Below are 57,671 nucleotides of genomic sequence, written 5' to 3'. Positions count from 1 at the left end.
TATGTTACGGGATATTTTCAGGAGTTTGCAGAGATCACCTATGGCGCTGTCGCGAGGTACCCCAGGGAGTTCGTTCCAGGCCAGATGGCCTTGTTCGTGCTCGGATTCATGGGCTATTTTCTTCCGGTTTTCTTTTTCTATTTTTATTCGCTCTTCAACCGGTCCCTGCATCAACACATCGGGAAAGACCTGTACCTTTTATCGCTGCTCTGGGTGGTTCTGGTCAGCATTGGAATCCTTGTACCGGGCAATACATTCAATCATTACTGGATCCAGGTCATGTTACCGGTCAGTCTTCTGGCCGGGACTTTCTTTCATCCCGACCATCAGTTACCCCGGTTACTTGAACGGCTGACAAGGGGCACAACCGGGTGGATCATTTTTACAGTTTTCTGCCTGGTGATCATCTCGTTCTCAATCCGCGACCATGCGGGTAAAAAAGATACGCCCCGGCAGATAGCTGCTTATCTCCATCTCAGGCTTCAGCCTGAGGATGTGCTTTACGTAGCCAATCATTTTCACGTACTCTATTACCTGCTGGAGAAGGATTGCCCGACACCTTACGTTCACCCGTCGCTTCTGACCTCTCCGAACCACAGGCAGGCCCTGAACCTGGATCTTAACAAGGAATTTCAGCGGATCAGCGATCAGAAACCGGTGTACGTTCTCATTCAAAGAAAAGGGCGGAATAGCATTGACTGGTTGTATCCTTTTCTAAATGAACACTACACGCTTGAGCAGAAATTCAGTGAAAAGATGGAACTATACAGGAGAAAGATGTGAATGCCGGTCCTTCGTTTCCCTGGATCAGGTTTGCCGGATCATGTTTCTGTCAAACAGGACCTCGTGCTGAAATTCATCAGGAATGTCCTGCGCCACCAGCCTCATTACCCGGGCCATTTCTGTCAAGATCCCCTGAATGTTTTTCCAGGACGCCTGCTCAAGAAATGCAATGGTCAGCTGCTGCCGGAGACGGAATAATTGCCGGCGCTGATCATCATCGAACAACACCCGGTTCTGGTGGGTTCGTTCTTCTGTGTAATGATAGGGAACACGGGTTACCTGTTTAAACAGCTCATATCCGTAATCAGTCGTCTCATCCGAGTTCATGGTGTAATGTGACCACCGGTCAACATAGCCCTTTATGTGCCATTGATCCCGGAACTCCCTTCGGGCCAGGTCGGAAAAGGGGGAGATGATCAGCGGGAACAGCAGGTAACTGGAGGAAGCCAGGCCAATGTCAAGATCATTCAGAAACTGAGCGGTTTGGTTGATCGTTTCACTGGTCTCTCCGGGATATCCCACAATGAAAGTCATCAGTGCCGTAATTCCGTTCCGGTCAAGGATTTCGATGCCACGCCTGGCAGTTTCCAGGTTCTGCGATTTATTCATTCTCCGGAGCTGTCCTTTATCCCCGGATTCGATCCCCAGAAGCGAGATCAACAGCCCCGACCGTCTGATGGTTTCTATGTTCTCTTCGTTGACCGATGAAGCCCGCATAAACCCGATCCATTGTTTTATTCCCGACTCGATGAACGCTTCCGTGACCTCGTGTACTCTCCGGGCATTGATGAAGACATTGTCGTCGGTCGGGTGAAGGATGAACGGTTTGCCGCCGGCCCGTTGCCGGATCATGCTCAGCTCGGCCATCAGGCTTTCTTTTGAGCGTATGAAGATCTGTGGATAGAGCTGGTAGAAATCGCAGTAACGGCACCGGAACGGGCATCCGACCGAGGTTCTCACAGGGACCTGTTCAGGCAGGTCGTCGAGCAGATCCCAGCGGGTGAAATCCCGGTCATAGTTGACCAGTTCATCATACCGGTTGGTGAAATGGCAGGTTCCGTCGGGTTGAGGAAGGGCAAGGTTGGGGATATGGGTCAGATCCGACTTTTTCCCCTGTGAAAGTACAGTGAGGATCTCAAGCAAAGGCTTCCTTCCGTGGGGCGACACCACAAAAACGTCTGCCGGAATGTCTGTCGCCGGGATGCTGAACAACAGCGGATTGCTGTCTCCCGTGTTGTCGGGCTGATCCTGGTGAAAGGCAAGGAACTGATAGCTTTTCCAGACAAAGATACCTCCGGCGATCAGGGGAATGTCAGGCATATGTCGGCGGATATCCAGCACGATCTGTTTCAGCGAATCCGTGCTCAGGATCATGGTGGTCGAAAGGCAGATGGCAAACGGATCGGCATCAGCCAGCCGTTTCAGTTCGGTGTCGGAGCACTGATAGGTAGTCACGGTCTGGTACCCCTGTTCACGGAGCAGTCCGGTCAGGTAAAAGCCGGCTGCCGGCATCATATCCCGTTTGGAGGGTACGGCCGGCAGCCTTTCGTACCTAAATCCGTTCTGCATCAGTTCCTGCAGGGTTGCCAGGGTCAGCTCACGGTTGCTGGTCTTCAGCCTGAGGGCCAGGTCGAGGTGGTACTGGGTTACATCCACCATGGGTGCGATGACCGCAACCGTTTTTGCCATGCGGTTGACTAATAGTTGAAGATTTCTTCCAGTGTAAGCTCTTTCACCGGGCCGATCTTTTCCAGCAGGTCAAGCCTGACATCACCTTTCTTGCCCAGGACCAGGTAGGTGTAATTCTTCCCTTTGATATGCTGATCAAAAAAGGCATTAAGGTCATCGAGTGTCATCTTTTGAACGTTATCGTAGATGTCTTTTCTGATGTCATAGGAAATGCCCCTGTCGAGGTTCGACAGGTATGTCCAGAACACCTGGGCTTTGATGATACGTTCGGAATTCAACTGCTTGATGATCGACCCTTTTGCCATGTCAAACTGAATCTCCGCCCGGGGCATTTCATTCATTAATCCCAGCATGGTGTTGGTGGCCTCCATTAGTTTATCTGCCTGTGTGCCCACAAAAGCATAATTAAAATTACCGCGGTCGGGCTTGTTAGCCATTGCATAAGCGGCGAATGCTGAATAGGCCAGTCCCCTTGCCTCCCTGATCTCCTGGAAAACGATCGAAGAAAGGCCAGAGCCAAAATACTCTCCAAACAATCGTGCTGCCGGATAAAGGGATTTATCGAAAGGCTGATCTTTCGAAACCAGCAGCAGGTTGACCTGGGTCATGTCGTAGTTGACAAAATAGACCTGGTTCTGTTTGGTTTCCAGTTCGGGGTACTGAACCGGTTGTGGATATTCTTTCAGGGTTTTGGCCACTTTATGATGGATATTCACCGTTTCTTTGACTTTGCCAGGTTCTTCCTGCCCATAATAGAAAATTTTATGTTTATATTCATAGATCTCCTTGATCAGATTGGTCAGTACGGCAGGATTGATGGCCTTCAACGTTTCCTCGTCCAGGATATCTGTAAAGGGGGAAACCGGGCCATATTTACCATAATTGAACAGGGCGCCCCAGAGTATGGTGTTGCTGTTCAGCTTATTGTCGGCCCTGTCTTTCAGAATACCCTTCACATATTCCTGGTAGGCTGCTGGATCGGGTTGGACACTTGAAAGGACGTGTTCCAGCAACTCCACTCCTTTGTCGAATGATTTTTGAAGTCCGGTAATGGAGATATAGGACCTTTCATCCCCTGCGCTGACGCCCATTTGCAGGCCATAACGGAAGAATTCCTTCTGCAGGTCGGCAGGCGAATATTGATCGGTACCCAGGTAGGGCAGATAATTGACGGCAATCGGGAGGTTGAGGTCATGGTTCTTTCCCATATCAATGATATAATTCAAACTGAACAATTCATTGGTGGGATTTTTCATATAATAAAATTCCACTCCTTCGCTTAGCGTTTCCCTGGCAATTTCTTTTTCAAAGTCAAGGAATACAGGTTTGATTTCCGTTGCAGGGATTTTAATGAATTCTTTTGCAAATTCAGATTGCAGGTCACGGTTGACCGGCACAGGTGTGATGGGAGGTTTTTCCACTTTTTCCACTGCATCCTTTTCGCCCAGCCGTTTATAAACAACCACGTAGTTGTCCTTATAATGATCATTGACGAATTTGACAAGCTCTTCTTTCGTGATTTTTTCCATTTCATCGATAAACGACAGCTGTGTTTCACGGTCAGTCCCATTGATAAAGCCCGAAACAAGCGTAAAGGCACGGGAGGCGTTGCTTTCTTCCCGCCGGATTTCATTGAGGCGGAAGTCGTTGATCACGGCTTCCAGCATCCAGTCGTCGAACTCCCCTTTCTTTACTTTTTCTATTTCTCCCAGCAGGAGGTCTTTCACCTCTTCAAGTGTCTGTCCTTCGCGGGGTGTCCCGTAAAACTGATGGATTCCGTAATCCATCAGAAATTGTCCATAGGAGCCTGCCCTGAGCACCTTTTGTTGCTGGTTCAGGTCAAGGTCGATCAATCCCGCCTGGCTGTTGCTAAGCATCTGATCGAGCAGGGTCACATATTTCCTGTCGGCCGAGTTAAATCCTCCGAAGCGAAAGGCAAGGTTGACCGATTCGGCATCCGGGCCGTGGATCTCTTTCACGACAGGCCTCGTGATGGGTTCTTCAACAGGTTGGATGATGACCGGTAATTTGGAGGGTTTTTTACCCCCGAAGTACTGGTTAATAAGTTGAATGGTCCTATCCGGATCCAGATCACCTGAAAGAACAATGGCCATATTATTCGGTACGTAGAACGTATGGTAGAAATCATAGATGTTCACCATGGATGGATTTTTAATGTGTTCGGGTAGGCCGATCACATCCCTGCCGTAAGGATGAGTGGGGAACAAACCCTCCATCATGGCATTGGATGCCCGGCTGTCATCCATGTCGTTGTACATATTGTATTCTTCATAGACCGTTTCCAGCTCGGTGTGGAACAAACGCAGGACCACATCACTGAACCGCTCGCTTTCCAGCCGGATCCATTTTTCCAGATCATTGGAAGGGATGTCGTTGATGTAAACGGTCATGTCGTACGAAGTGCCCGCGTTGGTGTTCTTTGCCCCCAGGCTGGATACGAGCTTATCGTATTCGTTGGTGGCCACATAGTGCGCCGAGAGCTGCGACAGGCTGTCGATTTTGTGATAGATCGCCAGCTTCTGTACAGGATCGTTGGTGGCACGATGCTCCTCAAAAAGGTCGGAGATCTGTTGTAACAGCATTGATTCCTGCTCCCAGTCGGTGGTTCCTATTTGCTGTGTACCCTTGAACATCATATGTTCAAAATAATGAGCCAGCCCGGTGGTTTCCACCGGATCGGATGTTGAGCCGGCCCGGATGGGGATCAGTGTTTGAATCCTGGGCTGATCTTTATTGACCGAAAGGTAGACCTTCAGGCCGTTGTCCAGAGTATAGACTCGTGCATTCAGCGGATCGTTGGTCACGATCTGATACGAATAACCGTTGCTGTCCGTTCTGGTTTCGGTCGTGTACTTATCGCTGGTGAAGGAGTAGAGTCCCATCAGGACCAGCAAAATCGAAATAAGGCTGAGTTTTTTCATATGGATTAAATTTGATAGTGTTGATGCCGGATGCTTTTCCGTTAGCTGCAAGCCGAGCGCAGCGAGATCCCGACGGCAGGTCGTGACTCCAAGCTGCTCACAGGGGTGCAAAGGTAGGGAAATTACTGTTATAAAATCACCTTTTCTGGCCAGGGATTGAATTTTGCCGTGCCCCAGAGTTTGTTGATGTAATCAATGGAGAAGAAATCCTCAAAGGCATGGATCCAGTAAGTGCCTTTATCAGTCAAACGGATCTGATCACAGCCGTTGGATAAATACCCGATGCCTGACAATATGTTCATAAACCTTCCGTATCTCGTGTCAAATGGGGTATTAAATCGTTTCTCAAATGCGCTTTTTTTGAATTGTGTTTCGTATATCCGCCAGTAAAGCCAGCCCGACATCTGCATTTCTTCGGAAAGGTCAATGGATAATGCAATGGGCGATTGTCCGCTGTTGATGGCGTTCACATAATCTTTCACACTGAACGTGTTCACATAAAAAATATCCTTCAGGTATGAACTTCCGCTGGCTCCCAGGCCCAGGTATAAAGGGACGGTGACCGAACAGTATTTTGCAATCCCTTGTTTAGTGAATGCCCATACCGACGACCGCTCAAAACCTGAATCATAAAGTACTTCTTCCAGTATCCTTAACAATCTTCTGCGCCGAAACATGGTGGCAATAGCATTTCTATGGTGATTCCCTCCATTTCCCCAGCGGGTGTAAGGGAACCTGAACAGGGGATAGGTCGCTACCTGTTGTACACCCAGGGTTACCATATCATGGGCCGCCTGTTCGACTTCTTCCGGCGTCTGTCCGGGAAGATCGAACATGTAATCCATGTTGACACACTCAAAGCTTCTTCCGACAGCCCTCTCAACGCTTTTTTTCACTCTGGCAACCGTATAGGGCCGTTCAATAGATCTCAGGTGATGGTCCTGCAACGCTTCGACGCCCATGCTCAGATACTTTACACCCAAGGCTTCAATGGCATCCAGATTCTCAGGTGTCAGGTGGTTGGGATGGCTCTCCATGTGAACGGTGCATTTCATATTGAAATGTTTGTAAATATGGCCAATGATCTCCTCCAATCCTTTACCTAACATGGTGGTCGGGGTGCCACCACCGATGTAGAAACTGGTTACGGGCTTACCGGACGAAATGGGTGCGTAGGAGTCGATTTCCCTGATGACTGCCTTCTTATATCGCCGGCATGCCTCTTCTGAAAAAAGCTCTTTATTATAGGGACAGTAGGGACAGATCTGGTTGCAGAAGGGAATATGAAGATAGATCCCCAGTTCAGGAATGTCCCTGAATTGTTCTGCTATTTGTTCATAGGATGGGATGTTGTTTTTAAACACAATTTCCTTTTTCCCGGTAAAGTGTCTGCTTATTTTATTTCTTATAAGCTCGGAAATCATAGGGATTAAAAGTATTTCAATGCATTGATGATGGCCCCGGGCTTCATTTTCAGGGTCTGGTCAATTTCCGCATAACTCAGATAACCGCAGTCTTCACAAACCGCCCCCTGATTATTTTCCCTGCAACAGGAATAATAGTGACCATCCTCGAACACACGGCAGATATTCAGATTTTTCTTCCAGTCGTTTCGTATGGCTGATTGAAGTCCGGCAGAAGAATTCAAGATTTTATACCGGCCTTTCAGTTCCAGCAGTTTCTTCAGGATGGTTTTCTTTGCAACGCTATCCAGAAAAAGTTCATCATAACCGTAGTATGGTGTATGAAAGTAAAAAAACGTTCCTTTGATTTGCGGTATCCGGCTGACATAGTCGCAAAATCCGGGGACATCCTCCTTATTCAAGGAGTTGATCGTATAATTGATATAGATCGATGGATGACGGGATCGCTGAATATGGTCCATGATCTTATCAAAGGTTATCCCCCTCAATGCATCATGGGTTTCCGGCAATCCGTCGACGCTGACAAAGATGGTATCGGCACCTGATTCGATGGGAAATGTGCCGTTCGTATAAATAATAACTGCATAGTATCCTTTTTCCTTAGCATAACTGACAATATCTTCCAAAGTGAAAGTGTGATCCCGCCACATAAAAGGCTCCCCGCCTTCCAGGTACAGGCAGCGGCCTCCTTCAGCATAAAAGGCATCCATCACGTTCACGGTTTCATCAAATCGCATGGGGTTGGTTTGACGGTCAACCACGGTGCAGTGGCGGCATCGAAGGTTACACCTGTTATGCAGGACCAGTCCGCATATCAACGGGCCGGTCTTTCCGATGAGCCAATAATTGACCAGATATTTTATTCCAAAGAAATACTGTTTCATTCAAGGATCATTTTGCTGACAGATATGCTGAAAACCTTGCCGCAATTTTCCGCGGTATGAACCGCACCATAAAAACCTGTATTTTGTTTGCCATCCCGGGAACGACCAGGCGTTTCCCATTCATCAATGCGTTAAATCCTGTTTCAGCGACTTTTACAGGATCCATTACCGGGAAAAAGAAAGCTCCTCTTCTGTTGTTGAGATCCTGAAAGGTGGTTCGGATTCCGCCCGGGCACAGGGCAGTGACCGTAACACCCGAACAGGCTACTTCTTCGGCGAGAGCCTCTGAAAAGCTCAGAACAAAGCTCTTCACTGCACAATAAACCGCATTGTACGGGCCGGGAACAAAAGATCCGGTCGATCCTATATTCAGGATCCCTCCCCTTCCTCTTACCAGCATGCCGGGAAGTAACAATTTTGTCAGCCGGGTGTGATTTAAACATTGCATCAGGATCATTTTCTGCTCGTCTTCCCATCTTGTCTCAGAAAAAGCTCCTTTTACATAAAATCCCGCGTTGTTGACCAGGTAATCGACGGTAAGAGACTTATCCTGTATCCATTTAGAAATTTCATTGGCTGCATCCGGACGACTTACGTCAATAGCCATCACCCGGGCATGAATTGTGTACTCCTTTTCCAGTTCTCGTGCAAACTGAACCAGCTTGTTTTCCTGCCTTGCAACAAGAATGACATCATACCCGTTTTTAGCGAATCGTTTGGCCAGTTCGTAACCTATTCCACTGGAGGCTCCGGTTATCAGGGCATAATTCATTCCTGGTTTTGAGTTGATAAGCTAGTCGAATATTTTTTCTTTTACGGCATAGGTCAACGTTCCGTTTTCATCGAATTTAAGTGTCGCGTTTTTCTCGCAAAAGATACCATCGATGGTTTGATCGATAGCGGAAGTGCATTTTTTCAAGGAGCCATCCTCATAAAAATGGACGCCTCCCCTTACCTGGGATCGTTTGCATACTGTACCCTGGATCTCTGTGTCATCCAGCGGTTGGAAATATTTCAATTGTCCGCTGGGATAGAGAAAAACACCTCCTCCTCCTGACCAGAGCCAGTGGGTGTAATCACTGCCTGAACATGTCAATCCCTGAATGATTGGATTCGTTAGGGAAAAGCAACAAATGGTCCCATTATGGTCAAACCTGACAAAGGTTTTCCCGGGCAGGATATTCCTTGCAATGGTATCCTCTTCGGCTAAAATGCACCCCAGTAAACTCCAGTCTGTCTTAAAGAAAATCCCTTCACTGCCGTTACACGAAATTCCATTGATCAACAGATCAGATGAGGAAACACATCGGTTAATAAACTGTATCCTTGCCCCCCTGATCGCACAATAATATTTCAGGGATCTGATATCTTTCTGAAGATCAAGGTCGAGGCCAATCTCCAGATGGGTATCTTTTGGGAATGTATTCCCTGCAAAGATATGATCCACGGCCAGGATGCATTTACTTAGGTTCCACCCAGTGGTAAAGGTTACCTCTCCATAACAGGGGATATCATCAATGATCCTATTTTCTTTCAGGATACCTTTTATCTGAAGGGTATCCTGTTCTTGCTCTTTAATGAGGAATGTAATTTCAGAAAATTCAATTTGATGGAATGTAACATTCGTGTAAGAATATTCTTTCCTTTGCCCCCAGCATGAAGTTGATATAATGATCATTAAAAGGGGGAGTGTGGCATTCTTCATGTTTATGGTTTTGGGTTCCTGACCTTAATCCGTATGCGTCTTTCTGGCTCTTGCTCTAAGATAAATGAACACGAATATTCCATATAGAAGACTGGCTATCCCACATACAGGAATACCCCAGATGAGTGCCATGAGTGGGACATAAAGAAGTACGGTATGCCATTCCAGCCCTGTGATGGCACCGGTTATTTTTCCCATGATAAATCCGACTTCCCACCCTAAAATAAAGGCAATCATGCTTCCGATTAAAGAAACCAAAACGGCTCTCACCGCAGTTGAAAGAACACCTGCGTTTTTTTCAAAAATTCGTTTGGCCAGTTTCCTAAACACTAGTTCTCCAATGTAAGCAGCAATCACTGTGGAAAGGACGCCCGTTAATACTATTTTCCACAAGGGCCCTTCCATGCTACCACCTGGACCCCAGCCTAATAGATACCCCCCTAATGTAAATACCAGGCCATAAGTACATCCGACAATCGCACACAGCCACATTCCGGTGAGCGTAATGATTTTCTGTTGGTTTTCCATCATTCTATATATTCTTAAGTGATAAGTTCTTCTCATCTCATCACAAAAGGTACAATAATCGCAATGATCCCCGTGCATACCACCACCATCAAAAAAAGGTTATATCGCACGCTGTAATTGCTGAGCAGCGAAGCATCATAGTACTTGTCCACCTGCTGGTCCCTGTACATGGCAAGTAATCCGTGCAGGAGTTTCGTACGTGTCTGTTTGCCTTTCAGTAGGCCGAAAATGGCCACGATGTTGATCAGGATGACCAATCCGACAAAAATGAACATTACCACAAGGGTCGTATCATCTGTTCGTGATTTTTCAGCGGAGCTGGCATTAATGGCCAGGGTGATCAGGTTAAGGGCTATCGAAGCCAGGATGAAAATAATATCCGTTTTTGCATTCTGCTGCAGCTCGGAAGTGATGTGTTTGTGAACATGTTCGATCATGGCGCTTCAGATTTTGGTTAGGTTAAAGTATTTGGTTTAAAGATAGTGATTTATAGGGCTTTTGTCAATTTGTTTTGAAGGTTGCATCAAAGTTTTTTTGTTTAACCACAAAGTCACACAAAGGACATCACAAAGGAACACTAAGTAGTTTATTATCATGCATATATTTTTATGTGCCTTTGTGAAATCCTTCGTGCTCCTTTGTGGTTAAATTCATATGATACACCCCGTACCTCATTAAAATGGCATAAAGAACGAAAAATAATGGTGACTGATCTGATCGGGAGGATCAAACAACAGGAGCGTCGGAATCCCCGTAGCCCTGGAAAAGTAAGGATCCGTTGCCTTGGCCTCGTTCATCCGTTTCTCAGCCTGTGCCTGGTTTTCCTGGAACATTTCGATCTTTCCGAGCCAGCCAATCGCATAGGCCTTTAAAGGGGCGATAGGTTCCGGCTTTGTAATTAAATATTTTTCAAAGTATGCTTTAGCAATGGGCAACTCACTCCCCGCGAGCTTCTGGTCCTGCATGACCTTGAACATGTGGTACCTTGCCAGGTCAAGCAGGAGGATGTTCTTGCCCGGATCCAACTTCATCGCTTCATTGAAATACTGTTCGGCTTTTTCAGGATTTTCCTTATAAAGACAGGCTTTTCCAGCTTCCATCAGGAAGTCAGGTTTTCTTCCGTTCAGTACCAGCAGGTCCTCCCAGTATTTTACCGGATCGCTGTCTTCCGGAGCCAGGGCCGCTTTTGCCTTTGCCCCGAAATAACCATCCAATCCTGCAAGTTTCTCAGCATACCGGATGGCTTTTACGCTGTCGCCTCCCATATCCCTTGGCAGAAGCCCGTAAATTTCCACCAGATAGAGCATGGCCTCGTGGTAATCAGGTTTCAGCGTGAGGACCTTTTCAAACTGTGTACATGTTTCATCAATGCGATCCTTGATCTCTGCCTGCTGCCCCTGCTGCATGGCCATGAATGCATTCAGGAAGCTAACGATGGCCCTGTAGTAGACATAGGTGACATTACCAGGATCCAGGGTCACGGCGTGTCCGATGCTGGCGCGTATTTCATCCACGTTCATCTTTCCCCCTCCCGTGAACATGTAATACTTTAACCTGGCCATTTCGTAATGCGCCATCGCCTGAGTGGAGTCATCACTCAGAATGGAATCAAGGAGTGCTTTCGCCATATCCGCTTTGCCGTCAAGGCGCAGATGATAGGCTAGCTGTACTTTCTTATCCGGATCAATCCCCGCAAAAATGCAGGAAACAAAGATCAGGGACATCGGGATCAATAAACAAACCAGTTTTTTCATGGTAATAAGGTATTAAAATGTTGCATCCAGTGAAAATGAATCGTAATTTAGGTGTCAAATCTCGTGAGATAGCGGTTTTTATGTTTGCATGACCCTTGTAAACTTTTTGTAAAAACTTTGCAAGAGATTTACATTCATCAGATCCTCTAATTGAGCACTTTTGTGAGAAACAACGATCTACAGACGTTCAGCATGTTAAAACAAAAGGTGGCAGAGCGCATGCGTCAGTCCTATCCGGGAATCAATCCATCCATTACAGAATGGAAAGGACAGGAGATCGTTGATTTCCAGGAAGAGTTGTTACAGAATGTCAGTGCCCATATCAGTGAAAAATGGTTCTACAATCATATTAAAAAGGAAAATCCATCGCTGCCGCGGATCGATATGCTTAATTTATTAAGCAGGTATGCGGGGTACGCCAACTGGGATGATTTCAGATTCAAACACGGCTCACAGAGCACAACCATTCTGCCTTCCCGGAATCCAAACCGGTATTTTTTCTATATCCCGGCACTGGTGATCCTGGCCACGGGAATGCTGTTCCTTGTTTTTAAATTCACCAGCACAAGAGAGTATCATTTTCGTTTTTATGATGGCGATACGGCTGAACCTGTCACCAATTCGCTCATCGAGGTCAGCCTGCTGCAGGAAGGTGAATCACCGGTCAGTCATTTGTGCCAGCCCGATGGCAGCTTCAAATTGAAGACGGATAAGCTTCAGATAAGGTTTGTGGTGGCATCGCCTTACTATCAAAGGGATACGATAACCCGTATCCTGGACAAGTTCAACCGTGAGGAAGCGGTTCGGCTTCGCCCCGATAACTATGCCCTGATGATCCACTATTTTTCAAGCATGAATGTGAAGGACTGGCAAAAAAGACGGGACCAGCTGAACCTTATCATTGCCGACAGCGCCCTCATTTTCCAGGTCTTTGGCAAGGAAGCCATCGGGGTGGAATTATACAGCAAATGGGAATTCATCAACAAGCTGACATTGCCTTCGAGCGGATTGAAGAACATCGAAATCCTGGACACCCGTTACCAGGGTGAAAAGATCTCGATGATCCGTTTCAGGCAAAAGGAAACCGTCAAATGAAAAAGTACATCATCATCTTCGCTGCTGCACTGTCGTACCTGCTGCTCAGCTCAAGATCCTGCGAGGGGCCGGAGCTGGAGGGTGTCCTGACGGATGAGGAAGTTCTCGCAGCCACAAAGGCGTCCTTCAAGCATCAGTTTGCCTCGGAAGATCTGTCCCGGGAAGTGTTAAGCGCCTTGGAAACCAAGGCACAGCAAAAGCTGGCCGACTTCTGCGATTATCTCAACCTGTACACGGATGCATCTCTGGACAGTACGTTCAGAACCCAGGCCCTCCTGATGATCAGGGAACTGTTTGTCTCCGACACTGTGCAGATCAATACGTTACTTACCAGTGAGGCAGGTGGCGGGAATCTGCCCCTGAATGATTTCATGGATCTCCTGGCCAATCCTGCATATCCTTTCCCGATTCTTTTCATCGATTCCGTTCAGACCGTCAGTTCCCTGAACAGGGCCGATGAGATTTCCTACAGGGGCCTCATCGCCTTTCGGCGACAGTTAGAATTCCGAGCATCTTCCGATACTACCCTCCGTGGTAACGAAAGCATGGTAGCCGAAATGGTCGCAGTCAAAGCCATCAAAGCCATAGGCAGCGACACGCTGCAAGTCTGGGAGGTCTTCCTGGGAGAAATCAGGCAATACCTCACCCCCTAGCCCCCTCTCCTAAAGGCGAGGGGGAAAAAAGGAAGAAGAGTTCACCGACAAATCCTACACTTCATCCTCTTTTTCCCACAACTCGGCGAATTTAATTTTCATATTCCTTGCCGGGAGTGAAATTTTGCATGCAAATACGGTGATAAATGAAAACGACCCTCTTTCTGATCCTGTTTGCCGGTATGCTGACCTCGGTGAGTTCCCAGACCACAATCATGGGACGTATTACAGATAAATCAGGCGAAACCATTGTCGGTGCCAACGTCTATCTGGAGAACTCGTACGACGGAACCTCTACGGATGTGGAAGGGAATTTTAGCTTTACAACGGGATTGTCGGGGCAGCAGAAGCTGGTCGTTAGCTTCATTGGGTATGTTCAGTTCGAACAATTTCTGGATTTTACCGGTGAAACGGTCACGCTTTCAATTATTCTTCAGCCCGACAACCGGGAACTGGGAGGGGTGGAAATCACAGCTGGTATTTTTGAAGCGAGCGACGAGAAAAAAGCGGTCATCCTGCGGCCGCTGGATATTGTCACGACCGCAGGTGGGCTGGCTGACATTTCGGCTGTCATGAATACCCTGCCCGGCACGCAGACGGTAGGCGAGGAAGGGAAACTGTTTGTCAGGGGAGGAGACAGCTATGAGACGCAAACGTTCATCGACGGCATGCAGGTGGTCAATGCCTATTCTTCCTCCATGCCGGATGTGCCCTCACGCGGACGCTTCTCGCCCTATATGTTCAACGGCACTATGTTCAGCACCGGCGGTTTTTCAGCTAAATATGGCCAGGCACTTTCTTCGGCCCTGATCCTCAAGTCGAACGACCTTCCCGAACAAACCGTCACCGGATTGTCGCTGATGACCATCGGACCGGGCGTCGAACATACACAGAAATGGGATCGCTCTTCGGTTTCGGCTTCCCTGGAGTATATGAACCTTGCGCCTTATTTCAAACTGATCCCGCAGGAATTTGACTGGGAAAAAGCACCGGAAGGGATGGGAAGCATGATGACGTTCCGGCATCAGACCAATGCCGATGGCATGCTGAAAGGATTTGCCACCTTTAACCATTCGAACGAAAGGATGAATTATCCAAGCCTGAGTGACATTGACCAGGTGATGGCACTCGGACTGAAAAATAACAACCTGTATACGCAGGTGAACTATCAGGATGGGATCGGGAGTAAAATCATTTCCCAGACCGGTGCATCCTTTATGCAAAATACAGATGACACAGATATCGATCAGGACAATCTGAACGAGAAAGAGCAGTCCATCCAGGTGCGGCAGGTCATCAAATACATCTACAGCGAAAAGATCATCGTCGAGGGTGGTGCTGAATGGCAGCGGAAGGAATTCCGTCAGAAGTATTTTTCGGCGGAGGAATCCACTTTGTATCAAACTGAATTTACGGATAATTTATTCAGTGGTTTTGCCGAAGCCGAGGTGAACTGCTCCCACCGCTTTGCTTTGCGGGCAGGCGGCAGGGTCGAGTATTCAGGACTTCTCAGAATGTTCAATATGGCACCCAGGGTGTCGGTGGCCTATAGAACGGGTAAAAGCAGCCAGGTCTCGCTGGCTTACGGGATCTTTTATCAGAGCCCTGACCGTGATTACCTGCTGTTTGATCATGACCTGGATTTTGAACGAGCGGCCCACTACATCCTTAACTATCAGATCATGAAAAACCGTCGGATCTTCCGGGTGGAAGTATACCGCAAAAAGTATGATAATCTTATCAAATACAATGTTTTGAATTCACCGGATCCGAGTAATTACAACAATAACGGCAGTGGATATGCCCAGGGGATCGACATTTTCTGGCGTGACCAGCGGACCTTTTCCAATATCGATTACTGGATCTCTTATTCTTTCCTCGATACGGAAAGGGATTATAAAGACTACCCTGTGTCAGCGGTGCCTACATTCGCCTCCAGACACAATGCCTCGGTGGTGGTGAAATACTGGGTGGGGAAATTGTCCACTCAGTTCGGAGGAACCTACTCTTTTTCAAGCGGGCGGACCTATTACAATCCCAATTCCGATGCATTTCTGAACGATCAAACCAAACCCTATCACGACCTGAGCCTCAATGCCAGTTATCTGACCGAGATCTTCAAGAAATTCACCATTGTTCATCTCTCAGTCAGCAATGTGCTGGGTTTCAATAATGTGTTTGGTTATCACTACCAGACCACCCCCAATCCGGATGGCTCGTATCCCTCGTTTCCCATAAAGCAATGGGCAAAACGGTTCTGGTTCCTGGGAGTGTTCGTATCGATATAGCAATTGCCCGATTGCTCGACGTAACGATGTAACGATATAATAATGAACAATTTAACAATTTAACAATTTAACAATGAAAACACTGATCATCACCATTTCACTTATCGTCTTCAGCCTGGCTGGGTTTTCTCAGAAAGATCAGTATGCAACCAGTATGAAAGCGAACATTGACCGGATGTACCAGTCACAAACCATCGAAGATTACCAGTCATCGGCCAATACGTTTGAGCGGATCGCCCTGGCGGAAAAGAAGGAGTGGCTGCCCTCGTATTACACAACTTACTGCTATATCATGATGGCTTTTATGGAGCAAAAGCCCGACCAGATCGACCCCTACCTGGATATTGCCCAGAAGCACCTCGACAAAGCCCTCGCCATTGACGGAACAGAGGCGGAGTTGTTTGTCCTGCAGGGGATGCTGCACCAGGCCCGGATCAGTGTGGATTTTATGGGCAGGGGGATGACCTATTCCCAGATGGCCCAGGGCGAACTGGAGAAGGCTGCTACTATGGATCCGAAGAATCCCAGGGCATTCTACCTGATGGGAATGAACGTTTACAGCACCCCTCCGATGTACGGCGGAGGCCCGCAGGCGGCCCTTCCCCTGTTCAAAAAAGCACAGGAGAATTTTGAACTGAACTCAACGGTCAATGATGGCCTGATGCCAACCTGGGGAACAGAACACAACGGGCAGATGCTCGCTGAATGTGAGCGAAAAAATTGATACATTTACAGTCCGGATTGACCCATGAAAGGCGTAAAGAAAAACCTGCTCAGGCATCTCAGGGATATCGTCGTTGTCACCCTCGTCGGCACATTGGTATCACTGCTGTTTATCCTGAATGCACTGACCTGGCACAATGTGCTGGTCAATTTGGGCTACTGTGCTGTTCTGGGTACCGCTATCTGGAAAGGGAACGAGGTTCTTACCTATTGGACTGAGAAAAAGTACCCGTGGGAGAAAAATCCAGGCAAGGCATTGATAATCAATATTATATTGACAATACTGGTATCCATCATTCTTATTTTCCTGGTCAATTTCATCTGGTTCAGCATTGTCTATAAACTTAATTTCTGGCAATTTTTTCTGCAACGGGGAGGCTACTGGCTGGTGGTCATTCAGTTGCTGGTCACGTTCATCATAACTTTGATTCTTTATGTAGGAGACTTTTTTAAATCCTGGCGGGAATCCGTAAAAAGGGAGGAACAATTCAAGCGCGAGAGCCTTGCTTTTCAGTACGAATCGCTGAAGAACCAGGTCAATCCGCATTTTCTTTTCAACAGTCTGAACGTACTGAGCTCTCTGGTCACGAAGGACCCGGAAGGGTCGGTACAGTTCATCAGACAGTTGTCGGAAGTATACCGGTATGTTCTCGAGCAAAAAGACAGGGAGGTTGTGGAGCTGGGAACGGAGATGAGGTTTGTGGAATCCTATGTTTATCTGCAGAAGATCCGATATGCCGATAACCTGCGCATCGAGCTGGCGCCTGATCTTTCGGATCATTATTCAAGGCAGGTGATCCCGATATCGGTGCAGATGCTGGTCGAAAATGCCATCAAGCACAACGTCGTTTCAGGGGATGAGCCGCTGACGGTCAGGATCGGAGTGGAGGGAGATCATCTGGTGATCCGGAACAACCTGCAGGTCAGGACGACCGTCCCGGAATCGGGGAACATCGGCCTGAAAAATATCAAGTCACGGTATGAATACCTGACCGAGAGGGATTTTTTCATTGTGAATGACGGGAAGGAGTTTGTGGTCAGGATTCCATTGATAGATATCCTATGAATGCCATTATCATTGAAGACGAGAAGCTTGCTGCCGAGTATCTGCGGGGACTGATCCAGCGCTATGATCCTCAGATCCGCGTGCTTTTTGAGTCGGATTCGGTCAAAAAGACGGTCCGCTGGTTTGAGGAGGGCGGACAGGCCGACCTGGCCTTTTTCGACATTCAGCTGGCCGACGGGCTGAGCTTTGAGATCTTCGACAAAGCCCTGGTTACCTGCCCTGTGATCTTCACAACGGCCTATAACGAGTACGCCCTGCGCGCTTTCAAGGTCAACAGCATTGATTATTTACTGAAACCGATTGACCTGGGTGATCTTAAAAGGGCCATCGATAAGTTCAGGACCGGCTGGCTGAAAGAGCCGGCAGATCATACCACCCGCCGCCTGGATGCCCTTGACCGTATCCTGCATCAGTTTCAAAAAACATACAAGTCACGTTTCGTGGTAAAGGTGGGTGATCACATCCGGCCTGTGGTGGTGGAGGAGATCCTGTATTTTTACAGCCTTGACAAGGCCACATTCTTTGTCACGGCTGAAAACAGGCATTATCCCGTGGATTATTCGCTGGAGTACCTGGAGGAGATCCTCGACCCTTCGCGTTTCTTTCGCATCAACCGCAAATATGCCATCAGCCTGCCGGCCATTCTGGATATTATCAGCTATTCCAACAGCCGGCTGAAAATTAAACTGAAACATTCGACCGACCAGGATGTCATTGTTAGCCGGGAAAGGGTATCGGAGTTCAGGCATTGGCTGGACCGGTGAAGAATAGCCATTGCTGATTACCGAGAGAGAAGGAGAGGTGGAAGGTGAGGGAGATATTCCAAAGGATATCAGAAATATTTCTAATATCTGATTCCCTTTCAAATATCAATCTCTCTTTCTCCTTCCACCTCTATCTGGGTAATCAGCAATGGCTATTCCTTCCAGCGCCTCCCCTTCCGACCGTGCGATGACCACCGCACCGCAGGTATCGCTCCAAACATTGACTGTCGTCCGAAGCATATCCAGGATCCGGTCCACCGCAAGGATAAGACCCACACCTTCCAGCGGCAGTCCCACCGCTGTGAGAACAACAGTGATCATCACCAGGCCGGCCATTGGGATCCCGGCTGCACCGATGGAGGCGAGCAAAGCCGTTGCCACAACGATCAACTGTTGTGTGAATCCAAGTTCTACCCCATAGGCCTGGGCAATGAAAATAGCAGCCACACATTCATAGAGTGCAGTTCCATCCATATTGACAGTCGCCCCCAGTGGTAAGGTGAAGCTGGTGATCTTATTCGAAACACCGTCATTGTGTTCCACTGCTTCCATTGTTAAAGGCAAAGTGGCGCTGGAGGAAGAGGTCGTAAAAGCCGTGATCAAAGGGGTGAGAACTGCCTTGAAATGTTTCCGGGGATTCACCCTGGCGAAAAAACGTAAAATCAATGGCAGTGTAATTGTGGCATGGATAGTCAGCCCCAAAAATACAACGAGCATATATAATCCCATACTGGCCATCAATCCGGGCAAATCCTCCTGTTCGGACACTACTTTTGCAACAATACCAAAAATTCCAACAGGAGTAAGCCTGATGATGAACATCGTAAGCCTCATCATCACTTCAAAGACGGAATTGAAAAAATCAGTAAGCTGGCGCTTTGCCTTATCCTGTACCTGCGTTATGAAAAATCCGAAAAGAATGGCGAAAAAAATGACCGAAAGCATCTGGTTCTGGCTGAAAGCTTCAAAAATATTGGTCGGGATGATGTTTTTCAGCGTATCCCCAAATGATTGCGTTGCTTCCTGTAATCCTTCAACTTCATTCCGGAATCCCAGTTCGGCATCGTTGCCGGGTTTGATGGCAATGGCCAGAAGTTGTCCGGTCAGGATGGCAAGAACACTGGTGAGCAGGTAATACCCGATTGTTTTTAGTCCAATTCTGCCAAGTCGTTCAGCGGAACCGATGTTGGCCACTCCTGAGATGATCGAACTTAATATCAAAGGGACAATGACCATCTGAAGCAGCCGCAGGAAGATATCTCCCATCCAGGATACATAATTGATCTGATCTGAAAGAAATATTCCATAAACCACACCCAGCAGCAATCCGATCAGGATCTGCCAGTGCAGCTTCAATCTGAGTATTTTCATATTTTCAGGGCTTGAGATGACAAAGTTGCGAAAAATAGTTTTTTAATATAATTTTGCACCTTATGAAATTGGCCGTCAAGAAGCAAACCATCCCCATTGATCCTGTGTTCAGGCAGATTATGGAGCGTGCCCGGAGCCTTACCGAAAAAAAAGGAGTGAAGGGCTTTACCCTGAACGATCTCTGCATTGAAGCAGGGATCAGCCAGAAAACACTCTGCGAACATATTGAAAATGACCAGGATCTTGTCAGAAAGATCCTGGAGTTTGAACGCGAGAGTTTTAAGGTGATCTTCGATGAATATGACTTCGACGGTGTCAATTCCATCGATATCCTGTTGGTCGTCAGTAAGGAAATAAGTCAGAACTTCCAGAATATCAATCCCTCTGTGACATTTGACCTGAAAAAATATTTTCCTGAGATCTACCAGGATCATTTCCAGAAAAGGGTTGATTTTATTTTTGAACAGATCAAACTCAATATCCAGAAAGGGATCAACCAGGGGATGTACCGTGAGGACCTGAGCATTGAGCTGGTTGCCCGCCTGTATATCAGCAGGCTCATCGATATTCATAATCCCGACTTTTTCCCGCCGGAACGCTTTTCCTTTTCCATGCTGTTTGAGGTGATGTTTGAAAGCTTTATCCGCAGTATTGCCAAAGCCGAAGGGCTCCGTTACTTCGAAGAAAAGATCAAGACCTGCGAGTATTTATCGCTCCGCTGAGGCATCAGCAAACGGTTTTCGAATGACCGGCTATCTTGAAGAAACTAAAATAATATTATAGTTTCCCTGGTTTATTGTACCTTTGGTAACAATTGTTTCAAATAGGATCTGTCTGATGGAAGAAAAATTAAAGCAAATCCTGGATGCTGCGACAGCCCTCTTCAGCCGGTACAGCATCCGCAGCGTTACCATGGATGATATCTGCCGCGAACTGGGAATATCCAAAAAAACGATCTATCAGCAAATTTCATCAAAAGAGGACCTGGTGAAGGCCATGCTGGAATACCGGAACAGTGCGGTAAAAGAAATCTTCGTGAATTCCTCCGTTCCCGGTCAGAATGCAATGGATACCCTGGCGGCCTTCAGCAAACAACTGGAGGAATACATGAGGAATCTCAATGCCAATCCTTCCCTCGACTATGACCTGAGAAAATACTTCCCGGATAGTTACAGGAGCCACATAGAACAACGAAATCGGTATATTCATCAGCAGGTGGCGGAAAACATCCGGCTTGGGATCGATCAGGGACTGTTCCGGGCCGACCTGAATGCCGACCTGGTGGCCAGTCTCTACATCAAAGCGATGGAAAGCCTTCACGAACCGGATCCGCTCACCGAAGGGGCTTATTCATACAAGAAGATCTATCGAGTAATGTTTGATCATCATCTGCGCGGTATAGCCACAAAAAAGGGAGTGAAATGCTATGAGAAGAACCTACCCGGCAGGTCGAAAAATTAGGGTATCATCATCTTCCCATTGGATGTTGAACTTCGATCCCTTTATCTTGCTGGAATTGATGTTCCGGGGAACCGAATCCTGCTCCTCCTCTTCCCATCCAATCCTGAAATGAACCTGTTCCCTGTTGATGACGTTATCGGTCTTCACACTATCCCTGGTGCTGATATTAAATTCCTCCTGCAAGGCAGCTCTCAGAACCTGCCGTTCCTTTTGCAGGTCCTTTGCCAGTTTTCCCTTCAGGGCGGGGCGGTCATAGCTGATTTCAGGGTGATCCGTGGTGCCTTTAATGGCAATATACAACCGGGTTCGGCCCAGTCCGTCATCTTCCACCACCCCAAACTCCCTCTGCGTGTCAGGCCTGGCTTTTCGTGAAAGCAGCTCAGACAGAAGCAGGCTGAGATGGTAGTCGATAGCATTGTGGAACGTATGTGTGCCATTCAGTGTCAGATCCAGCGTATTTGATTTGATTTCCATCTGCGGTATCACAATGGTCCCGTCCCGGATCTCAATCAGGTTCTTTAATTCCGAGAACCGTATATGCTTCAGGTCTTCCATTTCAAGAAATCCTGCCAGTTGATACAGGGGTGTATATCCGATCAGTTCACCGGAGTTGACCGTGACCTGCCCCAGGGTATAGATGCTGCTTACATCCGTGGCAAGGTTCCCCGACAGTTTGGAAGCATAGAACAGGTCTGCATCAACATAGCCGCGCAAATGCTGATCGGTGAGGCTGGTCTGGTTGAAATTCCTGAAATCGTGAAACAATTGTTGAAGATTGACATGTTTCAGCCTGGCATTGCACCGGAACAGAAAAGTCTGATCGTTCACCGGGCTCAGGTCCACGTCGGCCGTAATGTTCCCCTGCATGGAAGAAAAGGTCAGGTCATTCAGGGTGACCCGCTGGTCACGCAGGATCAGTTTGGCCTGCATCCCGGATGCTGAAAAGTCATCCAGCAGGAATTGGTCAATGGCAACATCAGCATTTATGATTAAGTTCGATGGCAGTTTAAAATGATATTCCGAATGGGACACTACCGGATCTTTTCTTTTTAGTTCATTTATATCCAATTGATTGCAAGTCACTGACAGGTCCATTTTGAGGATGTCATCCCCTGACAAGATCCTGTTCAGATAGTTCGCAACGATTCCCCGGATCTGAAAATCACTGTTTTCAGTTTTTCCCGACAGTTCCTTTACCATTAGAAGCTGATTGTCGAAATGAAATGCACCCCTGATGTCATGGTATTTCACCGGATTCTGTTCAATGACCAGCCGGTCGGCATCCAGGTTGGCGTCACCCTGGATTTTCCAGTTGAAAAAATCGCGGGCATCGATTTGATCCAGGCTGTTCAACGGTCCTTTCATTTCCACCTTCACCTCAAGTCTTCCTTCGATATCCTCCGGTTTTTTTATGGGCAGGAGGTCAGCAAGGTCACGGAGCCCGAGGTTCAGGCCGGCTGTTAGGCTGGCAACAGGATGGCTCAGATCCGTAAGCCTCACGAATCCCTCCACCCGGCTGTCACCAAGGGAGGCCATCAGCCGGTCGATGCGCAATTCGTCCTTGTTCCCTTTGCCCGACCGAAGGGAATAACTGCCTTCGGCAAGGATCTGGTCAAGCCGGATGTTCGGTTTCTCAAAGCTTATGGTGCCCCTGGCCAGGCGGAAATCCATCCGCAGATCAGGCATCCTGTTCTCACCCATTTGGCCCTTTAGTGCTATTGTCACTGATGCATTTCCCTCCACGGATATATTTTTCTTCCAAGCCAGGTATTCGTCCGGGATCAGGCTGAGGTACTCTTCCAGGGGAGCTTCTTCCACTTGAATGGTCACATCAGCTGCCTGTTCCCCTTTGAAGTCCACGTTGCCACTTAGGTTGATCGTCAGAAGGCCGGTTTTGATCATCCCCTCCATGATCCGGAAGGACGCATCATTGTTGTTGACAAAAAGGCGGGCACTGGCATCCAATTCCCTGTCCTGAACGTATGTTTTGTGGCTTATCTGGATCAGGCGGGCCACAAAATTACCCCTGACCGTCAGATCATACGTGTCATCGCTGAAATTTCCCTTTGCTTTGCTGTCAACTGAACGTATGGCGTACGTATCACCCGTCCCCTGATTCTGCCAGGTCAAATCCACTTTTTGAAGGATTACTTCCCGGATTTCAACGGCGAACCTGCCCGTGTCGGAGGCAGTCGGGGATTTCCAGAGATGGAAGTTATCACTGTCATCTTCGAAGATGATCAGGTTGACGCTGGCATCGGCCAGTTTAAAAACTTCAAGGGTATATTTTTTATGAAGAGCGTCCATGAAGTTGAACCGCAAGGAACAATCATCCGCCTGCAGCAGATCGGTGTTGTTGGATCTGCCGAGGGGACCGGTGATCCTGACATCCTTCAGGCTGACCGATATCATCGGGAAGTGAGCCAGCAGGGAGATTTTTATCTTTCCTGTCCGGACCTCTGCAGTCAGGTTCCTGTTGATCTCGTGGATAATGGCCTGCTGGATCGAATCCTTATAGACCAGGAACAGGATGGTCCCTGCCAGAAGGCTCGTTCCCGCAATGATCAGGAGAATGACGAACAGGTTTTTAAGGATCCTCAGTATGCGAAGGATGAATGGGTGCATGAACGTGACTTCTCAGGCATAAACGTATGTCGTGGCCATTTGTTATAATTCTGGAAAGTACAATGAAAAATTCTACCTTTGTTCGGTTTAAACCAAGGAATATCCCCTATGAACGTAACCCACATCGAACATCTTGGCATTGCGGTCAACAGTCTGGCAGAAGCAGTCCCCTTTTTTGAACAGCTTCTCGGAGTGACCTGTTATGGAGTGGAAGAGGTAAAGGATCAGAAGGTAAAGACTGCTTTCTTCAAGTTAGGGCAAACCAAGATCGAGCTTTTGGAATCCACAGACCCGGAAGGGCCGATAGGAAGCTTCCTGGAGAAAAGGGGCGAAGGGATCCATCATATTGCTTTTGCAGTTGAGAATACCGACGACGCTTTGCAGGAAGTAAAATCCTTTGGCGTTCGGCTGATCGACAACGTTTCAAGAAAAGGTGCGGAAGGATTGTCGATCGGCTTTTTGCATCCGAAGTCGACGCACGGAGTACTGATGGAGTTTTGCGGGAGGTAGTATGTTAACCATTGGAATAGCAGGAGGGTCGGGCTGCGGGAAATCGACGGTGGTCAGGGAGATCATTCGCCGGCTGCCCAAAGACGCTGTCACCATCATTCCGCAGGATGCCTATTATAAGGATCACGGGCATCTTTCTGCAGAAGAGCGGAAACGGATCAATTTTGACCATCCCTCTTCCATTGAGTTCAGCCTGCTGGCTCACCACCTGGATTTGCTCCGGAAGGGGCAGGCCATTGAAATGCCGGTCTATTCCTACATAACCTGCGCCCGGGCAAACGAAACGGTCACCGTATATCCAACTAAGGTCGTCATCGTGGAAGGAATTCTGGTGCTGACCAATCCACTGATGCGTAAAAAGCTGGATGTCAAGGTATACGTGGATGCCGATCCGGATGACCGGCTCATACGGATCATCCGGAGGGATATTGAAGAAAGGGGGAGGTCGTACAACGAGGTACTAAAACATTACGAGCGGTATGTCAAACCCATGCATCTCCTGTTTATCGAGCCCTCCAAGCGCTATGCCGATATCATTGTCCCCCAGGGAGGCACCAATCATATTGCCATCGACATCCTGGTATCACGGATTAAGATGAAACTGGCAGAATAGAGAATGGAAACCGGATGCCGGAACCATTCCTTTTTTGAACAAATCCATGATTTTTAATGTTAACTTCTCAAAACCACATTCCATGAAACGCAGATCTTTTCCTTTACTGGCATTATCTTTTTTTCTCTTGTTATCAGGCACGGGAGTTTCCTTAACGGCCAAGGCTGATCGCCCCAAAAAGCCTTCTTCTGCCCCCAAATACATTTTTTTCTTCATCGGTGATGGCATGGGATTGGCGCAAGCCTCTGCCGCCGAGGTATATCTTTCTTCCGTCAAAGGAAAGATCGGTTTTGAACAGCTCAACCTCAGCAAACTACCGGTCCAGTCCCTTATGACCACCTACAGCCAGAGCCATTACATTACCTGCTCCTCCGCCAGCGGAACCGCACTGGCCACAGGACATAAAACCTCCAACGGAACCGTTTCGATGGATAGCGCCCACAAAATTGATTATAAGTCGATTGCAACCATGGCATTGGAACATAAAATGAAAGTGGGCATCATCACATCTGTTTCCCTTGACCATGCTACCCCGGCTGTATTTTATGCACACGAATACCGGCGCAGCGCGTACTACAATATCGGGCTTGACCTGGCGAACAGTGGGTTTCATTTTCTTGGCGGTGGCGGATTATTAAAAAATGAAGGTGAGAAACCGGGTGATGTGCGTGTTGTGGATGCCGCTGCGCGGAACGGCTACCGGGTTGTAAATTCCGTAAAGGATTTTGAAGCCTTACGGCCCGGCCAGGAAAAAGTGATTGCCATCAGTCCTGTGTTGACCGATGGCGAGTCACTCCCCTATGCCATTGACGATAGGGGGGACGGCATTTCATTGGCCATGTTTACGTCGAAGGCTATTGAACTGCTTTATGGGAAACAGGGATTTTTCATGATGGTGGAGGGTGGCAAAATTGACTGGGCCTGTCATGCCAACGATGCCGCCACTGTCGTAAAAGAGGTCATTGATTTTGACGAGGCCATCGGAGTGGCGCTGGAGTTTTATAAAAAGCACCCGGAGGAGACCCTTATTGTGGTCACCGCGGATCATGAAACCGGAGGTATGTCATTAGGTACAGATGGGATGGATGAAAAAAGAGCCTATGGATTGCTTCAATATCAAAAGTGCTCTGTCGGGGCTTTCAGTGAGAGGATTCTGGAGTATAAAGAAAAAGGATTGGATACGTTGCTTACGTTTGAATCGATACTGGATACGGTGCAGTTTTACTATGGGTTGGGCAACGCCGTTCTTCCCCTGAACGAGGTGGAGCTGATCTATTTAAACGAAGCCTACAATCAAAGCCTGGGGCATTCAGGAGAAAATACCGCGGGAGTGCAGAACCTCTATGGAGAAAATGAGCCGCTGGCTGCAATGTGTACCCGGTTGCTGAACCGCAGGGCAGGAATCGGGTGGACCACCTCCAATCACACGGCATTGCCCGTGCCGGTCCACGCTGTCGGAAACGGCCAGGAGATGTTCACCGGGTATCTGGATAATGCGGATATTCCCGTAAAAGTGATGCAGAAGCTGAACTGGATCCGGTAAAATCAAAGATCAAAGATCAAAGATCAAAAATCAAATCCTAAATACTGAATCCTAAATTTCACAGCCGTTTCAGCCGGCCAACCTCTTCCTTGCTGAGATGGCGCCAGCGGCCCCGCGGCAGGTCTTTCTTGGTCAGGCCGGCAAAGATGGTGCGATCGAGCCGTGTTACCTTATAACCGAGTTTCTCGAAGATGCGCCTGACGATCCTGTTTTTACCGGAATGCAGCCGTATGCCGATTTCTTTTTTGGAATCAGCTTCTGCCACATAGGCAATCTCATCCACTTTCGCAAAGCCGTCTTCCAGCTCCACTCCGCCGGAAATGGTCAGCAGGTCATTTTTGGTAAGGTTCTTATCCAGTTCCACATGGTACAGTTTTTCGATCCTGTGGCGCGGGTGAGTTAGTTTCTTGGCAAGCTCCCCGTCGTTGGTGAACAGGAGAAGGCCGGTGGTATTGCGGTCGAGGCGGCCGACGGGATAGATCCGGTAACGGGAAGCCTCTTTCACCAGGATCATCACCGTATTCCGGTCTAAGGGATCGTCAGCTGTGGTGATGTATCCCTTGGGCTTGTTCAGCAGCACATAGACCATGGGCTCAGCCCGCAGGGTCTGGTCACCGTACTGGATCTTATCCTTCCGGGAAACCTTGACGCCAAGTTCAGTGACGATCTTTCCGTTTACCCGGATAGCCCCTGCAGTGATCAGTTCGTCGGCTTCCCGCCGGGAGCAGACACCGGCATTGGCAATGAATTTGTTCAGCCGTACCAGGTCGGTCTCTTCGCCCCTGAATTGAATCTCTTTTTTGGATCCCCTGCCCTTTCCTGGTTCCCTGAATGGTTTGTAGTCTCGTGTGGTCCTTCTTTCAGCCGGTTGTTTTTCGCGATCTTTTTCAAAGGCCTCCTCCTTTTTCCGGAAGCCGGGCTTTGCTGCCATCCGGTTCCTGGTTGGTTCCCGGTCTGTTCCAAAGGATCGTCTTTTCGGACCTGCCTCCCGGTCATCTCCAGAGGAGCGTCTTTTCTTTACTGGCTCCTGACCTGTTTCAAAAGACCTTCTTTTTGGTCGAGAGTCCGGATCCGATCCAGGGGATCTCCTTTTTACGGGTGAGGTTTTCCCCTTCCATCCCGGCTCTGACTCTGTTGTTTTCCGGTACACTTTTTTTACTCCGGAGGGCTGGCGCTCTGGTTCTTTCTCATCTTTATCGAGGATCAGGATTTTTTTTCTGGGAGTCCTGGCACGTGAATAATCGTCACGCCGGGAAGATTCCTCGGGATTCCATGGTGGTTTTTGCTGTGGTTTTTCCGGCCGACCGGAGGATGATCCTTTTCTTGGTCTCATGGTGATTGTATCAGACAGCAAAGATACAGATAAAAGTCAGCAGTTGACAGTCAGCAATCAACTGCCTGTCCCCGCGAGTGAAGCGAAGCGGGGATCAACAGTCAGCAACTAATAATGAGGTTTCAGTGCGCGACCATCAAAAATTGTCCACTGTCCACTGTCAATTGTCGATTGACAGTTTTATAGTGTTGGGTAGAAGGCATCGACAAGGTGATTGATCTCTGGATTTTTACCCCGGAGCACAATGCTGATGATGTCAAAACGGGCCTCTTTTTTCACCGCGTACCGGTTGATGTAAGAATTGGCAGCCCGTATGAGCAGTTTCTGCTTTTGCCGGGTCACGAAATCTTCCGGATCACCAAAGTCGCTCGAATGCCTGGTTTTCACCTCTACAATCACCAGCCAATCCTTCTCTTCGGCGATAATGTCGATTTCATTTTTGCCCCACCGCCAGTTGGTTTCAAGGATGGTGAATCCTTTGGAGCGGAGATACTGTGCGGCGATCTCCTCTCCTGCTTTTCCGGTTTCATTGTGTTCAGCCATAAATGGGAGTGTTGTTTATGGTTAATGCGGAAAAGGGGGGAAATGTACCACTGCGGGTTAAAAAATTCCAAATTCCAAGGTCCCAAATCCAAACAAATTCCAAGATCCAGGCAACAGGGGATTAGCCTATCAGAAACTCGAGGTAATTCTCACGATTAATAAGTTGGAAATCACTTTCCGGGTAAGTATTGATGAAAACAATAGGTGTCTTGACTTTGGATTTTGATCCCCACTTGAATTCAAAAGCATGCAGTTTTCCAGAATGCTCTTCGATCAGGTCAATTTTCTGCTGCTGGTATGTCCGCCAGAAATACATGTTGACCCTCCTGTCATGAGCCTGGTTAAATTTAATCCGCTCGATCACGCAGAAGTTCTCCCAAAGTTGTCCCACATCATTTCGGCTTGTCAAGGAGGTGAAATTTTGCAGGAGACTGTTTCTTATGCCGATGTCATAAAAAAAGTATTTTCTGCCTTTGGATATTTCATTTCTCAGGTTCCTGCTGAATGATGGAAGGGAAAAGATCACAAATGACTGCTCCAGTAAAAATAAGTATCGTTGTACCGTATCAACTGCGATATTCAGCAAATTGCCAAGCTCTCTGAGTGAAACTTCATTCCCCATTTGCAGTGCAACAGCTTTTAGCAGGCCGATTAAAACATTGGATCTTCGCAAGTTTTCAAAGCGCAGCACATCCCTGAAAAGATAATCGCCAGTCAGCTCCTCCAGTAATTTTTCCTTCTGCTCTTTTGGCCGTCCTGTAATATCCGGATATGAACCATATAAAAGCAGGTCATCCAGCATTTCCTCGCGGGTTACGGTATCGCACTGGCTACTGATCTCTGTAAGAGACAGGGGGTACAGGATGAATTTCACATTACGGCCAGTAAGGGGTTCCGATAGCTCGTTTGTCAGTTCAAAACTGCTGGAGCCGGTTGCCAGGTATTGAACTTCAGGGAAGGTATCGATGAGTAGCTTCAATATTTCACCGATCTTCGGGATTTTCTGGGCTTCGTCAAAAACGACCATTTTCGCCCCGCCGATATATCGTCTTATTCGTATAGGATTACGTGAAGTGAGCAACTCCCAAACCGGTTGCCGCTCACAATTCAAATAGATCGCTTCCCTGTGCTGCCTGATCATTTCCTTCACAAGGGTGGTCTTTCCAACCTGCCTGGGGCCATAAAGAATGATGATCTTCCCCTGATGAAGCCAGGGGGTGATTTTATCCATTAATACCCGTGGATATAATATTTTTTCCATTTTCTATTAATTTGTCAGATAAATCCGACAAATTTAATAAAATTTGTTTTATTTATTTGTTTATTTTTATTTTCAACAAAGGCGACTTTGCTACATAAATCCTAGGCTAAACAACTGCATCCTTCAAAAATGCTATCATATCCGTTGATTAAGGCCATTTTACAGGCACATCCGGAAAGAACTGACCAAAATGCCGAAAGTATATTTTTATGATCTTGGATTCAGGAACGCTTTGCTTAACCAGTTCTCACCATTGGAAATGAGATCGATTTCATTATTTCAGAAAATTATATGGAGGGAGAAGCATGGGAAGTAAAGTTTGATGAAAAGTCATTTAATCCAACCAGGTACAGAAAATTTCTCGAGGCGTACACCGGTTTTAATCTTACTTACCGTGCTTTCAACTCGATGGATAACAAGCATTCAATGATGACCCTTGAGATTCCAGCCATTCCTCCGGATCCAGCTCAAGCCCCATCTCTTCGAAGGAGGCCATGTCATTGTCAAGGTAATATCCAGTGGGATGACCATCCCATGCATAATTCAACTCTTAAATCATTTGGGATTTGATCCCTTTTACTATCAGGATGGAATTTATCCGGATTTTGGAGTTTGGAATTTGGGATTTGCCTCAGGTTTGCCTGAAAACAACCTCTTCCCCAACGTTCAGCACTGCCTCTCTGCCCAGAATCAGTGCCCTGTTATCCGGGGCATGCCCCGCCGGGAAGTTGAAGCAAACCGGGTAATCATATTCCCCGGCAGCTTCGGCGATGATCTCTTCGGCGGTCTTGCCGAAGGGTACCTGGTTATCTTTCATATCCGTCATGCCGCCAATGATCAGCCCGGCCAGACGGGAAAGCTTGCCGCTGCGCTTCAGGTTGTGCATCATCCGGTCGATATGATACAGGTATTCGTCCAGGTCCTCCAGAAAAAGGATTTTTCCATCGGTTACCAGATCCGATTTGGTACCGGCCAGTCCGTAGATCAGCGACAGGTTGCCGCCCACCAGCATTCCCCGGGCGGTACCTTTTCTGGAAAGGTTTGAACAGGGGAGTGAATACGTCAGGGATTCTCCGAAGAGTGCTTTCCTGAGGGTTGTAAATGTTTCGTACGATTCAACCGTCTCCCCGAACTGGATGGGCATGGTGGCGTGCAGGGTCTCAATGCCGAAATTCGTATGGATATGGGCATGCAGCACGGTAACATCACTGTACCCGACGATCCATTTTGGATCTTTTACAAAGCGTGTGAAATCGAGGCGATCAATGATCCTGATGAGCCCATATCCTCCCCGGGCGCAAAATATGGCCCGGATGTCGCTGTTATCGAGCATTTCCTGGAGGTCAGCGGCTCGTTCGGGATCCGTTCCGGAAAACTGATTCCAGGTACCGAATACCCGCTGACCGGTCACTACACTCAGTCCCCAGGCTTCCAGCATCCGGATGGCGGGGTCCAGGTCTTCGGCGGAAACCTTACGGGCCGGAGCCACGATGGCCACACGGTCACCTTTTTTCAGACAGGGTGGACCGATCATTGCTACTGGTTTTTGCGGAGATGTTTATAAATAAAATAGCCGATCCCGGCCGCGAGTAATACCAGTACAACGTAGTCGATGATGTGGCTGTACTTCATGATGTCGTCCCAGTTCTGGCGGAGGTAATATCCGGCTACCGTCAGGATGGTGTTCCACATCCCTGCACCCACAATGGTGTAGAGCGAGAATCGTCCGAGGTGCATCCGGCCGCTGCCTGCCGGGATGGAGATCAGGTGCCGCACGACGGGGATGAAACGGCTGACGAAAATGGTCATGCTGCCGTAACGGCCGAAAAACTTTTCAGTGGCTTCCAGATCCTTCCGGTTCAGCAAAAAATACTTTCCGTAGCGATCAACGAACGGCTTGCCTCCATACCTGCCGATGGCATACGACAACAGGGATCCGACGATGCTTCCCAGCGTGCTGGCAATGATCACACCCGCATACGTGAACCGGTTCTGCACGATCAGAAAGCCCGCGAAGGGCATCACGGCTTCGCTGGGTACGGGTAAGACCATGCTTTCCATGACCATCAAAAGGAAAATGCTGATGTATCCTGTCTGGTCAATGAAATTGGTGATGTGCGTGGCAAGGAATTCAGTAATGCCCATGGCAGGTTTGTTTTAAGTACAAAGGTCTAAATTTTAAGTTTCCCCTCCAACTCCTTTTCCATTTTATCGGTTGCCCGGTCAAATCCCTGTCAGTGAAGTTCAAATCCCTATCTTTGTGCAGATTTTCTGATAGTTTAACTATAAACATCACCATCCTATGAGCTCAACGGATCGCTGGTATAAGCGCACCACAGTCACTTCCGCCCTCCCGTATGCCAATGGGCCGCTCCATATCGGTCACCTGGCCGGTGTATACATTCCCGCCGATATTTATGTCCGGTATCTCCGGAGCAAAGGGGAGGAGGTGCTTTTCATCGGGGGTTCAGACGAGCACGGTGTCCCGATCACCATCAAGGCAAGGCAGGAGGGCGTCACCCCGCAGCAGATCGTCGACAGGTACCATAAGATCATTAAGGATTCTTTTGAGGAATTCGGGATATCCTTCGATATTTACAGCCGCACGTCGAATCCCATTCATCACGAGACCGCTGCGGCCATTTTCAGGACCCTTTACGAAAAAGGTGAATTCGTCGAAAAGACTTCCCTGCAGTACTTTGATGAAGACAACCAGGTCTTCCTTGCCGACCGTTACATTACGGGCACCTGTCCCCGTTGTGACTTCCCGAATGCTTACGGTGATCAGTGCGAAAGCTGTGGTACATCACTCAGTCCCGATGACCTGATCCAACCTCGTTCGGCCATCAGCGGCAAGCCTCCCGTGAAAAAAGAGACCAAACACTGGTACCTGCCGCTGGATAAGTACGAAGCCTGGCTGAAACGCTGGATACTGGAAGAACACAAAGATGACTGGAAGCCCAATGTCTACGGGCAGTGTAAATCCTGGCTCGATCACGGATTGCAGCCCCGGGCGGTGACCCGTGACCTGGACTGGGGCGTCGACGTACCCCTCCCGGAAACGGAAGGTAAGGTGCTTTATGTCTGGTTCGATGCCCCCATCGGTTATATCTCTGCCACGCGTGAATGGGCACAGCAGCATAACGCGGATTGGGAAATATGGTGGAAGGCAATGGATACGCGCCTCATCCATTTCATAGGCAAGGACAACATTGTGTTCCACTGCATCATCTTTCCTTCCATGCTGCATCACGAGGGAACATTCATCATTCCGGACAATGTACCCGCCTTTGAGTTCATGAACCTGGAAGGGGACAAGATCTCAACATCCCGTAACTGGGCCGTCTGGTTGCACGAATATTTGAAAGAATTCCCCGGAAAGCAGGATGTGTTGCGGTATGCCCTTACCACCAACGCTCCGGAAACCAAGGATAACGATTTCACCTGGAAGGATTTCCAGGCACGCAACAACAGCGAGCTGCTGGCGATCTTCGGTAATTTCATCAACCGCACGCTGGTGCTGACCGATAAGTTCTTTGGCAACCGGGTTCCTGAGGCAGGAGAAATGAGCGTGGTAGATCAACGGGTAGCGGCAGAGGTAAGCAAGTTTCCGGAACGGATCGGCCGCTTTTTGGAGAACTTCCGTTTCAGGGACTCCCTCAGCGAACTGATGAACCTGGCGCGCCTCGGCAATAAGTACCTGACGGATTCAGAGCCCTGGAAGCTGATAAAGACCGACGAAGCCCGCGTTGGGACCATCCTTAATGTTTCGCTGCAGCTGTGTGCCAACCTGACTGTTTTGTGTGAACCTTTTCTTCCCTTTACTGCTGTGAGGATCAGGCAGATGATGAACCTTCCGGCCATGCGTTGGAACGATGCCGGCAGGATGGATATTCTGAAACCGGGTCATCAGCTGAACCGCTCATTCTATCTGTTTGAGAAAATTGAGGACAATGTCGTCGAAGCACAGGTGAAGAAGCTTCAGGAAACCAAGGTGAGCAATGAAGCTAAAAAACCGGATGCAAAGCCTCAAAAGCCGCAGATCACCTATGATGATTTCGCCAAAATCGACATCCGGCTGGGCACCATCCTGGAGGCCAAAAAAGTGCCGCAGGCCGATAAGCTGCTAGAGCTCAGGATTGATACCGGAATTGACCAGCGTACGGTGGTGGCAGGCATTGCCACGCATTTCAGCCCGGAAGCGATCATCGGAAAGCAGGTGTGTTTCCTGGTCAACCTGGAGCCGCGCAAGCTGAGGGGGCTTACCTCTGAGGGTATGATCCTCATGGCGGAAGGCCCCGACGGCAAGCTGGCGTTTCTGATCCCTTCTCCCTCTTTGCCTGATGGAAGCGATATAAAATAAATAATCGTCAATGGTAATTCAAAAAAAAGAGGCTGGCCCGTATGCACGAGCCAGCCTCTTTTGGTTCTTTTCCGCGGTTATCTACTCATAACTCCTGTTTGGTCTTCTGTTAAAACCGCCACCACCACGGTTGCCACCGTTAGGGTTCTCGGTACGGGGTCTCGCCTCGTTAACGACCAGTGTTTTGCCCATGAAATCATAGCCGTTGAGTGATTCAATGGCTTCGTGGGCCTCTGTATCGTCACTCATCTCTACGAACCCGAAGCCTCTGCTTCTCTGGGTCACTTTGTCCATAATGATCTTGGCGGATGTGACTTCGCCATACTGTTCGAATAACTCCCGAAGGTCATTATCCTTGGCCTTGAATGGGATGTTTGCAATGTAAATGTTCATTGAAAAAACTGTTAAAAATTAAACCTCTGACCTTTTAGTCAGCTTAAAAATCGGGCAAATGTAATATAAAAATTGACAAATTACATAAAGAATGAAGTTTTATTATCGTGAAAGTGTAATTATCTTTACCCTTCCCCTTCAATGGGAGGGATGGGAACGAAAGAAATTGCTATTTTAGTAGTTCTATTTCAAGATGATCATGGAAGAGAGCAAATCAGGGCCGGTTTGGCGGACAGAGCTCAGTCCGCTGGATTTCCTTCACCGGAGTGCGTTTATTTTCCCTGAAAAAATCGCCATTGTTCATGGTGACCGAACGTACACCTATCGTCAGTTTGAAGAGCGTGTGCATCGCCTGGCCAGTGCATTGCAGAAGTCGGGCCTGGTGAAGGATGACAAAGTCGCATTTCTTTGTCCCAATACGCCTGCGATGCTGGAGGCGCATTACGGTGCACCCCTGGCAGGGGGTGTTTTGGTGACGATCAATACACGGCTGAATAAAGAGGAGATCCGATACATCCTGGAGCATTCGGACAGTCGTTTTTTATTCGTGGATTCCGAGTTCCATAGCCTGGTATCCGACCTGGACCTGTCGGATTTGACCATTGTCCGGGTGGACGACAGCGGCCTGGAGGAAGATCCCTATGAACAATTTCTGGCCGGCGGATCGCCCGAACCGCTGAAAAATTCCGTTGAGCACGAAGATCAGCCGATTTCCATCAATTACACATCAGGGACGACCGGTAAACCCAAAGGTGTGATCTTTTCCCACCGGAGTACGTATCTGAATGCCTTAGGGGAGGTGATCGAAACAGGTTTGACTCTCGATACGGTCTATTTATGGACACTTCCGCTGTTCCACTGCAACGGCTGGTGCTTTTCCTGGGCCGTGACAGCTGTTGGAGGTACGCACGTATGCCTGCGCAAGACCGATCCCGGACTGATCTGGGCGTTAATCCAAAAAGAAGGAGTGACCCATTTCAACGGTGCCCCTACCTTACATACCATGCTGGTGAATCATCCCGGTGCCTGTCGCATTGATCATCCTGTTACGGTCACCGTAGCAGGTGCTCCTCCTTCCCCGACCCTGCTGGAAAAACTCCGGTCGCTGAATTTAAGGCCCATTCACGTTTACGGGCTGACCGAAACGTATGGGCCCTACACGATCTGTGAATGGCACCGGGAATGGGATGAAGTATCCCTGGAAGAACAGGCCCGGTTGCGGGCACGGCAGGGTCAGGCCTACCTGACGGCCGACCTTGTCAGGGTAGTGGACTCCTATATGAAGGATGTGCCGCGTGACGGCAAAACCATTGGGGAAGTCGTGATGCGGGGAAACAATGTAATGCAGGGGTATTACAAGCAGCCGGAAGCCACCGCGGAGGTCTTTCGCGGAGGCTGGTTTCATTCAGGCGACCTGGCTGTGTGGCATCCCGATGGATACATCGAACTCCGCGACAGACTGAAAGATATCATTATTTCGGGTGGGGAGAACATATCCACCATTGAAGTGGAACAAACGGTGGTCCGCCATCCAGCGGTACTGGAATGCGCCGTGGTTGCCATCCCGGATGAAAAATGGGGCGAACGGCCCAAAGCATTTGTCACCCTCAAAAAAGGGGCATACGCTTCAGAGGAAGAGATCCTTGTTTTCTGCAAGGAACATATGGCGCATTATAAATGTCCCGCTGCCATCGAAATTTGTGACCTGCCCAAGACCGCCACAGGGAAGATACAGAAGTATATTCTGCGGGAGAAGGAATGGGCAATGTTGGGAAAACGAATTAATTAATTCGTTTTCCCGATTACCTTGATCTCCACCCTGCGGTTGGCTGCTTTTCCCTCTGCAGTCGTATTGCTGGCAACGGGTGAGCTTTCACCATATCCCCGGGCTGTCAGTTTGTTGGTAATTCCATTTTCGCTCAGCCAGCTCACCACCGCCTGGGCCCTTTCGCGGGAGAGCTGCAGGTTGTACTCATCCGTACCATCTGAATCGGTGTGACCGGCAATCTCAAGGTTCAGGCCAGGTCTTTCACGGATCACCGTTTCGAGCTGTTCCAGCACCTGGATGGATTCGGGAGTAAGCGTGGCCTTATCAACCTCGAAATGAATTCCATACAGGACCAGCAGACCTTTTTTATCGATTTCCTCTCCCATTTTGGCAATGGATTCATCCAGTTTTTGAATTGGGATAATGATCGATGGATCGTCTATATGTTCGTCATCATACATGTCATAAGGCACCGTTTTGCTGGCATAACCTGTTTTTGAGGCGGTCAGGATGGCCAGCCCTGCAGGAATGCCGGTCAGTAAAAAGTCCCCTGTCTTGTCTGTCAGGGTTTCGACAATGTTCGTGGCCGATACCAGCGCACTGCCGATCCCTTCTTTTGTGACCGCATCTACCACTTTCCCCTGTATCGTCTGCGTGAAAGCCATCTTTTTCGGATTGATCAGCAATTGAACAAAATCAATGGCAAATCCGTCACCTGCCCCTGTGGCGGGATCATCGATTTGGATCACCATCCGTCCTGTTTTCACCAGGTCCAGATCTTCAGGAAGGAGTTGCGCGGTGATCATTTTTCCGATGGGACCGGTCTGGTCAAGTGCATTGATCATGTTTTCAAGATAGGGAATACGCTGGCCATTGATGGTGACCTGGTAAACGGTTGCAAAGGAAGGGGACTGGAAATCATCCACGAACAAGCGGATCATCGCCGATTGCATTTCGACTCCGGACAGGGAATACTCCAGCGTGACCGGTTGAGGCTCATTGTCAGGACGGCTGGTGGAAGTCGTATAGCCATCGGCCCCTGTGGATGTTGCGAGCGAATAACCCGATACGACAAAGATTCTGTCAGTACCCGGGGGATCATCCGATTCGGCTTCCCAGGGATAATCATGTGCATCGGTATTCTTACCTGTGAACGGATTGAAATCCTCGGGCCAGCCAAATCCAAGGTTGTCAATGTCACCAACCCTGATGACCAGGTCGGCTTCGGGCTGATTTTTCAAAACGGAATAGGGATTGTCCCAGTCACCCGTACCCTGCGCATGCAAGGTGAAGCTGCATACCCAGAAACTGCATGCAAAAAGTAACATAAAGAGATTTTTCATCTTGATGGATTTTGGATTGAACAAAGCAAGCGATCTAGAGTGGGACAATATTACAAAAAAAGTCTGCTGATTGCAAGTGGGTATGCATTCTTTCCCTGAAAGGCCGATCTGATTCATTGATACTGGCAATACCTTACCCGATGGGATACCAAATCTTTTGGAATATTCTCCGGTGAGCATACAATTTTTAGTCAGATTACATATATTTGCCCATAGTTCCAAAATCTCAGCCATGAAATTTATTGCACTCATTTTCAGGGGCACGGTCATTTGTTGCCTCTTCGGTGTCATTCTGCTCCATCCGGCCTGCAGGAAGGAAGCGGTTAAAACGGCACCTCTGACGAAGGTTCAGGCAGTCAACGTCATTCAGACGACCGTTCCGATAAAAAGTGAATTTGTGGGGCAAACCTATGGGTATAAGGATATTCCGATCCGGGCAAGGGTGGATGGATTTCTGACAGGGCTTCATTTCCAGGAAGGAACGTTTGTCAGGCAGGGTCAGTTGCTGTACACCATTGATCCGGAACCTTTCAAGGCGTTGGAAGCGGAGGCCATGAGCGGTGTGGCCGAGGCCAATACCATGCTGGCCAAGGCTGAGAGCGACCTGAACAGGATCAGGCCCCTGGCGGAGATCAATGCCGTCAGCCAGAGCGACCTGGATGCTGCCGTGGCGCAGTACGGTGCTGCCAAAGCTTCTCTGGATGCCGCGGAGGCCAACCTGAGGTATGCCCGGATCAACCTGGGCTATACCAATATCTTTTCTCCCATCACAGGAGTCATTGGCAAGACCGAAGCAAAAACAGGTGAATATGTGGGCCGTCCTCCGAACCCCGTGGTGCTCAATACGGTATCCATCATTGACACGATCCTGGTCCAGTTTTCCATTACCGAATCTGATTACCTTCTGCTTGCCCGGAAAACCACTCAGAAGAAAGAACCGGACACGGTCACAACAGGTCCAAGGACGGTTCCTGTACCCGAACAGGACAGGATCCGACTGATCCTGTCCGACGGATCTGTTTTCCCTTTTTCCGGCAGGTTTGATTTTGTGAACAGGCAGGTGGATCCAACCACAGGAACACTGCTTATCCAGGTTTCGTTTCCCAATACTGACAACTTACTGCGCCCCGGTCAGTTTGCACGGGTGCAGATCGTGGTGGAGATGGTCGAAGACGGATTGGTGATCCCCCAGCGGAGCGTCAGGGAACTGCAGGGGCTTTATCAGGTCTTTGTCGTGAACGATACCAATGCGATTGAAGTGCGTCCTGTAAAACTGGCCGCAAAGGTCGGAAGCATGTTCCTTTTGTACTCAGGACTGTCGCCGAAGGACCGGATCGTGTTCGAGGGATTGAACCTGGTCCGTCCGGGGCAGAAGGTCGATCCTCAAATGGTGGAGGTACCCGCTGAATTGAAGAACTTCTAATCTCTAATCCCGAAATCAGATGGCAGAATTTTTTGTAAGACGGCCGATCGTTGCCATGGTCATCTCGATCTTTATCGTGATCCTTGGCGTGATTTCGATCCTGAGTTTACCGATTGCCCAGTATCCTGACATTACACCGCCGATGGTACAGGTGACGGCCTTCTATACAGGAGCCAGTTCAATGGACGTGGAACAGTCGGTGGCCACACCGCTGGAACAGGATATCAACGGCGTGGAGAACAGCATCTACATGCAGTCGATCAACACCAATGATGGTGCGATGACCATCCGGGTGTCCTTTGAGGTGGGAACCGATCCGGATATGAGCAATGTGCTGACACAGAACAGGGTTTCTTCCGCTACCCCGAAATTGCCGGATGAAGTAAAACGACTGGGGGTTTCCACCAAGAAAGCCCTTGCTTTCCCGGTTCTGCTGATTTCGCTGACATCACCGAATAAGACGTATGATAAGGTCTTCCTGAGTAATTTTACCAAGATCAATGTAGCAGATATCCTGGCACGCATCCCTGGAGCAGGCAGAGTCGATGTATTCGGAGTGGGTGATTACTCCATGCGGATTTGGATCAAACCTGACCGGATGGCCCAGATGGGGATTACGGTCAATGAGGTGATCAATGCCATCAAACAACAGAATGTAATTGTGGCCGGTGGTAAATTCGGCGGGGAACCTGCTCCTCCGGGCACAGATTTTACATATACTGTCCGTCTCAAGGACCGCTTGCAGACTGAGGAAGAATTCGGCAGCATCGTGGTGCGTCAGAGTGCGGAGGGATTTCAGGTCAGGCTGAAAGATCTTGCCCGCATCGAAATGGGTACGGAAAGTTACAAAATGTATGCCCGGCTTAACGGAGAGGATGCAGGCGTTCTTGCTATCTACCAGAGTCCCGGATCCAATGTGATGGACCTGGCTGCCCAGGTGAAGGCGACCATGGCTGATCTGGCAAAGGATTTTCCACAGGATCTGACATACGATGTATCCCTCGATACCACCCTGGCCATCTCCGAGGGGATCCATGAGATCATCAAGACCCTGTACGAAGCCCTTCTCCTGGTGATCCTTGTTGTGTTCATCTTCCTTCAGAACTGGAGGGCCATGCTGATCCCTATGCTTGCAGTTCCTGTATCACTTGTTGGAGCATTCATCATGTTCCCCCTGTTTGGATTTTCGATCAATACCTTATCACTGCTGGGGATCATTCTCGCCATCGGGATCGTGGTTGACGATGCTATCGTGGTAGTGGAGGCGGTGATGGTCAATATTGAGCATGGGATGACGCCCAGGGATGCTACGGTCAGAGCCATGAAACTAGTCACTGGTCCCATTGTCGCCACTACACTGGTTCTGGTGGCTGTCTTTATACCGGTGGCTGCCATCAGTGGGATCACCGGCAGCCTTTACCAGCAGTTCGCCATCACCATCGCCGTGTCGGTTGTCTTTTCCGCCCTGAACTCCCTTACCCTGAGCCCTGCCCTGAGTTCCCTCCTGCTGAAAAAACCAAAACCGGTAAAGGGCATCGTCGGTAAATTTTTTGGTGGATTTAACAAAGGATTCAACAAAGCCAACGAAAAATACACCAGTTTTGCCCATGTGGTGGCACGGAAGGCCACCCGCGGAGTGGTCTTTATCGTAATCTTTCTGTTTCTGGCAGGTGTACTGGGTAAAGTCATCCCCGGCGGATTCATTCCGGAAGAAGACATGGGCTATTTCTTTATCAATGCTCAGTTGCCGGAAGCAGCCTCTTTACAGCGTACCGACCAGGTGGCCCGGAAGATCGAAAAGATCCTTTCGGCCCATGATGAGGTGGAGTTTTCGACCAGCATTCCCGGTTACAGTATGCTCACCGGTGGCTTTTCAACCAACTCCGTATTCATTTTTGTTGCCTGCAAAGAGTGGGGTGAACGCGGAAAGGAGGGCCAGGTGTACAAGCTCATCCACAAACTGAACCGTGAATTTTCAACAACCATACAGGAAGCACCCAGCTTTGCCTTTGGTCCACCTGCCATACCGGGTCTGGGAAACGGTTCCGGTTTCAGTATCATGATCCAGGACAAGGGCAGCAGCAATACGCCACTGTACCTGGCCCAACAGACCCAGAAGTTCATTCAGGCTGCCCGCCAGCGGCCTGAGATCGGTTCGGCCTTCACCACTTATCAGGCCTCTACTCCCCAGCGCTACCTGGATGTGGACAGGGAAAAGGCCATGAAGATGGGCCTGAGCCTGAACGATGTGTACAATACCGTCAGCGCATTCCTGGGCGGAACCTATGTGAACGACTTCAACCGGTTCGGCCGTGTCTACAAGTCCTATCTCCAGGCAGAACCTGAATACAGGCTGACGGAAGAGGATATGGATCTGTTCTTTATCAAGAACAACGAGGGAAAGATGATCCCGCTCAGTTCTATCGCGACGGTGGAGAACATAAGCGGCCCTGAATTTACGTTCCGGTTCAATATGTACCGGGCTGCCGAGGTGACCGGCGGGCCGGCGCCCGGATACAGCTCGGCACAGGCCCTTGATGCGCTGGAAGAAGTGGCGGACCAGGTGCTGCCGGATGACGTGGGATATGCCTGGAATGCCATGTCGTTCCAGGAGAAAAAGGCCTCGGGAACGGCCGGAGTAATTTTCGTGTTCTCTCTGGTATTTGTATTCCTGATCCTATCTGCCCAGTATGAAAGCTGGTCGCTGCCATTCACTATCCTGCTTGGAACGCCCTTTGCCATTTTCGGCGCTTTCCTGGGAATATGGATCGCCCGCTTCAGCTCTGATTTTTATGTCCTGAATATCTTTGCCCAGGTCTCGCTCATCCTGCTGCTGGCCCTGGCTGCCAAAAATGCGATCCTGATCGTTGAATATGCCAAAGACAAGTTCGAAGAGGGATTGTCCCTCATGGAAGCGGCCATCGAAGGTGCCAAACTGCGTCTGCGTCCGATCCTTATGACATCCTTTGCTTTCATTCTGGGTGTGGTGCCCCTGATCACAGCCAGCGGTGCAGGCTCCCAGGCGCGCAACGTGATGGGTGTCGCCGTTTTTGCCGGCATGCTGATCGCCACCATACTCGGCGTGTTCATTTACCCCATGCTGTTCGTTCTCATCGGCAAACTGGGTGGATATGAAAAGAAGCGAGCCAGTAAACAGCTTCAATCTACCATCGTAAAAGAAAATGAATGATATGAAAAAACATAGTATTCACCTGACAGTGATCCTGCTGGCAACCATCCTGTCAGGATGCATGGTGGGGCCAAAGTATCAGAAGCCAATCGTTCAAACACCTGATCGTTTTACTTATTCCGATACCATTTTCCAGGATTCTGCCTTGAATCTGGAATGGTGGACCCTCTTTCAGGATCCTCAATTGGAGAAACTGATCCAGACGGCACTGGCCGAAAACAGGGATGTCAGGCTGGCAGTTGCCCGCATTGAGGAAGCTAAAGCGTCCATTGGCTATACCAGGGCCGATATGTGGCCGGTCATCGGGTATGAGGTGGATATCCAGGGCGGGAACCTGAGTCCGGTTCTTAGTTCCGGGAACACAGCCAACCATAACACCTGGTACGCAGCTCCCTTTCTGTCGTGGGAAATTGATTTCTGGGGGAAATACCGCAGCGCCACGGAAGCCGCCAGGGCAAACCTGCTGGCCACCGAGTACGGCTACCGGTCCGTGATGATCAGCCTGATCGCGGCAGTGACTTCTGCTTATTACCAGCTTCTCGATTTTGACAATCAGCTGGCCATCTCCCGCCAGACCCTTGAGTCGCGGAAAGAATCCACCTGGATCATTAACGAACGATTTAAAAAAGGGATTGTGCCGGAAATTGATTTGAATCAGGCTGAGATCCAGGAGAACATTGCTGCAGCCTATATACCGCAATATGAAAGGGCGGTGGCTCAAACCGAGCATGCCCTGTCGATCCTGCTGGGCCAGATGCCCGGAACCATTGACCGCGGATTGGATCTGAACAACCAGCCCATGCCGCCGGATATTCCTCCGGGCCTGCCTTCTGACCTGCTGGCACGCAGGCCGGATATTCTGTATTCTGAGCAGGCGCTGGTAGCACAGAATGCCTCGATCGGCGTGGCTCAGGCTGTTCGGTTCCCTTCTTTCAGCCTTACCGGATTGTTTGGAGCCGCCAGCCCTGAACTTACCTTTTCGGCTGTCAGTGCCGCCTGGTCGGTCAGCGGTGGCGTACTCGGACCGATCTTTAATTTCAATAAAAACAAACGGCGGGTCGAAATGGAAAGGCAACGCTACCAGCAGGCACTGATGGATTATGAACAGACCGTGCTGCAGGCATTCCGCGAGGTGGAAGATGGACTCATCGGTGTAAGTACCTACAGGACTGAACTGGAAGCGTTAAACAGGCAGAAAATGGCAGCCCAGAATGCGGCTCTGCTGTCACGGTCACGGTACGACGGGGGCGTGACAAGCTACCTGGAAGTGCTGGATTCGGAACGGACCCTTTTCAACACAGAGCTGAATGCATCACTGACCCTGCGGGAACTGCTCACTTCCTATGTAACGCTCTATAAAGCACTGGGGGGAGGCTGGATTTCTAAAGAAGAGAAAGAAGCAGACACTGCCAAACCCAGGACTGAATAAATTAAACTTTTAAATCGACAATTTATCAGGCTTTTTTTCTGAATAACCGGAGAATAAGCAGCAACAGAATGGAACCGGCTACGGCCAGCAGGATGCTTTTCCAGTCAAATCCCTTTACACTGCCAAGCCCAAGTAACGTCCCAATATAGCCACCAATCAAACCACCGGCAATCCCGATCAGAATGGTAATGATCAGTCCGCCCGGATCTTTGCCGGGCATGATGAATTTAGCGATAACCCCAGCGATCAGTCCAATGACAATCCAGGATAAAATTCCCATAAAAAACCTCCTTTTCTTATTGGTTAACGAAAAAATATATTACAAAATAAAGCATAATTCACGTAAAAAATTCATTTGCCATCGATATCCTCTGAACGGATTCTTTTTTCCTGCTTCTGATTCCATATCCAGAGCGCTTCCTTAAAGAGGACTTCTTCCACCGGAATATTTTTACGGGAGGATTTTTTCAGCACCAGATTGTACCAGGCGGAATCGTTCCGGATCACGTTCTCAGCCTCCCTGATAAAAGCCGCCCTCCCCGTCGTATCCATCATTTCGACAGGGATCTCCTGTGGTTTTTCAAAATGACTGAAACCACGGATCCCCTTTTTTGCCAGATCATAATCCGGATGCTTCAGCAGTTCTCTGAAGTTTCCGGAAGGATCTTGTCGCAGAAACGAATCCCAGTATGCTTCCCTTGACATGGATCCCCAGTGGATGGCTCCCGTGTAGTACTGATAGGTCTGAAATACATTGAGCGAAATGAAAGCTCCGATGACTATAAGGTAAAGCAGGCGGATGACAAATTTTTTTTGAAGAATCCATGCGGTGAAGGCCGTCAGCGGAAAGGCCAGCAATGCATAGGAGTCGATCATGGCCCGGATGCCGAATCCTGCTGCATACCACCAGCACCACCAGGAAAAGGTCACGTAGAGGAAGACCAGCCAGACACCCAAAATGGGGATGTAAAGCCTGCGATACTGTTTGAATGTTAAAAACATTCCCATGATGGAAAAGATCATCACGGGTGTGTAAACCAGCCAGCCATTGCGGTAACTGAATAATCCCTGAAAAATATGGGGATTGCTGAAGAAGAACCGCTCCTGGCCATAACCGTAATAGATCCACTGCCCGGTTGTCAGATGCCAGTAAAGAAACTGCGGCAACAGGATCAGAAAGGCGACCATCAGCATGAGGAGCAGGTGGATCCATTTCTTCAAAAGGAAGCTGATCCGTTCCCGGAATGCCGACCAGCCTCCGACTCCCCAGAGAATCACAAGTGGCATGAATACGATGTTGACAGGCCGCACCAGGATGATCAACCCTGCAATCAATCCCAGGGAACCCGCACGGATCAGGGCAGGTTCGGCATACCAGCGCATGATCACGTAAACAAGGCAGGCGATCAGGCTGAAACTGAAGGCATGCGACATCGGTGGCTCGATGACGGAATAAAAGTAAAGGTTCGTGGCCAGCCCGAGGATCAGGATCGTAACGGCCGTATAAGGCTCTGAATAATAGCGCAGAAGAGCCTTACGCAAAAACCATAATCCGGTGAACACATAAAACAGGCAGGAAAGGATCAGTGCGAATTTGTAGGGCGGGGAAAATCCGTCCGCCTCATATCCCAAAGGCCGGGCAAGTGCATGTGCTGAGAGAAAAAAAGGGGAATACAGCACCGACATTCCGATGGTCATTCTACCCACATACTTCCCGTTTTCCGAAGGATGTGCCCAGAAATGGTCACGGTATTCTTCGGGATTGCGGTGAGCGAACTCCATGGTGATGTCGTGGTGAACGAACACAGCGGGAAGATACTGGTAATAAGAAACGACATCCCCTGCAATGATTCTGCCTTCGATGCGCCAGAAGCCATACTCCAGGTTGGAGTAGAGCAGGATCAGAACGACCAGCCAGCAGGCCATCCCGGATAATCCCGCTTTACGGCTAATGGTATGTAAATATCCTTTTTTTAACATTTAAAATAATTATAATTAAGAGGTTGTATCATAAGTGTTTTATTTAACCACGAAGGTACACAAAGTATATCACGAAGGAACACTAAGTAATTTATTATCAGATATATATCTTTGTGTACCTTTGTGAAATCCTTTGTGTTCCTTTGTGGTTAAGAACCTATGATGCATCCTCTTATCAAAAGCTCCCCTTCAGGGAAACAATGAAATTCCTTCCTGCAGCTACGATCCCGGATGAATACGGCCGGTAGCGCTGGTCGGTCAGGTTCTCGATCCCTGCACTCACCATCAGGAAATTGGTGACCTGGTACATGGCCTTGATGTTGAGGGTGTACCAGGAAGGGCAGTACGGATTCCCGTCAGGATCCACCGCATACATATAGTCTTTGCCCTGTTCCTCCGGCGCCAGTTCATCATAGGGAATCTCACCGTTGTACACACCAGACAGGTCAGCAGTAAACCGTTCGTGTTTCCAGATCAGATTGGTGGAGCCGAACCAGGGGGCAGCATGCCGGAGAGGTCCCAAGGTTCCGTCGTCCAGTTCTTCTTCCCCCTTTTGATAGTTGAACTTTGACAGGATCTTGAAACCCTCCGGCAGCTTCAGTTCAACTCCTGCCTGAATGCCGTAAACATAGGCGTAAGCCGCGTTCTGCATCGCCTGAACCTGGCTCATCTCACCATCGTACAGAATGCTGTCCATGCCATTCAGTGTAAAATCCCGCCGGACGATGGCATCGTTCAGGTACGTGTAGTATCCGGTGATGTCCAGTTTCAGGATTTGCCCGAATAATTTCGTCAGGCTCAGTTCACCGTTCCAGGCGTATTCAGCTTTGAGATCCGGATTGGGTACTACAACGGAACCCGGTTCCGAGTCGAAGACCTTTCCCACATCATCAATGTTTGGCGTACGGAATCCGGTGCAAAGATTCAGGTTGACCTGCCAGGATTCACCGGGGATCCAGGCCATCCCCAGACTTCCCGTGAGTGCGCCGGTGTTGATGTCAAAGTCAGAGAAAGGCAGCGGGTAGAATGTTGTGTCGAAATCACCGCTGAGCATCACCTGGTTGTAACGCAAGCCGGCCTGCAGGGTAAGCTGAGTTAAGGGTTTGATACGGTAGTTCACATAACCGGCAAACGATTTCCAGTCGGAGGGGCTTGGATACCTCGCGGGACCAGGGATGCGGGTGCCTGTCGAGATGTCTTCGTCTTCCCCGACCGATTCCACGGTGTTGACCAATGCCTCCACGCCATAATACAATCCCTGTTTTTCTCCCAGCTCTTTTTCCAGATCAATGTTCAATGACCAGGCATTCACTTTTTCAGTACGGTGCCTGAGCTCAGTGTCACCGAAGTCGCGGTCGTGGCGGCTTTCCTCAAAATTTTGCCAGGCCAGTGTCATGTTGAGGTTATCGTAGATTCCGGTTTCCTGCCTGTTGGTTAAACCAAGCGTATGCATCATCCATTTCTGGGGACCATAATACCACTCCGCGGAACGAAGCTGCCCATTTTTTTCCCTGAGCAGCCGGTCATACCGGGAGTAATCAGAAGTGGTCGAAAAATGAAACCCATAATTGAAATTCCACCGGTCATTGGGCTGAAACCGGATCTTTTGCATGACATTGATCTGGTGGTAGCCCGAGGGCACCTGTACCAGCGAATCCGGATTGGTCAACTGAGTGTCCTTTCCGTCGATCGTTTTCACATAGGACTTTCTCAGGTAGTTGATCTCGGGGCCATGTCTGCCCATTTTTACGTCATCATAATCCGAATAGGTTCCACTGGTGACGAATGCCCATTTTTTCAAACCGATCGCAAAATCAAGGTGTCCGGTTTTTTCCATGTCGGCTGATGACCACCTGACCAACGCATTCCCTTTTACCAGCGGTTTGTCTTCTGTTGCAAGGGAGGGAGTCAGGGTGTAGAAACTCATCACTCCTCCGATGGCATCGCTTCCATAGATCAGGGAGCCAGGACCGTAGGCCACTTCGGTTTTTTCAATGGCCATGGGATCCAGAGAGATTATATTTTGCAGGTTGCCGCTCCGGAAAATAGCGGTATTCATTCTGACGCCGTCCACCACGATCAGCAGCCTGTTTGTGGAAAATCCCCTGATCATGGGGCTTCCCCCTCCGAGCTGGCTTTTCTGAACAAAAACCTCCCCGGTCGCCTGGAGCATGTCGGCAGCAGTTTGAGGATTCTGCAGGGCAACCTCTGTGGGCTTGATCATGGTGATCTTCTGTGGAACATCCCGTTTGCTCTGCTCCCAGCGTGTGGCAGAAATCACCACCTCATCCAGGGAGAAATCGGCCTGGTCAAGGTACAGCCTGAACTGCATCTTTTTCAGCTGATCATAGGAAAAGATCTCAGGGTTATATCCGAGCAACTGAATGAAAATGCTGTCTGCACCCTGAAGTTCGGAGATATTGACCCGGCCTTTGAAGTTCGTTATAACTGCCACCGTAGGATTATGGCGGTAAACAGCTACCATCTCCAGGGGCTGATGGGTCACCCTGTCTTTGATGATCAGTTCCTGAGCGAATACATGACAAATGATTATCTGCAGAACAAATAATGATATAACTATTTTCTTCATAGGAATAATGTCGACGGGAACATCAGAAGGAAAAAGAATACTATGGAAGCGGCGATCTTCACTTTTAGTGGCCAAAGGTAAGGATTATCTGATTTACCACAGAGGCTCACTGAGGGGATGGCCGGATTATTGATAAGCAGCTTTTTCCCATGACAATTTTTGCTATTTTCAATCAGAATATTATCTTTACATCCCACATCCAATGACACACTCCATGAGCATCCCAAAAATTCTGTGCGCAAGCCTGTCGGTTTTCATTCTTTGCCTGATGCTTCCCCTGTTCGCGTCAGGCCAGCAGAAACCCGATGAAAGCCTGTATATCCGTGAATATGATGATTTCATCAAAGTGAAAACGGAGTATATCCCGGATACAAAGAATCGTTTGTTCGAGTTCCGCAATGTAAGTGCGGAGACCTTGATCGTTGAGCTGACACCCTGCAAATACCGGCCCTACCTGAACGAGTTTGATCCGCTGCCTGATGAGCTGTTCACCAAGGAAGGGTATGATAATTACCTTGAGTTTGAGATGAAGCCGGGTGATATCCAGTGGCGGGAGTTTGTCATATCGCCGGTGAATGTGTGGAAGGTGAATGTTGAGGTGAGGCGAAAAAAGTAAAAAAAGAGCAAAAAGCAAATTTCAAAAATCAAAACGATTGATTAGATGAAGCGCTTAAGGTTGTTGAATTATCGTTTTCGGTTGACATTTTATCCGGCCTTATTCCTTTCCAATAAGATTAACTGGAGGTTTGGGAGGCCATACAAGTGCGCGGGAACGGATGCGGAAACCATTCGGCACCTGTTGCAGCCGGGGATGATCATCCTGTCGCATAAGGAATTTGAATTTACGAATCTATTCATCAAGGGTTACTGGAAACATTCAGCCATCATTATTGATAACGAGATCCTGATCGAGGCCACCAGCAAAGGCGTCGAACTGAAAAAGATTGACGATTTCATCACAGCAGTGGATGATTACGTCGTACTTCGTCCAACTTTTTGTGATGCCTCGCTCATGGAGGAAACATGCAGGTATGTCCGGAGAGTGGTTGGTTACCCGTACAATTACACTTTTCTGCATGGGAAAAAGGCTTTTTATTGTTCTCAGCTGATCTATTGGGCTTACATGCTTGCCTGCCGTCATTTACCACAGCGGCAGGTAATGAATCAGCAGTTGCGAGGTAAGATCCTCAATCCACAGGCTATTTTTGAATCGCGTGAAAGCTGGCAGACAGTCACTTGCTGGCAATCGGCTTCCAGGGACTGTTCCTGTAAAGATTCCCTTGAGGATATGTGCAGGCTGAAAAACGGTTCAGCTTAGACTGATTTTTCGATTGCCTATGCCAATCAGACCGAACGCGATCATGCCATGCTAAAAAAGGCAATAAGCGATGGAAAAATCGAAGCTGTATTCCAAGAAAAAAATAAATTCACATGAGCTGCAAAATGAAATTATTAGCCATCACTGGACGAGTAACACATCTGATTTTATGCATCGTAATTTTTTTGATTTTTATCCCTTCCCTTTCCACCGGGCAGGAGAGCAGCGACCTGGATCCTGAACTGGATGGAATTCAGATAAATACTGCGCCAGTGAAAGTGGATGGGAAAACACTGTTCTCCGTCCGCGGCAGCCCCTCTGTTCCTGCCGAACAGCGCGCAGCCAGTATCAGTAAACGAATCGAAAGAGCAGCAGCCAATGCTTCTGTTTCTTCCGATTCGGTGAAGATCATTGCCAGAGGGGATAAAGCGATGATCTATGCCGGAGAAGAAGTGATTATGAATGTTTACGATGCTGATGCCGCTGTGGAAGGGAGCACCCGGACCCTGCTTGCCGAAATCATCCAGCAAAAGGTAAAAGCTGCCATCGACTCCTTCAGGTACGAACGAAGCGGCCCTGCATTGAAAACTAAATTAATTAATGCACTGGTTGCCACAGCAATTTTGGTTGTTCTTATGATCGGATTACTGTGGTTGATAAGGCGAATAAGAACCATACTCGAAAAAAGGATACAATCGAAGATAAGCAGTGTGGAAAATATTTCTTTCCGTCTTATCCGGTCCCAGCAGCTTTGGAAGGCCTATTTTCTTTTCTTCAAGGCCTTTCGTATTGTTGTCATCATTCTCCTGATTGCCGGGTTCTTTCAGTATGTGCTTGGCCAGTTTCCCTGGACCAACAAAGTAGCCACCTACACCCTGGGATTATTTCTTGATCCGGTTATAAAACTGGGAAAAGGACTCCTGGGATTTTTACCCAGCCTGGCTTTTCTTATCGTTATTTACCTGGTAACACGTTACTTGCTCAAGTTGATCAAATTGCTCTTTGCTGGTATTCAGGAGGGCGGGATTTCAATGGCGAAGTTCGACCCGGATTGGGCCATACCTACATTTAAGATCTTAAGGCTGGTGATCATCATTTTTGCGCTGGTCATCGCCTATCCTTACATCCCCGGATCCAATACAAGTGCATTTAAAGGGATTTCCGTGTTTCTGGGCGTTCTGTTATCCCTGGGTTCGTCATCCTTCATCGCCAATATCATTGCCGGGTATTCGATGACCTACCGGGGGGCATTTAAAAAAGGGGACCGGATTCAGGTCGGAGATGTTATCGGTTTTGTGGAAGAACAAAAACTGATGGTTACCCGTGTGCGCACACACAAGAACGAAGATGTCGTGATCCCTAATTCCACTATGTTGAGCAGCAATATCGTGAATTACAGTAAAAGGGCGAAAGATATAGGATTGATCCTGCATACAACGGTTGGGATCGGATATGAAACACCCTGGCGCCAGGTGGATGCCATGCTGAAACTGGCTGCCGACCGGACGGAGGGACTCTTAAAGGAACCGCCACCCTTTGTCATTAAACAATCCCTGGGCGATTTTGCTGTTAACTATGAGATCAATGCCTATTGCGACGACGCCTCAAAGCTGCCAGTGCTGTATACACTGCTGCACCAGAACATCCTGGATGTATTCAACGAGAACAACGTCCAGATCATGACTCCGGCATACGAAGGAGATCCCGAAACACCGAAAGTAGTACCCAAAGAGCAGTGGTATGCACCGCTGGCAAATGAGAGGAGAGAGGAGAGAGGAGAGAGGAGAAATGAGAAATAATATCTCCATTTTCCTCTCTCCTTTCAATGATCATAGGTTTTCCAGCAGCCTTGCTTTTTTGGCATCAAACTCCTCCTGCGTAATGATCCCGGAATCAAGAAGTTCTTTTAATTGCTTTAAATCATTGACCAGCTTTGTTTTGTCTGCAGCTTCTGCTTTAAGGATCTCAAGAGATGCCTTAAGTTCGGTATTTTCTTCATGCAGGGCTGCGATGCTATCATTCAGAGATGTGCTGAGCCCTGAAAAAATGGATTCCCGGTGTGTTGCCAGAGAATCAATCAAAGCTTCCGCATTTGCCGGATCGAAATCATGAAGAATCACTTTTTTCTTTATTACGCTGTACATGGTGTCATATGCAATGCAGACTTTATTAATTGAATCATACACTGCAGAAAGCCCGGTAAGAGCTTCTTGAAGAGAGTCCCTGGCAGTTATGCACTTTGCATAATCCGTTTCAAGATCTTTTTTGCTTTGTGCCTGCGTAAAGGTTGTAGCAACCAACAGGAGAATGACGGAAAGAAATAGGGTTGTTTTCATTTTTTACATTTAGGTTTTATTATGGACTGGTTTGAATATCCTTGCAAATTTAGCTCGTCAGGAAGGCCTTGTAAATAGTACTTTGGTTCTATGGCAGGAATGCATTATATTTGAGCCGCTATTGCTCAGGCACGGTTATCTTTACATGATAACAGAATGGCTAACAAAGGAATAATATCACTCTTATTCATTTTCATCATCTTTTTTGATCTTTCTTTTGGTCATCCGAAACAGACTCTACCGAATAAGAATATCCTTGTTCTTTTTTCACTTGTTCCGACCACTCCGGCATACCGGGTCATTCTTGATGGAATACGGACTCAGCTTACCCGTGAATATGGTTATTCCTACGACCTGAATATTGAGTATCTCGAAACAGATCGTCATCCCAAAGATAACTATCCCCGGGAAAGATTTAACATCTACAATGATAAGTACAAAAATGCGGACCTGGATCTGGTCATCTGTGTTGGGATTGATATTGTGAGCACATTAAAGAATTATGCAGACAATCATCTTCTCAGCCTCCCCAACATATCCATTGATCTTGATTTTTCCGCGTATGGTATTTCAACCGAAATTTCCCTGAACGAACAAACTGTTGAGATACCTTTAAAATTACATGCTGAGAAGACCATAGCCACTGCCTTGGGGCTCTTTCCGGACACAAAATCCATCTTTATTTTCTGTGGGATTTCGAATGGCGACCAGTTATATTGCGCCATGTCGAAAAAAGCAGCAAATCTTATTGACAGCCATAAAGAGATCACTTTTATTACAGATACCACGATGAATGATGCTCTTAGAATCGCCAGTCAACTTCCGGATAGCAGTCTTGTGATCATTTCCTCTTTTACAACTGACAACAAACAGGTTCCATATAATAATCCTGAATCGGTACGATTGATAAGCAAGGCAGCCACTGCACCTGTGTTTACTTACACAGATACAGGATTTGGTGAAGGGTCCATTGGCGGCTATATGATTAATTTTGGCAGAGCCGGATTGCTTGCAGGAGAAATTGCAATCAAATTATTAAAGGGAGTTGAGCCAAACGCAATACAGGTATCAGAGAAAGATTATTATGATTATCGTTTTGACTGGAGACAGATTGAACGATGGAAGATTGCTGATTCAAGACGGATACCGGAGGGAAGTACAATTCTATACCGGGAGGTCAGGGTGTTCGACAAATATAAATGGTTCATCCTTGGCGGCATACTCTTTCTGGTATTTCAAACCCTGTTGATTCTAAATCTTGTAGGGTTGTACAGAAGGCAAAAGGTGATGACACAGCAGATCATCGAATCTGAAAATAAATACAGAGAGCTGATCCGGGAAGACAGGGTTTTAAGGACCGGTCAGTTAATGGCTTCTCTTTCACACGAGCTGAATCAGCCCCTGACGGCCATTTTAAGCACGGCACAGGCGGGGATCCGGTTCATTGATTCCAACAAGGCAACTCCTGAATTAATGAAAGAGCTTCTTGAAAATATCGTGGAGGATGATAAAAGGACGGCGAGTATATTGAGCAGTATCCGGGGGATGATGAAACTTGAAAAGAGAGAGAAAGAAAAAGTCAACTTAAATGAAATGATCGACGAACTCATCCTTATTTATTCAGGCGAAGCGGTTAAACGTAATATTAAATTGGATGCCAGCCTGAACCCTGAACCGGTTAATATTGTGGCCGACCGGACCCAGATCCAGCAGGTGATCATGAATTTCATCTTAAATGCTTTTCAGGCGATGGATAAGGTCAGTCAACATGACAGGACCGTATCAATTACAGAATTAACAGATAATGAATATGTAACTGTTTCGGTGAGGGATAAGGGCAGGGGGATCGAGGATGCAATCATGGATAAAATTTTCAAACCTTTTGTGACCACCAGGAAGGAGGGTACCGGGATCGGTCTGGCGATCAGTCATTCGATCATTGAAGACCACCAGGGAGAGATCTGGGCCGAAAATATGCCTGACGGAGGCGCGAAATTTTCTTTCAGGCTGAAAACAATTTAGGATGAAGGATGAAGAATGAAGGATGATAACTCCAGCATATTCATTATAGACGATGATGAACCCATCCGGCGCAGCATTTCGTTGCTTCTGAATGCTTCGGGCTATGCCACGGAATCCTTCGCCGGCGTAGAAGAATTTTTGGAAACCGTGGATTACAGCGGGGCCGGATGTATCCTGCTGGACATATTTCTTGAGGGGAAATCGGGACTGGAGCTGCAGGAGGAAATAAAAAGCAAATTTCAATGCCTTCCCATCATTTATATCACCGGCATGGGCGATGTGCCCATGAGTGTCCAGGCATTAAAAAAGGGTGCTGTAAATTTTCTTCAAAAACCCATCGATGAGAGGCAGTTGCTGGATACCATTGAGGAAGCATTACATTTAAGTCATCAGATGGTAATGGAACAAAAAGAAACATCCCGGATCAGATCACTGATCGGCAATCTAACTCCAAGAGAGTATGAAATTTTCAAATACCTCATCACCGGGATGCTGAACAAACAGATCGCGGCAGAGTTGAACATCACCGAGCATACCGTCAAGCTTCATCGCGGGAAGATAACGGAAAAGCTGGGCGTTAAGTCTGTTGCCGAAATTGTTCAAATGGCCGGAAAATTGAATCTCTTCTCCATATAGATAGGTGCACCTCTCCTCCTTCAGAGGATGTATCAAAATGCCTTTTTTAAACACAAAGGTACTCAAAGTACTTCACTAAGGAACACTAAGTTTTTGATAATCAATGATAATACTTTGTGTACCTTTGTGAAAACCTTCGTGTTCCTTTGTGGTTAAGTACATTTGATACAACCTCACGGGGGTTGAGATGTAATCCTTTTTATTCAGTCCCCTCCGCCTGTCTCTATAGAACCAAAGTACTATTTACAAGCCAATTCCCCCGGATTAATTTTGCAATACCTCAATCCCGGTCTTCTCTCCAGGTTGAAGAGGAGGTGTAAGGAGAGAGGTATAATCATGATCTATATCATTGATGATGATAAGTATGTGAGAAGGGGATTTGGGATGCTGCTTAAGTCAGCAGACCTGGAATGTAAGTGCTTTGGGAGTGCAGAAGATTTTCTGGAATCCTGTCAGCCGGTTGAACAGGACCTGCTGATCCTGGATATGCACATGCCAGGCATGGGTGGTTGTGATTTGCTGGAACACTTTATTAAAGAAGAAATCCATGTACCGGTAATTATCATAACAGCCTTTGATGAACCTGCCAGCCGTGAATGTGCAAAAAATTACGGAGCACTGGCGTACCTCCGGAAGCCGGTGGATGGTGAAGCATTGATAGATTTAATCAAGTATTCGGTCAATTCAGTGTAATATAAATCATTCAAATAATGAAAACATTCAGATTACTCATTATTGTACTGTTTGCTGCCATCCTTTCCTCCGTTTATGCTCAGGAAGAGGAAGAACGGAAGATCTTTGAGATTTATGGATTTGTGATGATGGATGCAGGTTATAACGCAAACCAGATCCATCCTGACTGGTTCGATGTGGTCCGTCCGAGCAAGTTGCCTTCCTATGCGGGAGAATACGGCACGAACGGCAATTTCTTTTTCAGTGTCCGGCAGACCCGGTTTGGCACCAAGGCCTGGATACCAACCAGGCTGGGGGATATAAAAACTATTTTCGAGTTTGAATTGTTCGGTACCGGGGTGGATGCCGGTCAGACCACCCTGCGTTTGCGCCATGCGTATGCCGAACTGGGCCATTTTGGCGTGGGGCAGTATTGGAGCCCGTTCATGGATATCGATGTATTTCCGAATACTGTTGAGTACTGGGGACCTAACGGCATGGTATTTTTCAGGAATATCCAGGTACGATGGATGCCTATCATGGGCGATACACGTCTCACATTCGCTCTTGAACGTCCCGGAGCCAGTGCTGACCAAGGAGTGTATTCCAATCGTATTGAGCTTGAAGGCGTTAGTTCTCATTTTCCGGTTCCTGACTTTTCTGCAGAGTACCGGTATGGAGGAAAATTTGGATATGTTGAGCTGGCGGGGATCCTTCGTTACATGGCCTGGAAAGATATGAATGATGATAAGCTTGATCTCACCGGTCATGCGATCGGATGGGGATTGAACCTCAGCTCAAACATTAAATTTAACAAGAGCCTTGTGGGCAGGTTCCAGGCAGTTTATGGCGAAGGCATTGAGAACTATATGAACGACGCGCCGGCCGATGTGGGGATCAAGAACAACTTTGACGATGAAGAACAACCTATCCTTGGTATTCCCTTACCGGTATTGGGAGTAGTTGCTTTCCTCGACCAGCAGTGGAATGATAAGTTCAGCAGTTCCCTCGGGTATTCGATGGTCGATATCAATAACACCGATGGCCAGAATGACTCTGAATATCACAGAGGCCATTACGCGCTGGCCAACCTGTTGTACTATCCCGTCCAGAATGCAATGATGGGTGTCGAGGCACAGTATGGTACACGTGAGAACAAGGATGGCTGGCAAACCAATATCTTCAAGGTCCAGTTCTCATTCAAATACAATTTTGGACATGCATGGTACAAAAAGCAGAAGATATGACCAAACCAAAGCGGATGCTTTTAATGTACCCCACCCCTGCACCCCTCCCCTGCCAGCAGGGGAGGGGACGGGGGAGGGGTAAATGGGTAAATTTCCCGGGGCTTGCCCGGGAATTAAGTTCCAGGGCTTGCCCTGGGGTTCATACCAGTGATTAGTAAAACTCCAAAATTTATTAAACATGAAAAATCATTTAGCTAAAACAGGTAGGATGATGGCCGTTACCATCGCTCTGTTAGTTTTTATTAAGCCATTCAGCATGCAGGCCCAGGATTTAACCAAAGATCAAATTCAAAAGGCTCTTGACGAGGCCTATGCGGAATTCAAGGATGTGAAGGATGGTAAGAATGCGGATTATATTAAAGAACTGGCCAATGTCGATCCCAACATTTTCGGCATTGCACTGGTTACAACGGATGGACAGGTTTACACGAAAGGGGATGTACAATCCATGGTCTCCATCCAGAGCGTTTCCAAAGTCTTTACCATGGCCAAGGTAATCGAGGAACAGGGGCATCAGGCAATTCAGGATAAAATTGGAGTCGACGCCACAGGAGAGGTTTTCAACTCAATCGAAGCTGTGGAGAGGATGAGAGGGAAAGAGATCAATCCATGCGTCAATCCGGGTGCCATCGCTGCAAGCAGCCTTATAAGCGGTGCTGATTCCGCTGCAAAGTGGAAAAACATTCTCCAGGTACACAGCGATTTTGCAGGGCGGAAAGTCGGATTGAATACGCCGGTCTATATCAGTGAAGCCGGGGATAACCTGCGAAACCAGGCAATCGCCCACCTGCTTCTTGCTTATGGCAGGATGTATTTCGATCCGGTGGAAGCCACGGATATTTACACCAAGCAGTGCGCCATCAACGTAAATGCAAAGGACCTGGCGACGATGGCTGCCACCCTGGCAAACGGCGGGGTCAATCCTGTCACTGGCAAAAAAGTGGTATCACCCGAGACGGTCATGTACACCCTGCCAGTGATGGCCACTGCCGGATTATATGACGATTCTGGGATATGGTTCTACAATTCCGGGCTGCCTGCCAAGAGTGGTGTCGGTGGAGGTTTATTGGCCGTTTGTCCCGGTAAATTTGGCATTGCCGTGGTTTCACCCCCGTTGGATGCGGCAGGAAACAGTGTGAAAGCACAGCTGGTGATAAAATATGTTGTGGAGAAGCTGAGAGCCAATCCGTACCTGATCCAACCGAAAATGTAAAAGAAACCTACATAAAGCTTGTGGTGAAGTGAATATATATCCTTTTAAAACGCCCAGCGGAGAGTCAATACTCCGGAATCCTCTCTGAAAAGGTAATTTTGTACAATAGACGTTTCATCTAAATGTAATTAAATAAAACACTATGAAAAAACATGCATTCTACTTGATTGGAATCATCTTCCTGATGGTC

General features: G+C 48.2%; 48 protein-coding genes (1 of these 48 running past the window's edge). 25 read left to right on the top strand and 23 right to left on the bottom strand.

Features of this window, described 5'->3' with window-relative positions:
- A protein-coding gene (locus PKI34_07700; GenBank protein ID HNS17687.1) for a glycosyltransferase family 39 protein crosses the window boundary here: on the top strand, positions 1 to 783 show its 3' portion. It extends 684 nt beyond the left edge of the window; 783 of the gene's 1,467 nt are visible here — the last part of the coding sequence; the start codon falls outside the window, past its left edge; the stop codon is at positions 781 to 783.
- A 24-nt stretch (positions 784 to 807) separates the two neighbouring features.
- On the opposite strand, the gene PKI34_07695 is transcribed toward PKI34_07700, so the two are convergent.
- The 9 genes from PKI34_07695 to PKI34_07655 all read right to left on the bottom strand — a co-directional run bounded on the left by PKI34_07695 (position 808) and on the right by PKI34_07655 (position 11,709).
- Positions 808 to 2,472 (bottom strand): radical SAM protein, encoded by a 1,665-nt coding sequence (locus PKI34_07695; protein HNS17686.1) that lies wholly within the window; start codon positions 2,470 to 2,472, stop codon positions 808 to 810.
- Positions 2,473 to 2,480: 8 nt separating this feature from the next.
- Entirely contained in the window at positions 2,481 to 5,414 is a 2,934-nt protein-coding gene (locus tag PKI34_07690; GenBank protein HNS17685.1) for an insulinase family protein, read from the bottom strand.
- Positions 5,415 to 5,542: 128 nt separating this feature from the next.
- Complete coding sequence (locus PKI34_07685) at positions 5,543 to 6,778, bottom strand: radical SAM protein (protein ID HNS17684.1); 1,236 nt, start codon at positions 6,776 to 6,778, stop codon at positions 5,543 to 5,545.
- Between the two features lie 65 nt (positions 6,779 to 6,843).
- On the bottom strand, positions 6,844 to 7,722 hold the full coding sequence (locus tag PKI34_07680) for a radical SAM protein (GenBank protein HNS17683.1): 879 nt from the start codon (positions 7,720 to 7,722) through the stop codon (positions 6,844 to 6,846).
- A gap of 7 nt (positions 7,723 to 7,729) precedes the next feature.
- On the bottom strand, positions 7,730 to 8,494 hold the full coding sequence (locus PKI34_07675; GenBank protein ID HNS17682.1) for an SDR family oxidoreductase: 765 nt from the start codon (positions 8,492 to 8,494) through the stop codon (positions 7,730 to 7,732).
- Between the two features lie 21 nt (positions 8,495 to 8,515).
- Positions 8,516 to 9,427, bottom strand: a complete 912-nt coding sequence (locus PKI34_07670; GenBank protein ID HNS17681.1) for a hypothetical protein — start codon at positions 9,425 to 9,427, stop codon at positions 8,516 to 8,518.
- Positions 9,428 to 9,451: 24 nt separating this feature from the next.
- Positions 9,452 to 9,958, bottom strand: coding sequence for a hypothetical protein (locus tag PKI34_07665; protein HNS17680.1), 507 nt, complete (start codon positions 9,956 to 9,958; stop codon positions 9,452 to 9,454).
- Between the two features lie 29 nt (positions 9,959 to 9,987).
- Positions 9,988 to 10,392: a hypothetical protein gene (locus PKI34_07660; GenBank protein ID HNS17679.1), complete on the bottom strand. Its 405-nt coding sequence runs from the start codon at positions 10,390 to 10,392 to the stop codon at positions 9,988 to 9,990.
- 237 nt (positions 10,393 to 10,629) lie between these two features.
- The gene (locus tag PKI34_07655) at positions 10,630 to 11,709 is read right to left on the bottom strand and encodes a hypothetical protein (protein ID HNS17678.1); all 1,080 of its coding nucleotides are present in this window, start codon (positions 11,707 to 11,709) and stop codon (positions 10,630 to 10,632) included.
- 192 nt (positions 11,710 to 11,901) lie between these two features.
- Here PKI34_07655 and PKI34_07650 point away from each other — a divergent pair, with 192 nt between their 5' ends.
- From PKI34_07650 to PKI34_07625, 6 genes are all read left to right on the top strand, one after another.
- Positions 11,902 to 12,804, top strand: coding sequence for a hypothetical protein (locus PKI34_07650; protein ID HNS17677.1), 903 nt, complete (start codon positions 11,902 to 11,904; stop codon positions 12,802 to 12,804).
- Entirely contained in the window at positions 12,801 to 13,457 is a 657-nt protein-coding gene (locus tag PKI34_07645) for a hypothetical protein (GenBank protein ID HNS17676.1), read from the top strand. The genes PKI34_07650 and PKI34_07645 overlap by 4 nt, the downstream gene beginning before the upstream one ends.
- Before the next feature lie 146 nt (positions 13,458 to 13,603).
- Positions 13,604 to 15,745, top strand: a complete 2,142-nt coding sequence (locus PKI34_07640; GenBank protein HNS17675.1) for a TonB-dependent receptor — start codon at positions 13,604 to 13,606, stop codon at positions 15,743 to 15,745.
- A gap of 73 nt (positions 15,746 to 15,818) precedes the next feature.
- A complete protein-coding gene (locus PKI34_07635; protein ID HNS17674.1) occupies positions 15,819 to 16,469 on the top strand; it encodes a hypothetical protein in 651 nt (216 codons plus the stop codon).
- A 24-nt stretch (positions 16,470 to 16,493) separates the two neighbouring features.
- Positions 16,494 to 17,534 carry a histidine kinase gene (locus PKI34_07630; protein HNS17673.1) on the top strand — a complete coding sequence of 347 codons (1,041 nt, stop codon included), beginning with the start codon at positions 16,494 to 16,496 and terminating at the stop codon, positions 17,532 to 17,534.
- Positions 17,531 to 18,298 (top strand): LytTR family DNA-binding domain-containing protein, encoded by a 768-nt coding sequence (locus PKI34_07625; protein ID HNS17672.1) that lies wholly within the window; start codon positions 17,531 to 17,533, stop codon positions 18,296 to 18,298. The genes PKI34_07630 and PKI34_07625 overlap by 4 nt, the downstream gene beginning before the upstream one ends.
- Before the next feature lie 105 nt (positions 18,299 to 18,403).
- On the opposite strand, the gene PKI34_07620 is transcribed toward PKI34_07625, so the two are convergent.
- Positions 18,404 to 19,669: a dicarboxylate/amino acid:cation symporter gene (locus tag PKI34_07620; protein ID HNS17671.1), complete on the bottom strand. Its 1,266-nt coding sequence runs from the start codon at positions 19,667 to 19,669 to the stop codon at positions 18,404 to 18,406.
- A 62-nt stretch (positions 19,670 to 19,731) separates the two neighbouring features.
- Here PKI34_07620 and PKI34_07615 point away from each other — a divergent pair, with 62 nt between their 5' ends.
- Both PKI34_07615 and PKI34_07610 read left to right on the top strand, forming a co-directional pair.
- Complete coding sequence (locus tag PKI34_07615; protein ID HNS17670.1) at positions 19,732 to 20,391, top strand: hypothetical protein; 660 nt, start codon at positions 19,732 to 19,734, stop codon at positions 20,389 to 20,391.
- Between the two features lie 115 nt (positions 20,392 to 20,506).
- Positions 20,507 to 21,130, top strand: a complete 624-nt coding sequence (locus PKI34_07610) for a TetR/AcrR family transcriptional regulator (protein HNS17669.1) — start codon at positions 20,507 to 20,509, stop codon at positions 21,128 to 21,130.
- Here the strand turns inward: PKI34_07610 and PKI34_07605 are convergent.
- On the bottom strand, positions 21,107 to 23,755 hold the full coding sequence (locus tag PKI34_07605; protein ID HNS17668.1) for an AsmA-like C-terminal region-containing protein: 2,649 nt from the start codon (positions 23,753 to 23,755) through the stop codon (positions 21,107 to 21,109). The two genes, PKI34_07610 and PKI34_07605, sit on opposite strands and share 24 nt — an antisense overlap.
- Positions 23,756 to 23,863: 108 nt before the next feature.
- Here PKI34_07605 and mce point away from each other — a divergent pair, with 108 nt between their 5' ends.
- Both mce and udk read left to right on the top strand, forming a co-directional pair.
- Positions 23,864 to 24,265, top strand: a complete 402-nt coding sequence (gene mce / locus PKI34_07600; GenBank protein HNS17667.1) for a methylmalonyl-CoA epimerase — start codon at positions 23,864 to 23,866, stop codon at positions 24,263 to 24,265.
- Position 24,266: 1 nt separating this feature from the next.
- Positions 24,267 to 24,878, top strand: a complete 612-nt coding sequence (gene udk / locus PKI34_07595; GenBank protein ID HNS17666.1) for a uridine kinase — start codon at positions 24,267 to 24,269, stop codon at positions 24,876 to 24,878.
- Here udk and PKI34_07590 read toward each other — a convergent pair.
- Positions 24,849 to 25,094: a hypothetical protein gene (locus PKI34_07590; protein ID HNS17665.1), complete on the bottom strand. Its 246-nt coding sequence runs from the start codon at positions 25,092 to 25,094 to the stop codon at positions 24,849 to 24,851. The two genes, udk and PKI34_07590, sit on opposite strands and share 30 nt — an antisense overlap.
- A gap of 10 nt (positions 25,095 to 25,104) precedes the next feature.
- Between PKI34_07590 and PKI34_07585 the strand changes: the two genes are divergently transcribed.
- The gene (locus tag PKI34_07585) at positions 25,105 to 26,421 is read left to right on the top strand and encodes an alkaline phosphatase (GenBank protein ID HNS17664.1); all 1,317 of its coding nucleotides are present in this window, start codon (positions 25,105 to 25,107) and stop codon (positions 26,419 to 26,421) included.
- Between the two features lie 58 nt (positions 26,422 to 26,479).
- Here the strand turns inward: PKI34_07585 and PKI34_07580 are convergent, their stop codons facing one another.
- The 5 genes from PKI34_07580 to PKI34_07560 all read right to left on the bottom strand — a co-directional run bounded on the left by PKI34_07580 (position 26,480) and on the right by PKI34_07560 (position 31,703).
- Positions 26,480 to 27,754 carry a pseudouridine synthase gene (locus PKI34_07580; GenBank protein ID HNS17663.1) on the bottom strand — a complete coding sequence of 425 codons (1,275 nt, stop codon included), beginning with the start codon at positions 27,752 to 27,754 and terminating at the stop codon, positions 26,480 to 26,482.
- Between the two features lie 180 nt (positions 27,755 to 27,934).
- Positions 27,935 to 28,297 (bottom strand): YraN family protein, encoded by a 363-nt coding sequence (locus PKI34_07575; protein HNS17662.1) that lies wholly within the window; start codon positions 28,295 to 28,297, stop codon positions 27,935 to 27,937.
- A gap of 121 nt (positions 28,298 to 28,418) precedes the next feature.
- The gene (locus PKI34_07570) at positions 28,419 to 29,558 is read right to left on the bottom strand and encodes an ATP-binding protein (protein ID HNS17661.1); all 1,140 of its coding nucleotides are present in this window, start codon (positions 29,556 to 29,558) and stop codon (positions 28,419 to 28,421) included.
- Positions 29,559 to 30,189: 631 nt separating this feature from the next.
- A complete protein-coding gene (locus PKI34_07565) occupies positions 30,190 to 31,092 on the bottom strand; it encodes an LD-carboxypeptidase (GenBank protein ID HNS17660.1) in 903 nt (300 codons plus the stop codon).
- 2 nt (positions 31,093 to 31,094) lie between these two features.
- The gene (locus tag PKI34_07560) at positions 31,095 to 31,703 is read right to left on the bottom strand and encodes a DedA family protein (protein HNS17659.1); all 609 of its coding nucleotides are present in this window, start codon (positions 31,701 to 31,703) and stop codon (positions 31,095 to 31,097) included.
- 157 nt (positions 31,704 to 31,860) lie between these two features.
- Between PKI34_07560 and metG the strand changes: the two genes are divergently transcribed.
- A complete protein-coding gene (gene metG, locus PKI34_07555; GenBank protein ID HNS17658.1) occupies positions 31,861 to 33,921 on the top strand; it encodes a methionine--tRNA ligase in 2,061 nt (686 codons plus the stop codon).
- Between the two features lie 81 nt (positions 33,922 to 34,002).
- Here the strand turns inward: metG and PKI34_07550 are convergent, their stop codons facing one another.
- The gene (locus PKI34_07550) at positions 34,003 to 34,314 is read right to left on the bottom strand and encodes an RNA-binding protein (GenBank protein ID HNS17657.1); all 312 of its coding nucleotides are present in this window, start codon (positions 34,312 to 34,314) and stop codon (positions 34,003 to 34,005) included.
- Between the two features lie 199 nt (positions 34,315 to 34,513).
- Here PKI34_07550 and PKI34_07545 point away from each other — a divergent pair, with 199 nt between their 5' ends.
- Positions 34,514 to 36,103: an acyl--CoA ligase family protein gene (locus PKI34_07545; protein HNS17656.1), complete on the top strand. Its 1,590-nt coding sequence runs from the start codon at positions 34,514 to 34,516 to the stop codon at positions 36,101 to 36,103.
- Here the strand turns inward: PKI34_07545 and PKI34_07540 are convergent.
- Entirely contained in the window at positions 36,100 to 37,425 is a 1,326-nt protein-coding gene (locus PKI34_07540) for an OmpA family protein (protein HNS17655.1), read from the bottom strand. The genes PKI34_07545 and PKI34_07540 overlap by 4 nt on opposite strands.
- A 232-nt stretch (positions 37,426 to 37,657) precedes the next feature.
- Between PKI34_07540 and PKI34_07535 the strand changes: the two genes are divergently transcribed.
- The 3 genes from PKI34_07535 to PKI34_07525 are packed head-to-tail and all read left to right on the top strand — an operon-like array spanning position 37,658 to position 43,467.
- Positions 37,658 to 38,848, top strand: a complete 1,191-nt coding sequence (locus PKI34_07535) for an efflux RND transporter periplasmic adaptor subunit (protein ID HNS17654.1) — start codon at positions 37,658 to 37,660, stop codon at positions 38,846 to 38,848.
- A 19-nt stretch (positions 38,849 to 38,867) separates the two neighbouring features.
- Positions 38,868 to 42,038 carry a multidrug efflux RND transporter permease subunit gene (locus PKI34_07530; protein ID HNS17653.1) on the top strand — a complete coding sequence of 1,057 codons (3,171 nt, stop codon included), beginning with the start codon at positions 38,868 to 38,870 and terminating at the stop codon, positions 42,036 to 42,038.
- Between the two features lies 1 nt (position 42,039).
- Positions 42,040 to 43,467: an efflux transporter outer membrane subunit gene (locus PKI34_07525; protein HNS17652.1), complete on the top strand. Its 1,428-nt coding sequence runs from the start codon at positions 42,040 to 42,042 to the stop codon at positions 43,465 to 43,467.
- Between the two features lie 25 nt (positions 43,468 to 43,492).
- On the opposite strand, the gene PKI34_07520 is transcribed toward PKI34_07525, so the two are convergent.
- From PKI34_07520 to PKI34_07510, 3 genes are all read right to left on the bottom strand, one after another.
- A complete protein-coding gene (locus PKI34_07520) occupies positions 43,493 to 43,747 on the bottom strand; it encodes a GlsB/YeaQ/YmgE family stress response membrane protein (GenBank protein ID HNS17651.1) in 255 nt (84 codons plus the stop codon).
- A 71-nt stretch (positions 43,748 to 43,818) separates the two neighbouring features.
- Complete coding sequence (locus PKI34_07515) at positions 43,819 to 45,447, bottom strand: hypothetical protein (protein ID HNS17650.1); 1,629 nt, start codon at positions 45,445 to 45,447, stop codon at positions 43,819 to 43,821.
- Positions 45,448 to 45,622: 175 nt separating this feature from the next.
- On the bottom strand, positions 45,623 to 48,037 hold the full coding sequence (locus PKI34_07510; GenBank protein HNS17649.1) for a TonB-dependent receptor: 2,415 nt from the start codon (positions 48,035 to 48,037) through the stop codon (positions 45,623 to 45,625).
- 214 nt (positions 48,038 to 48,251) lie between these two features.
- On the opposite strand from PKI34_07510, the gene PKI34_07505 reads away from it, so the two are divergent.
- The 3 genes from PKI34_07505 (at position 48,252) to PKI34_07495 (ending at position 51,154) form a co-directional block, all read left to right on the top strand.
- Positions 48,252 to 48,653, top strand: a complete 402-nt coding sequence (locus tag PKI34_07505; protein ID HNS17648.1) for a hypothetical protein — start codon at positions 48,252 to 48,254, stop codon at positions 48,651 to 48,653.
- 45 nt (positions 48,654 to 48,698) lie between these two features.
- A complete protein-coding gene (locus tag PKI34_07500) occupies positions 48,699 to 49,355 on the top strand; it encodes a YiiX/YebB-like N1pC/P60 family cysteine hydrolase (GenBank protein ID HNS17647.1) in 657 nt (218 codons plus the stop codon).
- Between the two features lie 185 nt (positions 49,356 to 49,540).
- Complete coding sequence (locus PKI34_07495; GenBank protein ID HNS17646.1) at positions 49,541 to 51,154, top strand: mechanosensitive ion channel family protein; 1,614 nt, start codon at positions 49,541 to 49,543, stop codon at positions 51,152 to 51,154.
- A 30-nt stretch (positions 51,155 to 51,184) separates the two neighbouring features.
- On the opposite strand, the gene PKI34_07490 is transcribed toward PKI34_07495, so the two are convergent.
- On the bottom strand, positions 51,185 to 51,691 hold the full coding sequence (locus PKI34_07490; GenBank protein HNS17645.1) for an SHOCT domain-containing protein: 507 nt from the start codon (positions 51,689 to 51,691) through the stop codon (positions 51,185 to 51,187).
- A 156-nt stretch (positions 51,692 to 51,847) separates the two neighbouring features.
- Between PKI34_07490 and PKI34_07485 the strand changes: the two genes are divergently transcribed.
- The 5 genes from PKI34_07485 to glsA all read left to right on the top strand — a co-directional run bounded on the left by PKI34_07485 (position 51,848) and on the right by glsA (position 57,481).
- Positions 51,848 to 53,713, top strand: coding sequence for an ATP-binding protein (locus PKI34_07485; protein HNS17644.1), 1,866 nt, complete (start codon positions 51,848 to 51,850; stop codon positions 53,711 to 53,713).
- 15 nt (positions 53,714 to 53,728) lie between these two features.
- A complete protein-coding gene (locus PKI34_07480) occupies positions 53,729 to 54,349 on the top strand; it encodes a response regulator (protein ID HNS17643.1) in 621 nt (206 codons plus the stop codon).
- Positions 54,350 to 54,685: 336 nt separating this feature from the next.
- Complete coding sequence (locus tag PKI34_07475; GenBank protein HNS17642.1) at positions 54,686 to 55,042, top strand: response regulator; 357 nt, start codon at positions 54,686 to 54,688, stop codon at positions 55,040 to 55,042.
- Between the two features lie 17 nt (positions 55,043 to 55,059).
- Positions 55,060 to 56,268, top strand: a complete 1,209-nt coding sequence (locus PKI34_07470; protein HNS17641.1) for a DcaP family trimeric outer membrane transporter — start codon at positions 55,060 to 55,062, stop codon at positions 56,266 to 56,268.
- A 178-nt stretch (positions 56,269 to 56,446) separates the two neighbouring features.
- The gene (gene glsA / locus PKI34_07465; GenBank protein HNS17640.1) at positions 56,447 to 57,481 is read left to right on the top strand and encodes a glutaminase A; all 1,035 of its coding nucleotides are present in this window, start codon (positions 56,447 to 56,449) and stop codon (positions 57,479 to 57,481) included.
- Positions 57,482 to 57,671: the final 190 nt, after the last annotated feature.

The organism is Bacteroidales bacterium (assembly GCA_035342335.1).
GTDB lineage: Bacteria > Bacteroidota > Bacteroidia > Bacteroidales > JAGONC01 > JAGONC01.
This window is presented reverse-complemented; position numbering and strand designations above follow the sequence as displayed.

What these genes read in the sequence shown, in the direction of transcription:
- PKI34_07480 (HNS17643.1), top strand. Translation starts at nt 53,729, where the DNA reads ATGAAGGATGATAACTCCAGCATATTCATTATAGACGATGATGAACCC.
- PKI34_07680 (HNS17683.1), bottom strand. Translation starts at nt 7,722, where the DNA reads ATGAAACAGTATTTCTTTGGAATAAAATATCTGGTCAATTATTGGCTC.
- PKI34_07630 (HNS17673.1), top strand. Translation starts at nt 16,494, where the DNA reads ATGAAAGGCGTAAAGAAAAACCTGCTCAGGCATCTCAGGGATATCGTC.
- PKI34_07515 (HNS17650.1), bottom strand. Translation starts at nt 45,447, where the DNA reads ATGTTAAAAAAAGGATATTTACATACCATTAGCCGTAAAGCGGGATTA.
- PKI34_07470 (HNS17641.1), top strand. Translation starts at nt 55,060, where the DNA reads ATGAAAACATTCAGATTACTCATTATTGTACTGTTTGCTGCCATCCTT.
- PKI34_07695 (HNS17686.1), bottom strand. Translation starts at nt 2,472, where the DNA reads ATGGCAAAAACGGTTGCGGTCATCGCACCCATGGTGGATGTAACCCAG.
- PKI34_07570 (HNS17661.1), bottom strand. Translation starts at nt 29,558, where the DNA reads ATGGAAAAAATATTATATCCACGGGTATTAATGGATAAAATCACCCCC.
- PKI34_07640 (HNS17675.1), top strand. Translation starts at nt 13,604, where the DNA reads ATGAAAACGACCCTCTTTCTGATCCTGTTTGCCGGTATGCTGACCTCG.
- PKI34_07625 (HNS17672.1), top strand. Translation starts at nt 17,531, where the DNA reads ATGAATGCCATTATCATTGAAGACGAGAAGCTTGCTGCCGAGTATCTG.
- PKI34_07615 (HNS17670.1), top strand. Translation starts at nt 19,732, where the DNA reads ATGAAATTGGCCGTCAAGAAGCAAACCATCCCCATTGATCCTGTGTTC.
- PKI34_07670 (HNS17681.1), bottom strand. Translation starts at nt 9,427, where the DNA reads ATGAAGAATGCCACACTCCCCCTTTTAATGATCATTATATCAACTTCA.
- glsA (HNS17640.1), top strand. Translation starts at nt 56,447, where the DNA reads ATGAAAAATCATTTAGCTAAAACAGGTAGGATGATGGCCGTTACCATC.
- PKI34_07660 (HNS17679.1), bottom strand. Translation starts at nt 10,392, where the DNA reads ATGATCGAACATGTTCACAAACACATCACTTCCGAGCTGCAGCAGAAT.
- metG (HNS17658.1), top strand. Translation starts at nt 31,861, where the DNA reads ATGAGCTCAACGGATCGCTGGTATAAGCGCACCACAGTCACTTCCGCC.
- PKI34_07530 (HNS17653.1), top strand. Translation starts at nt 38,868, where the DNA reads ATGGCAGAATTTTTTGTAAGACGGCCGATCGTTGCCATGGTCATCTCG.
- PKI34_07650 (HNS17677.1), top strand. Translation starts at nt 11,902, where the DNA reads ATGTTAAAACAAAAGGTGGCAGAGCGCATGCGTCAGTCCTATCCGGGA.
- PKI34_07535 (HNS17654.1), top strand. Translation starts at nt 37,658, where the DNA reads ATGAAATTTATTGCACTCATTTTCAGGGGCACGGTCATTTGTTGCCTC.
- PKI34_07635 (HNS17674.1), top strand. Translation starts at nt 15,819, where the DNA reads ATGAAAACACTGATCATCACCATTTCACTTATCGTCTTCAGCCTGGCT.
- PKI34_07620 (HNS17671.1), bottom strand. Translation starts at nt 19,669, where the DNA reads ATGAAAATACTCAGATTGAAGCTGCACTGGCAGATCCTGATCGGATTG.
- PKI34_07585 (HNS17664.1), top strand. Translation starts at nt 25,105, where the DNA reads ATGGGATTGGCGCAAGCCTCTGCCGCCGAGGTATATCTTTCTTCCGTC.
- PKI34_07690 (HNS17685.1), bottom strand. Translation starts at nt 5,414, where the DNA reads ATGAAAAAACTCAGCCTTATTTCGATTTTGCTGGTCCTGATGGGACTC.
- PKI34_07610 (HNS17669.1), top strand. Translation starts at nt 20,507, where the DNA reads ATGGAAGAAAAATTAAAGCAAATCCTGGATGCTGCGACAGCCCTCTTC.
- PKI34_07565 (HNS17660.1), bottom strand. Translation starts at nt 31,092, where the DNA reads ATGATCGGTCCACCCTGTCTGAAAAAAGGTGACCGTGTGGCCATCGTG.
- PKI34_07490 (HNS17645.1), bottom strand. Translation starts at nt 51,691, where the DNA reads ATGAAAACAACCCTATTTCTTTCCGTCATTCTCCTGTTGGTTGCTACA.
- mce (HNS17667.1), top strand. Translation starts at nt 23,864, where the DNA reads ATGAACGTAACCCACATCGAACATCTTGGCATTGCGGTCAACAGTCTG.
- PKI34_07560 (HNS17659.1), bottom strand. Translation starts at nt 31,703, where the DNA reads ATGGGCATTACTGAATTCCTTGCCACGCACATCACCAATTTCATTGAC.
- PKI34_07520 (HNS17651.1), bottom strand. Translation starts at nt 43,747, where the DNA reads ATGGGAATTTTATCCTGGATTGTCATTGGACTGATCGCTGGGGTTATC.
- udk (HNS17666.1), top strand. Translation starts at nt 24,267, where the DNA reads ATGTTAACCATTGGAATAGCAGGAGGGTCGGGCTGCGGGAAATCGACG.
- PKI34_07475 (HNS17642.1), top strand. Translation starts at nt 54,686, where the DNA reads ATGATCTATATCATTGATGATGATAAGTATGTGAGAAGGGGATTTGGG.
- PKI34_07485 (HNS17644.1), top strand. Translation starts at nt 51,848, where the DNA reads ATGGCTAACAAAGGAATAATATCACTCTTATTCATTTTCATCATCTTT.
- PKI34_07510 (HNS17649.1), bottom strand. Translation starts at nt 48,037, where the DNA reads ATGAAGAAAATAGTTATATCATTATTTGTTCTGCAGATAATCATTTGT.
- PKI34_07590 (HNS17665.1), bottom strand. Translation starts at nt 25,094, where the DNA reads ATGAAGAAAAAAATGTATTTGGGGGCAGAAGAAGGCTTTTTGGGGCGA.
- PKI34_07645 (HNS17676.1), top strand. Translation starts at nt 12,801, where the DNA reads ATGAAAAAGTACATCATCATCTTCGCTGCTGCACTGTCGTACCTGCTG.
- PKI34_07655 (HNS17678.1), bottom strand. Translation starts at nt 11,709, where the DNA reads ATGAAAAAACTGGTTTGTTTATTGATCCCGATGTCCCTGATCTTTGTT.
- PKI34_07605 (HNS17668.1), bottom strand. Translation starts at nt 23,755, where the DNA reads ATGCACCCATTCATCCTTCGCATACTGAGGATCCTTAAAAACCTGTTC.
- PKI34_07575 (HNS17662.1), bottom strand. Translation starts at nt 28,297, where the DNA reads ATGGCTGAACACAATGAAACCGGAAAAGCAGGAGAGGAGATCGCCGCA.
- PKI34_07525 (HNS17652.1), top strand. Translation starts at nt 42,040, where the DNA reads ATGAAAAAACATAGTATTCACCTGACAGTGATCCTGCTGGCAACCATC.
- PKI34_07540 (HNS17655.1), bottom strand. Translation starts at nt 37,425, where the DNA reads ATGAAAAATCTCTTTATGTTACTTTTTGCATGCAGTTTCTGGGTATGC.
- PKI34_07545 (HNS17656.1), top strand. Translation starts at nt 34,514, where the DNA reads ATGGAAGAGAGCAAATCAGGGCCGGTTTGGCGGACAGAGCTCAGTCCG.
- PKI34_07675 (HNS17682.1), bottom strand. Translation starts at nt 8,494, where the DNA reads ATGAATTATGCCCTGATAACCGGAGCCTCCAGTGGAATAGGTTACGAA.
- PKI34_07505 (HNS17648.1), top strand. Translation starts at nt 48,252, where the DNA reads ATGAGCATCCCAAAAATTCTGTGCGCAAGCCTGTCGGTTTTCATTCTT.
- PKI34_07665 (HNS17680.1), bottom strand. Translation starts at nt 9,958, where the DNA reads ATGATGGAAAACCAACAGAAAATCATTACGCTCACCGGAATGTGGCTG.
- PKI34_07500 (HNS17647.1), top strand. Translation starts at nt 48,699, where the DNA reads ATGAAGCGCTTAAGGTTGTTGAATTATCGTTTTCGGTTGACATTTTAT.
- PKI34_07580 (HNS17663.1), bottom strand. Translation starts at nt 27,754, where the DNA reads ATGAGACCAAGAAAAGGATCATCCTCCGGTCGGCCGGAAAAACCACAG.
- PKI34_07550 (HNS17657.1), bottom strand. Translation starts at nt 34,314, where the DNA reads ATGAACATTTACATTGCAAACATCCCATTCAAGGCCAAGGATAATGAC.